Source organism: Pseudooceanicola sp. NS-SX9, from assembly GCF_057380705.1.
In genome coordinates, this window is record NZ_CM170818.1 from 740172 (window position 1) to 795870 (window position 55699).

Annotated in this window: 51 protein-coding genes (2 of these 51 only partly in view); 28 read left to right on the forward strand and 23 right to left on the reverse strand. The window is 69.0% G+C overall.

Features of this window, described 5'->3' with window-relative positions:
• Positions 1-75, reverse strand: partial view of a carboxymuconolactone decarboxylase family protein gene (locus AC2ITM_RS03510; RefSeq protein ID WP_486468444.1) — the 5' end (the start) only. It extends 471 nt beyond the left edge of the window; only the first 75 of its 546 coding nucleotides appear in the window; its start codon is at positions 73-75; the stop codon falls past the left edge of the window.
• A gap of 163 nt (positions 76-238) precedes the next feature.
• Between AC2ITM_RS03510 and AC2ITM_RS03515 the strand changes: the two genes are divergently transcribed.
• From AC2ITM_RS03515 to AC2ITM_RS03545, 7 genes are all read left to right on the forward strand, one after another.
• Entirely contained in the window at positions 239-913 is a 675-nt protein-coding gene (locus AC2ITM_RS03515; protein WP_486468445.1) for a Crp/Fnr family transcriptional regulator, read from the forward strand.
• 148 nt (positions 914-1061) lie between these two features.
• Entirely contained in the window at positions 1062-1496 is a 435-nt protein-coding gene (locus AC2ITM_RS03520; protein ID WP_486468446.1) for a YeeE/YedE family protein, read from the forward strand.
• Positions 1496-1936 (forward strand): DUF6691 family protein, encoded by a 441-nt coding sequence (locus AC2ITM_RS03525; protein WP_486468447.1) that lies wholly within the window; start codon positions 1496-1498, stop codon positions 1934-1936. Before AC2ITM_RS03520 ends, AC2ITM_RS03525 begins: the two co-directional genes overlap by 1 nt.
• 31 nt (positions 1937-1967) lie before the next feature.
• Positions 1968-2852: an MBL fold metallo-hydrolase gene (locus tag AC2ITM_RS03530; RefSeq protein ID WP_486468448.1), complete on the forward strand. Its 885-nt coding sequence runs from the start codon at positions 1968-1970 to the stop codon at positions 2850-2852.
• Between the two features lie 104 nt (positions 2853-2956).
• Positions 2957-4705, forward strand: coding sequence for a SulP family inorganic anion transporter (locus tag AC2ITM_RS03535; protein WP_486468449.1), 1749 nt, complete (start codon positions 2957-2959; stop codon positions 4703-4705).
• Positions 4706-4815: 110 nt separating this feature from the next.
• Entirely contained in the window at positions 4816-5232 is a 417-nt protein-coding gene (locus AC2ITM_RS03540; protein WP_486468450.1) for a response regulator, read from the forward strand.
• 491 nt (positions 5233-5723) lie between these two features.
• Positions 5724-5918 carry a hypothetical protein gene (locus AC2ITM_RS03545; RefSeq protein WP_486468451.1) on the forward strand — a complete coding sequence of 65 codons (195 nt, stop codon included), beginning with the start codon at positions 5724-5726 and terminating at the stop codon, positions 5916-5918.
• A 1301-nt stretch (positions 5919-7219) separates the two neighbouring features.
• Here AC2ITM_RS03545 and AC2ITM_RS03550 read toward each other — a convergent pair.
• On the reverse strand, positions 7220-7651 hold the full coding sequence (locus AC2ITM_RS03550; RefSeq protein WP_486468452.1) for an Lrp/AsnC family transcriptional regulator: 432 nt from the start codon (positions 7649-7651) through the stop codon (positions 7220-7222).
• 144 nt (positions 7652-7795) lie between these two features.
• Here AC2ITM_RS03550 and AC2ITM_RS03555 point away from each other — a divergent pair, with 144 nt between their 5' ends.
• Positions 7796-8107: a cupin gene (locus AC2ITM_RS03555; RefSeq protein WP_486468453.1), complete on the forward strand. Its 312-nt coding sequence runs from the start codon at positions 7796-7798 to the stop codon at positions 8105-8107.
• A 12-nt stretch (positions 8108-8119) separates the two neighbouring features.
• Here the strand turns inward: AC2ITM_RS03555 and AC2ITM_RS03560 are convergent, their stop codons facing one another.
• A complete protein-coding gene (locus AC2ITM_RS03560) occupies positions 8120-9022 on the reverse strand; it encodes a LysR family transcriptional regulator (protein WP_486468454.1) in 903 nt (300 codons plus the stop codon).
• Positions 9023-9115: 93 nt separating this feature from the next.
• Between AC2ITM_RS03560 and AC2ITM_RS03565 the strand changes: the two genes are divergently transcribed.
• The gene (locus AC2ITM_RS03565) at positions 9116-10222 is read left to right on the forward strand and encodes an alanine racemase (protein ID WP_486468455.1); all 1107 of its coding nucleotides are present in this window, start codon (positions 9116-9118) and stop codon (positions 10220-10222) included.
• A 6-nt stretch (positions 10223-10228) separates the two neighbouring features.
• On the opposite strand, the gene AC2ITM_RS03570 is transcribed toward AC2ITM_RS03565, so the two are convergent.
• The 8 genes from AC2ITM_RS03570 to AC2ITM_RS03605 all read right to left on the reverse strand — a co-directional run bounded on the left by AC2ITM_RS03570 (position 10229) and on the right by AC2ITM_RS03605 (position 19284).
• Positions 10229-11428 (reverse strand): M20 aminoacylase family protein, encoded by a 1200-nt coding sequence (locus AC2ITM_RS03570; protein ID WP_486468456.1) that lies wholly within the window; start codon positions 11426-11428, stop codon positions 10229-10231.
• A gap of 3 nt (positions 11429-11431) precedes the next feature.
• On the reverse strand, positions 11432-12421 hold the full coding sequence (locus AC2ITM_RS03575) for a peptidase C39 family protein (RefSeq protein ID WP_486468457.1): 990 nt from the start codon (positions 12419-12421) through the stop codon (positions 11432-11434).
• On the reverse strand, positions 12418-13458 hold the full coding sequence (locus AC2ITM_RS03580; RefSeq protein ID WP_486468458.1) for an ABC transporter ATP-binding protein: 1041 nt from the start codon (positions 13456-13458) through the stop codon (positions 12418-12420). The genes AC2ITM_RS03575 and AC2ITM_RS03580 overlap by 4 nt, the downstream gene beginning before the upstream one ends.
• On the reverse strand, positions 13455-14489 hold the full coding sequence (locus AC2ITM_RS03585; RefSeq protein ID WP_486468459.1) for an ABC transporter ATP-binding protein: 1035 nt from the start codon (positions 14487-14489) through the stop codon (positions 13455-13457). The genes AC2ITM_RS03580 and AC2ITM_RS03585 overlap by 4 nt, the downstream gene beginning before the upstream one ends.
• A complete protein-coding gene (locus AC2ITM_RS03590; protein ID WP_486468460.1) occupies positions 14486-15331 on the reverse strand; it encodes an ABC transporter permease in 846 nt (281 codons plus the stop codon). The genes AC2ITM_RS03585 and AC2ITM_RS03590 overlap by 4 nt, the downstream gene beginning before the upstream one ends.
• Positions 15328-16269 (reverse strand): ABC transporter permease, encoded by a 942-nt coding sequence (locus AC2ITM_RS03595; protein WP_486468461.1) that lies wholly within the window; start codon positions 16267-16269, stop codon positions 15328-15330. The genes AC2ITM_RS03590 and AC2ITM_RS03595 overlap by 4 nt, the downstream gene beginning before the upstream one ends.
• 296 nt (positions 16270-16565) lie before the next feature.
• Positions 16566-18191: an ABC transporter substrate-binding protein gene (locus AC2ITM_RS03600; protein ID WP_486468462.1), complete on the reverse strand. Its 1626-nt coding sequence runs from the start codon at positions 18189-18191 to the stop codon at positions 16566-16568.
• A 169-nt stretch (positions 18192-18360) separates the two neighbouring features.
• A complete protein-coding gene (locus AC2ITM_RS03605) occupies positions 18361-19284 on the reverse strand; it encodes a LysR substrate-binding domain-containing protein (protein ID WP_486468463.1) in 924 nt (307 codons plus the stop codon).
• Positions 19285-19577: 293 nt separating this feature from the next.
• Between AC2ITM_RS03605 and AC2ITM_RS03610 the strand changes: the two genes are divergently transcribed.
• The 3 genes from AC2ITM_RS03610 (at position 19578) to AC2ITM_RS03620 (ending at position 21623) form a co-directional block, all read left to right on the forward strand.
• Positions 19578-19988, forward strand: a complete 411-nt coding sequence (locus AC2ITM_RS03610; RefSeq protein WP_486468464.1) for a DUF2000 family protein — start codon at positions 19578-19580, stop codon at positions 19986-19988.
• A complete protein-coding gene (locus AC2ITM_RS03615) occupies positions 19988-20629 on the forward strand; it encodes a LysE family translocator (protein WP_486468465.1) in 642 nt (213 codons plus the stop codon). Before AC2ITM_RS03610 ends, AC2ITM_RS03615 begins: the two co-directional genes overlap by 1 nt.
• A gap of 76 nt (positions 20630-20705) precedes the next feature.
• On the forward strand, positions 20706-21623 hold the full coding sequence (locus tag AC2ITM_RS03620; protein ID WP_486468466.1) for a DMT family transporter: 918 nt from the start codon (positions 20706-20708) through the stop codon (positions 21621-21623).
• Positions 21624-21663: 40 nt separating this feature from the next.
• On the opposite strand, the gene AC2ITM_RS03625 is transcribed toward AC2ITM_RS03620, so the two are convergent.
• The 3 genes from AC2ITM_RS03625 to aroQ form a co-directional block, all read right to left on the reverse strand.
• Positions 21664-22995: an MFS transporter gene (locus AC2ITM_RS03625; protein ID WP_486468467.1), complete on the reverse strand. Its 1332-nt coding sequence runs from the start codon at positions 22993-22995 to the stop codon at positions 21664-21666.
• A 75-nt stretch (positions 22996-23070) separates the two neighbouring features.
• Positions 23071-23922 carry an amidohydrolase family protein gene (locus tag AC2ITM_RS03630; RefSeq protein ID WP_486468468.1) on the reverse strand — a complete coding sequence of 284 codons (852 nt, stop codon included), beginning with the start codon at positions 23920-23922 and terminating at the stop codon, positions 23071-23073.
• 4 nt (positions 23923-23926) lie between these two features.
• Positions 23927-24367, reverse strand: a complete 441-nt coding sequence (aroQ, locus tag AC2ITM_RS03635; protein WP_486468469.1) for a type II 3-dehydroquinate dehydratase — start codon at positions 24365-24367, stop codon at positions 23927-23929.
• 239 nt (positions 24368-24606) lie between these two features.
• Between aroQ and AC2ITM_RS03640 the strand changes: the two genes are divergently transcribed.
• Positions 24607-25485: a LysR family transcriptional regulator gene (locus AC2ITM_RS03640; RefSeq protein WP_486468470.1), complete on the forward strand. Its 879-nt coding sequence runs from the start codon at positions 24607-24609 to the stop codon at positions 25483-25485.
• Between the two features lie 411 nt (positions 25486-25896).
• Here the strand turns inward: AC2ITM_RS03640 and AC2ITM_RS03645 are convergent, their stop codons facing one another.
• A complete protein-coding gene (locus AC2ITM_RS03645; protein ID WP_486468471.1) occupies positions 25897-26967 on the reverse strand; it encodes an LLM class flavin-dependent oxidoreductase in 1071 nt (356 codons plus the stop codon).
• A 202-nt stretch (positions 26968-27169) separates the two neighbouring features.
• On the reverse strand, positions 27170-27946 hold the full coding sequence (locus AC2ITM_RS03650) for an IclR family transcriptional regulator (RefSeq protein WP_486468472.1): 777 nt from the start codon (positions 27944-27946) through the stop codon (positions 27170-27172).
• A gap of 252 nt (positions 27947-28198) precedes the next feature.
• Between AC2ITM_RS03650 and AC2ITM_RS03655 the strand changes: the two genes are divergently transcribed.
• From AC2ITM_RS03655 to AC2ITM_RS03675, 5 genes are read left to right on the forward strand one after another with little or no spacing between them, the layout of a single operon-like run.
• A complete protein-coding gene (locus tag AC2ITM_RS03655) occupies positions 28199-28960 on the forward strand; it encodes an SDR family NAD(P)-dependent oxidoreductase (RefSeq protein ID WP_486468473.1) in 762 nt (253 codons plus the stop codon).
• Between the two features lie 52 nt (positions 28961-29012).
• A complete protein-coding gene (locus AC2ITM_RS03660; protein ID WP_486468474.1) occupies positions 29013-30242 on the forward strand; it encodes an ABC transporter substrate-binding protein in 1230 nt (409 codons plus the stop codon).
• Between the two features lie 53 nt (positions 30243-30295).
• A complete protein-coding gene (locus AC2ITM_RS03665; protein WP_486468475.1) occupies positions 30296-31270 on the forward strand; it encodes an SMP-30/gluconolactonase/LRE family protein in 975 nt (324 codons plus the stop codon).
• A 19-nt stretch (positions 31271-31289) separates the two neighbouring features.
• Positions 31290-31814: a flavin reductase family protein gene (locus AC2ITM_RS03670; RefSeq protein WP_486468476.1), complete on the forward strand. Its 525-nt coding sequence runs from the start codon at positions 31290-31292 to the stop codon at positions 31812-31814.
• A 12-nt stretch (positions 31815-31826) separates the two neighbouring features.
• The gene (locus AC2ITM_RS03675) at positions 31827-32114 is read left to right on the forward strand and encodes a hypothetical protein (protein WP_486468477.1); all 288 of its coding nucleotides are present in this window, start codon (positions 31827-31829) and stop codon (positions 32112-32114) included.
• 157 nt (positions 32115-32271) lie between these two features.
• Here the strand turns inward: AC2ITM_RS03675 and AC2ITM_RS03680 are convergent, their stop codons facing one another.
• Positions 32272-33456 carry a CaiB/BaiF CoA transferase family protein gene (locus AC2ITM_RS03680; protein ID WP_486468478.1) on the reverse strand — a complete coding sequence of 395 codons (1185 nt, stop codon included), beginning with the start codon at positions 33454-33456 and terminating at the stop codon, positions 32272-32274.
• 296 nt (positions 33457-33752) lie between these two features.
• Here AC2ITM_RS03680 and AC2ITM_RS03685 point away from each other — a divergent pair, with 296 nt between their 5' ends.
• The 7 genes from AC2ITM_RS03685 to proA all read left to right on the forward strand — a co-directional run bounded on the left by AC2ITM_RS03685 (position 33753) and on the right by proA (position 45234).
• Complete coding sequence (locus AC2ITM_RS03685; RefSeq protein ID WP_486468479.1) at positions 33753-34529, forward strand: enoyl-CoA hydratase/isomerase family protein; 777 nt, start codon at positions 33753-33755, stop codon at positions 34527-34529.
• 115 nt (positions 34530-34644) lie between these two features.
• Positions 34645-35433, forward strand: a complete 789-nt coding sequence (locus AC2ITM_RS03690) for an ABC transporter ATP-binding protein (protein ID WP_486468480.1) — start codon at positions 34645-34647, stop codon at positions 35431-35433.
• On the forward strand, positions 35430-36152 hold the full coding sequence (locus AC2ITM_RS03695) for an ABC transporter ATP-binding protein (RefSeq protein ID WP_486468481.1): 723 nt from the start codon (positions 35430-35432) through the stop codon (positions 36150-36152). Before AC2ITM_RS03690 ends, AC2ITM_RS03695 begins: the two co-directional genes overlap by 4 nt.
• A 3-nt stretch (positions 36153-36155) precedes the next feature.
• The gene (locus tag AC2ITM_RS03700) at positions 36156-37031 is read left to right on the forward strand and encodes a branched-chain amino acid ABC transporter permease (RefSeq protein WP_486468482.1); all 876 of its coding nucleotides are present in this window, start codon (positions 36156-36158) and stop codon (positions 37029-37031) included.
• Positions 37031-37951: a branched-chain amino acid ABC transporter permease gene (locus AC2ITM_RS03705; RefSeq protein WP_486468483.1), complete on the forward strand. Its 921-nt coding sequence runs from the start codon at positions 37031-37033 to the stop codon at positions 37949-37951. The genes AC2ITM_RS03700 and AC2ITM_RS03705 overlap by 1 nt, the downstream gene beginning before the upstream one ends.
• Positions 37952-38040: 89 nt before the next feature.
• Positions 38041-39195 (forward strand): iron-containing alcohol dehydrogenase, encoded by a 1155-nt coding sequence (locus AC2ITM_RS03710; RefSeq protein WP_486468484.1) that lies wholly within the window; start codon positions 38041-38043, stop codon positions 39193-39195.
• Between the two features lie 246 nt (positions 39196-39441).
• Complete coding sequence (gene proA, locus AC2ITM_RS03715) at positions 39442-45234, forward strand: anti-phage protein ProA (RefSeq protein WP_486468485.1); 5793 nt, start codon at positions 39442-39444, stop codon at positions 45232-45234.
• On the opposite strand, the gene queE is transcribed toward proA, so the two are convergent.
• The 6 genes from queE to AC2ITM_RS03745 form a co-directional block, all read right to left on the reverse strand.
• Complete coding sequence (queE, locus tag AC2ITM_RS03720; protein ID WP_486468486.1) at positions 45235-45942, reverse strand: 7-carboxy-7-deazaguanine synthase QueE; 708 nt, start codon at positions 45940-45942, stop codon at positions 45235-45237.
• Positions 45939-46292, reverse strand: coding sequence for a 6-carboxytetrahydropterin synthase QueD (gene queD / locus AC2ITM_RS03725; RefSeq protein ID WP_486468487.1), 354 nt, complete (start codon positions 46290-46292; stop codon positions 45939-45941). The genes queE and queD overlap by 4 nt, the downstream gene beginning before the upstream one ends.
• On the reverse strand, positions 46292-46993 hold the full coding sequence (queC, locus tag AC2ITM_RS03730) for a 7-cyano-7-deazaguanine synthase QueC (RefSeq protein ID WP_486468488.1): 702 nt from the start codon (positions 46991-46993) through the stop codon (positions 46292-46294). The genes queD and queC overlap by 1 nt, the downstream gene beginning before the upstream one ends.
• A gap of 280 nt (positions 46994-47273) precedes the next feature.
• Entirely contained in the window at positions 47274-48917 is a 1644-nt protein-coding gene (locus tag AC2ITM_RS03735) for a hydantoinase B/oxoprolinase family protein (protein WP_486468489.1), read from the reverse strand.
• On the reverse strand, positions 48914-50968 hold the full coding sequence (locus AC2ITM_RS03740; protein WP_486468490.1) for a hydantoinase/oxoprolinase family protein: 2055 nt from the start codon (positions 50966-50968) through the stop codon (positions 48914-48916). Before AC2ITM_RS03740 ends, AC2ITM_RS03735 begins: the two co-directional genes overlap by 4 nt.
• Before the next feature lie 21 nt (positions 50969-50989).
• Positions 50990-52321: an NAD(P)/FAD-dependent oxidoreductase gene (locus tag AC2ITM_RS03745; protein ID WP_486468491.1), complete on the reverse strand. Its 1332-nt coding sequence runs from the start codon at positions 52319-52321 to the stop codon at positions 50990-50992.
• 582 nt (positions 52322-52903) lie between these two features.
• Here AC2ITM_RS03745 and AC2ITM_RS03750 point away from each other — a divergent pair.
• The 3 genes from AC2ITM_RS03750 to AC2ITM_RS03760 form a co-directional block, all read left to right on the forward strand.
• Positions 52904-53923, forward strand: coding sequence for a TRAP transporter substrate-binding protein (locus tag AC2ITM_RS03750; protein WP_486468492.1), 1020 nt, complete (start codon positions 52904-52906; stop codon positions 53921-53923).
• Positions 53924-54014: 91 nt separating this feature from the next.
• The gene (locus tag AC2ITM_RS03755) at positions 54015-54599 is read left to right on the forward strand and encodes a TRAP transporter small permease subunit (RefSeq protein ID WP_486468493.1); all 585 of its coding nucleotides are present in this window, start codon (positions 54015-54017) and stop codon (positions 54597-54599) included.
• Between the two features lie 145 nt (positions 54600-54744).
• Positions 54745-55699, forward strand: the 5' portion of a protein-coding gene (locus tag AC2ITM_RS03760) for a TRAP transporter large permease (RefSeq protein WP_486468494.1). It continues 350 nt past the right edge of the window; 955 of the gene's 1305 nt are visible here — the first part of the coding sequence; it begins with the start codon at positions 54745-54747; its stop codon lies beyond the right edge, outside the window.

The following is a 55699-nucleotide window of genomic DNA, read 5'->3' on the forward strand; positions in this document are numbered from 1 at the left end:
GCTGCGGCGGGTGGCCAGGTAGGCCCGGGCCTCCTCGGGCAGGGCGTCCAGGTCCGCGTAGTCGATCCGTGCCATCATGTCCTCCTGTTGCGGCATGGCGGCAGGGTGGGGCCGGGCCCGTGCCCGGACAAGCGCCGCTTCGTGACGTCAGGATTGTGGTATCGTGACGAATGCGGGGCGCACGGCTTTTCCCGGGGAAACGGGCTGCTATAGTTCCGCAAACAAAGCCGAGGCGCAGATGAGTTTCGTTTCCCAGGACTGGATGTCCCGCTTCGATGGCCTGGCCGACATGCCCGAGGACCTGAGGCAGGCGCTGGTCAGCGGCAGCAGGCTGGTGCGCTATACCGCCGGAGAGCAGATCTTTGCCCCCGGCGACAGTGGCGACAACCTGCTGATGCTGCTGCAGGGCACCGTGCGGGTGCAGCAGAAATCCGACACCGGCCGCGAGGTGTCGCTGTACCGGGTCCATGCGGGCGACAGCTGCGTGATGACCACCGCCTGCATGCTGGCCTACGAGGATTATTCCGCCGATGGCGTCGCCGAGACCGATGTCGAGGCCGTGGCGATCCCGCGCAAGACCTTCGATGCGCTGGTGGCGCAGTCGCCGATGTTCCGGCAGATGGTGTTCCAGGCGTTCTCGCGCCGGATCACCGACCTTTTGACGCTGATCGACGATATCGTGTTCCAGCGCCTCGACGTGCGGCTGGCCGCCCGTTTGCTGGAGCTTGCGGGCAAAGACGACACCGTGCACGCCACCCACCAGGTCCTGGCCAATGAACTGGGCACCGCGCGCGAGGTGATCTCGCGCACGCTGGCGGATTTCCAGCGCCGCGGCTGGGTCGAGCAATCCCGCGGTGCGGTCAGGATCACCGGGGCGGCGGGGCTGGAACGGCTGGCGCGCTCTGCCGGATGAGGGGGGATCGGGGCAGTCATGCAAAAATGTGCATATTTGCCGCGGCTCGGTGATGTTGTCACCGTCGGCAGGACGCCCGCCGTGGCATAGGATGGTCCATGACAGACCGATGCCGCCGGACAGAAGACCCGGCCCGGAAGGACAGAGCATGGAAACCACATTCACTCCTCTTGCATCGCTGGGCGGCGGGCTGCTGATCGGCGCCGCGGCCGTCCTGCTGATGGCGCTGCATGGCCGCATCTTTGGCGCGACCGGGATCCTGTCGGGGATCCTGAATACCCGCATCACCGCCGACTGGGGCATCCGCGCCGCCCTGCTGGTGGGCATGATCGCCGCGCCGGTGGTGATGCTGCTGGTCACCGGCCACGGGCCCACGGTGCAGATCCCCAATTCGGCCGCGATGATCGCGGTGGGCGGGCTGCTGGTGGGCATCGGCGTGTCGTTCGGCGGCGGCTGCACCTCGGGGCACGGGGTCTGCGGCAACGCGCGTTTCTCGCGCCGCTCGATCACCGCGACGCTGACCTTCATGGCCGGCGCCTTCGTCACCGTCTTCCTGATCCGCCACGTCTTCGGAGGCTTCTGATGCGTTATCTTGCTGCGCTTCTCGTCGGGCTGGTCTTTGGCACCGGCATTTCGATCTCGGGCATGGCGAACCCCGCCAAAGTCTTGAACTTCTTCGACATCTTCGGCCACTGGGATCCCAGCCTGGCCTTCGTGATGGGGGGCGCGCTGCTGGTGGCCATCCCCGGCTACCGGCTGGTCTTCCGGGCCCCCAAGCCGGTTTTCGAACCTGCCTTCCAGCTGCCGGGCACGCGCCTGATCGACCGCAAGCTGGTGCTGGGCTCGCTGACCTTCGGGGTGGGCTGGGGGATCGCGGGTTTCTGCCCGGGCGGCGCGCTGCCGGCCCTTGGCACCGGCATCCCGCAGGTCTTCCTGTTCGTCGCCGCCCTGATCGCCGGGCTGCTGATCGCCCGGCTGATGAAATCCGCCCTGGCCCATCGCCAGTCCGCCCCAGCTACCTGATACCCGCAACCTGATCCCTCCGGAGCCTGCCATGACCGAGCGCCCCAACACCCCCGTCCACCCGGATGTCACCGGCTTCTTCGACGAGGCGACCAACACGATCTCCTATGTCGTGAAGGACCCGGCCTCGGACGCCTGCGCGATCATCGATTCCGTCATGGACATCGACTATGCCGCCGGCCGCATCACCTATGACCATGCCGACCGGATGATCGCCTTCGTGCAGGACCACGGCCTGACCCTGGAATGGCTGATCGAGACCCATGTCCATGCCGACCACCTGTCGGCCGCGCCCTATATCCAGAAGAAGCTGGGCGGCAAGCTGGGCATCGGATCCCGGATCACCGTGGTGCAGGACACCTTTGGCAAGGTCTTCAACGAGGGGACCGAGTTCCAGCGCGACGGCAGCCAGTTCGACCGCCTGTTCGAGGACGGCGACACCTATACCATCGGCACGATGACCGCCCATGCGATCCACACCCCCGGCCATACGCCCGCCTGCATGGTGCATGTGATCGGCGATGCGGCCTTCGTGGGGGATACGCTGTTCATGCCGGATGGTGGCTCGGCCCGGGCGGATTTCCCCGGCGGCGATGCGGCGACGCTGTATGATTCCATCCAGCGCGTGCTGGCCCTGCCGGATGAAACCCGCCTGTTCATGTGCCACGACTACGGCCCCAACGGCCGCGACATCCGCTGGGAAACCACCGTGGCCGAGGAAAAGGCCCACAACATCCATGTGGGTCAAGGCACGTCGCGCGAGGATTTCGTCAGGTTCCGCACCGAGCGCGACGCCACCCTGGCCATGCCCAAGCTGATCATCCCCTCGCTGCAGGTCAACATGCGCGGCGGAGAGCTGCCGCCTGCGGACGAGGACGGCAAGCGCTTCCTCAAGGTGCCGCTGAACGGGTTGTAAACCCCTGAGGGCTTTCCCTCGAACCTAGCATCGCGCGCCGGCCCTGACCGGCCCGCGCCCCGCCCGCGGGAGGGGTCCCCTTCCGCTCTGAACAGGAGCCTGCCATGGCTGCCCGAATCCTCTCGCGTTACCTGCCGATCCTGAGATGGGGACGCAGCTACGATCGCCCGACCCTGTCGAACGACCTGATGGCGGCGCTGATCGTGACGATCATGCTGATCCCGCAATCGCTGGCCTATGCGCTGCTGGCGGGTCTGCCGCCCGAAGCGGGGATCTATGCCTCGATCGTGCCCATCGTGCTTTATACGCTGTTCGGCACCTCGGGCGCGCTGGCCGTGGGGCCGGTGGCGGTGGTGTCGCTGATGACGGCCTCGGCGGTGGGGCAGGTGGCGCAGCAGGGGTCGATGGGCTATGCGGCGGCGGCGCTGTCGCTGGCGCTGATGTCGGGGGCGATCCTGGTCTTTACCGGGGTGTTCCGGCTGGGCTTCATCGCCAATTTCCTGTCGCATCCGGTGATCGCGGGCTTCATCACCGCGTCCTGCATCCTGATCGCGCTCAGCCAGGTGAAGTCGATCCTGGGGGTTCAGGCCTCGGGGGAAACCCTGATCGAGGTGCTGCACAGCCTGCTGGCCCATGTCACCCAGACCAATCTGGTGACGCTGGTCATCGGCGTGCTGGCCACCGCCTTCCTGTTCTGGGTCCGCAAGGGGCTGAAGCCGCTGCTGAAACGGCTGGGCCTGAAGGACGGCCCCGCCGGCATGATCGCCAAGACCGGCCCGGTGCTGGCGATCATCGCCTCGACCGTGGCGGTCTGGGGGCTGGACCTGCAGGACCATGGCGTCGCGGTCGTGGGCCGCGTGCCGCAGTCGCTGCCGCCGCTGACCCTGCCGGACCTGTCGCCGTCGCTGCTGGGGGCGCTGTTCATGCCGGCGCTGCTGATTTCGATCATCGGTTTCGTGGAATCGATCTCGGTCGCGCAGACCTTCGCGGCGAAGGAGAACCAGCGCATCGACCCGGATCAGGAGCTGATCGCCCTGGGCGCGGCGAACCTGGGGGCGGCCTTCACCGGCGGCTATCCGGTCACCGGGGGCTTTGCGCGCTCGGCGGTGAACTATGACGCGGGGGCGCGGACGCCTGCCGCCGGGGCCTATGCGGCCCTGGGCCTGGCCATCGCCGCCGCGCTGCTGACGCCGCTGGTCTACTTCCTGCCCAAGGCCACGCTGGCCGCGACGATCATCGTTTCTGTCACCGGGCTGATCGATTTCAGCATCCTGAAAAAGACCTGGGCCTATTCCAAGGCCGATTTCTGGGCCGTCACCGCCACCATCGTCGTGACGCTGCTGCTGGGGGTCGAGGCGGGCGTGTCGACGGGGGTGCTGATCTCGATCGGGCTGCATCTGTACAAGACCACCCGCCCGCATGTCGCCGAGGTTGGCCTGGTGCCCGGCAGCCAGCATTTCCGCAACATCAACCGCCATGACGTGCTGACCGACCCGGCGCTGCTGTCGCTGCGCGTGGACGAGAGCCTTTATTTCGTCAATGCCCACTTCCTTGAGGACCAGATCGGCGACCGGCTGGCCGAGGGGGTGCAGGTGAAGAATGTGGTGCTGATGTGCTCGGCGGTGAACAGCATCGACTATTCGGCGCTGGAAAGCCTGGAGGCGATCAACCGCCGCCTGACCGCCGCCGGGATCGGCCTGCACCTGTCCGAGGTCAAGGGCCCGGTGATGGATCGGTTGAAATCGACGCATTTCCTGGAAGAGATGAACGGCCGGGTCTTCCTGTCGCAATATGATGCCTGGAAGGCGCTTGCGGCCCCGCACCGGCAGGACCGGCCGGAAGCTGCTGAATAGGACACGCCGGTGGGTTCGGTGGGGCGGGGGATCTTTACCGGCTGGTACGAATGTTGAATTATGGTCGTCCCGGAATATCTGACCGGTGCGGCTGCACCTTCGGAGGCCTCATGGCGCGTATCCTGCTGATGGAAGATGACGTTGATCAGGCGGTGATGCTGTCGATGATCCTGGAGCGCCGTGGTCACGAGGTGACAATCACCGCCTCGGCCGAGGAAGCCATCCAAAAGGTCGACAGCGCGGTGTTTGACCTGATCCTGACGGATCTGTTCGTGCAGCAGCACGGGGTTCTGGTCGGCAGCGGCGGCCTGCGGCTGATCGGCTTCCTGCGCAACGGCAAGCGCACCGGCCCCGTCGGGACCGAGCGCAACGTGCCCGTCATCGCCATGTCGGGCGTGCTGGGTGGCCCGACCGAGGGGCATTTCCTGAAGATCGCGGAGACCACCGGCGCCGACATGCGGCTGGAAAAGCCGGTGCCGCCGGACAAGCTGCACCAGGCGATCGAGACCTTGCTGTCCCGCGGGTGATCTTGTCGAATGGCGGGGCGTGGTGCGCGCCGTCCCTTTGCATGCCGTCCCTTTGCGTGCCTGTCAGGATCTGTATCAACGCGCGCAGGTGCCGTGACGGAGGGGTTGGCTATTCAACCAGGATGCGGCCCCGTTTTCTGGGGTGTCCGGGGTGTCCGGGGTGTCCGGGGTGTCCGGGGTGTCCGGGGTGTCCGGGGTGTCCGGGGTGTCCGGGGTGACCGGGGTGAGTTGCGCGGCCATGTCTTCATTTTGCGAAGCCGGGTGCTGGATTGCCTCTGCTGCCGCCTAAGAAATGATCCCGGTCGGCTTGGGCCGGTGATGGATGTCGCGCCCTTCAACTTACTCAAGGGGGCATGTTCCGCGGCCACCAAGGCGTGCCCAGGACCATGGCGATGCATGATCCGGGCCTTGAAATGGCTGTTGTCGGGCGCGCCGCTGTGTCGGCCGAGTGAAATCCTGCTCATCCCACAAGGCAGAACGCAGGAATGAGTATGACGATGGGCGAGGGCATCAAACCCAGGACGGCGAAGCGGAAGACGGCTCTGGTGATCGAGATCATCCAGGGCAAGACGACCGTGTCGGAGGCAAGTCGCGCCTTTGACCTCACACCGTCCGTGATCGAAGACGCGAAGCGGGGGATGGAGACCTGGCTGCGGGCCAACCCGCTCGACATCCGGGCGCAATAGGAGAAGCAGCTGCGGGACCTGCAGAAAGCCCATGGCGAGGCCATGCTGGAGCTGCGGGCCCGAAACAAGCTTCAGGCCCGGCTCGGATGCGCGGGACGGGAATGGATCCGTCGCATCCAGGCCGGGGCCTCTTGGCGGAGGGTGTCGCGGCGGCGCGTCACGCCGGACAGGGCCCGCGCAGCCATGCCGGATGCGGTTATCCGCCGGTTGAAGACGATCCCGGGCGGCGGCAACGGATGGCGGGCAGGGCCATGATCGCCTCTGGTCATATGGATTGTTTCGTTTCGGCGGATCGGGGGCCGGCCGGGGATGGCATCCGGGCGCGACAATCCGGCGATGGCCCGGCCCCTTATGGGCGCATCGACCCGGGCGCGGCCCGCGTCACCTGCCGGTCCAGGCGGCCCGGCAGGCCGGGTGCAGCCCCGGGCCTTGCGCGAAGGGACAAAGGGGCTGCGGGGACTGCCGCCACGAACCGGCACAGGCCCCCGGGGAGAGGGAATTGCGCCTGCGGCCGCCCCATGGTGCAGGCCCGCCAGAAGCGCAGGCCCGGGCGCGCGGCCGGCGGGGTCAGCACAGCACCGTCCCTGGCGACAACCGGCCCAGGCTGTGGCAGGCCCATATGCCGCCCGCAGCCGAAAGCGCCAGCCCTTGGGCCAGAGCGCGGCATCGAACGCCCTTGATGATGGGGATGGCCCCAGCAAACGGCATCGCACTGTGCCGGCCGGGTCTGGATACAGCCACCCGAAAGGCGCCCCGCATGGAACATGCCGATCACGATCGGCCTCGAACTGGCCACACATGTCTTTTCGCTTCATGGCGTCGGCGCGCATGCCGGCATGGTGTGCCATCGCCCGTTAAGGCGCGCCGCTGCCGTTCTTCTCTCGGCAGGAGCCCTGTCTGGTTGGTGTGGACGCCTGGCGCCGGGCGCATCACCGGGCCGTCCCCGCCCGCCCTGTGCGCCCGCCGCCGGGCAAAGCCCGGCCCCCCCCGCCGGCGACCCACCTCTTGCCCGCAGGCCGGATGCGTTTCGCCCGGGGTGCCTGTCGACGTCTGCGTTGCCGTCGAAGGGGGCTTCGGGCCCCGCATCCGGCCGCGGGCAGAGCACATGTCACCATTGGATCGCCTGAGGTGACTTGCTTCGGGACGTCGGAAAGGACTGCATGCCTTCAGCCTGTTGCGACAGGATCCGAACCCCAGATCCCGGATGGCAGACCGCAAGCGCGCAGGCCAGCGCGTCCAGGCGCCCCGGAAAACGCGGGAATACCGGTCTTACTGCATCACAGGGCCCGCGCCGGGCGGGGTCAGCCGCCCAGGTCCGACAGGACCGCGCGCAGCTCGACATGGCCGACGCCTTCGATCAGGGCCAGCCGGTCACCCAGGGCGCTGAGTGCCGCAGCATCGGGACCACGCAGCAGCACCACCGCATCGACGTCTCCGGCCAGCGAAAAGATCCGCTCGACCCCCGGAACGGCCTCCAGGCGGCGCAGCACCGGCGCGCAGGGACGCTGGGCGATGCCTACGAAAGCCAGCGCCGCATGGCCTGCGGGCTGTGGCGCCTCGCGGGTGGTGTAGCCGCGCAGGATCCCGGCCTGCTCCATGCGGGCGATGCGGTCCTGCACGGCGGTCCGTGACAGGTTCAGCTCTCGGGCGAGGGCGGCGGTGGGGCGGCGGGCATCCGCGCGCAGCAGATCCAGCAGGCGTTGTCCGGTGGCATCAAGCGCAGGGCGCGGCATGAACGGTCGTCTCCTGGCGCGGCGCCCCGGGGGCAGGGCAGGAACCGCGATCTGCAGGGTATATACGTCGTTTCGCAGGCTTCCTCCAGCGGCGCGGGCATGGTCGGATCGGCGCAGGTTGTGAGCAACGGAAAAGGCAGAGCCATGCACGTGTACCGTCCCGCAGAATTTACCGGCCAGCGCGCCTGGGATGCCCTGGATATCGAGCGTATCGCGGATGCGACCGTGCGGCTGCACTGGACCGATCAGCCCTATGTCTGGCACGTCAATGACGGCCCCGAGGTCTTTGCGGTCCTGGATGGCAGCGTCGACATGCATGTGCGCGGCCCGGCGGGCGAAGAGGTATTCCGCCTGGCCACCGGTGACGTGTTCCACGCCGAGGCAGGCGATGCCCATGTGGCCCATCCGGTGGGCGCCGCCCGGGTGCTGGTGATCGAACGCGCCGGCAGCATCTGACGGCATGCCGCTTCAGCCCTGCGGCGCGCCGACCTCGGTCACCAGGCAGGCCAGAAAGGCGTCGATCCGGGTGGCGCGGACGGCCCGCGGGTTCAGCAGCGCCACGATGTCGGCATCAGGCAGCGACCAGTCCGGCAGCAGGCGCACCAGCCGGCCGGCCTGCAGATCGGCGGCGACGCTCCAGTCGGAACGTTCGATCAGGCCATGCCCCTGCAGGGCCCAGTCCCGCAGCACCTCGCCGTCGTTGCAGCTGAAGGCGGGGGGCAGGCGCAGGCTGATGTCCTGGCCAGCCGGGCCGCTGAACCGCCAGAGCGTGGCATCGGCCCGGTCCTCGCGCAGGATGCCGATGCGCAGGGCCGACAGCTGGTGCGGATGCGTGGGGCAGCCGGTGCGCGCCAGGTAGTCCGGCGCGGCCACCAGCAGCCGCCGGTTCGGGGCCAGCAGCCGCTGCGTGATCCCCAGGTCGGGCAACCGACCGACATGCACCAGCAGATCCCAGGGAGCGCGGCGCAGCATGCCCAGGGGATCGTCGCTCAGGGTCAGTTCGGGGCGCAGGTCGGGGTGGCGGGCGGCGAAGCGCATCAGGATCGGGGCCAGCCGCAGCCGCCCGAAACCGAAGGGCGCCACGACATGCAGCGGGCCCTCGATCCGTCCGGCGCGGGATGTCATCTCTTCGGTCAGCGCCTCCAGATCGGCCAGCAGGCCTGTGGCGCGCCCGACCAGATGCGCGCCTTCGGCGGTCAGGCGCAGCGGGCCGCGGCCGCGCTCCAGCAGCCGCAGGTGCAGGCGGGCCTCGATCAGCGCCAGGCGCTGCGACACCGCAGGCGGGGTCACGTTCAGGCTGCGGGCTGCGGCGGCCAGGCTGGGCGCCGCCGACAAGACCACGAGAAAGCGAAGATCGGCCACGTCCAGCATAAGGCGCAGCTTAATGTTTTCTTTTGCTCTCGTGAATGGGGGCTGAAGCTGTGGCGTGCTATCCCGGGGGATGACCCCGGAAAGGACCGCCAGATGAGCCCCCTAGATGATCTTGCCACCCCCGCGCTACTTCTGGACGAGGCCCGGATGACCCGCAACATCGACCGTCTGGCCCGCCGGGCCGGGCAGCTGGGCGTGGCGCTGCGCCCGCATCTGAAGACCGCCAAGTCCCCCGAGGTGGCGCGGCGTCAAAGCGGCGGCACCGGCAATCCGGTGACCGTCTCGACCCTGGCCGAGGCCGAGGCCTTTCAGGCGGCGGGCTATCGCGACATCCTCTATGCGGTGGGCATCGCCCCGGACAAGCTGCCGCGGGTTCAGGCGTTGCGGGCCCTGGGCTGCGATGTGACGGTGATCCTCGATAGTGCCGCGCAGGCCCGGGCGGTGGCCGCCGCCGGTGTGCCGGCGCTGATCGAGATCGACTGCGACGGCCATCGCGGCGGGCTGGGGCCGCAGGATCCGGGCCTGGTCGCGGTGGGGCGGCTGCTGGGGCCCTGGCTGCGCGGGGTGATGACCCATGCCGGCGAAAGCTATGGCGTGGCGGGCGCCGAGGCCCATGCCGCCTTCGCCGAACGCGAGCGTGCCGCCGTGGTGACCGCCGCCGGAGTGCTGCGCGGAGCGGGGCTGGACTGCGCGGTGGTCAGTGTCGGTTCGACCCCCACGGCCCATGCGGCGCGTGACCTGACAGGCGTGACCGAGCTGCGCGCCGGGGTCTATGTCTTCTTTGATCTGGTGATGGCCGGGATCGGGGTCTGCCGGATCCAGGACATCGCGCTCAGCGTGCTGACCACGGTGATCGGCCACCAGCCGTCGCGTGGCTGGGTGATGGTCGATGCGGGGTGGATGGCGCTGTCGCGTGATCGCGGCACGGCGGCGCAGGCCGAGGACCAGGGCTATGGGCTGGTCTGCGACACGGCGGGGCGGCTGCTGCCGGGGCTGATCGTGCAGGCCGCCAATCAGGAGCACGGCATCGTGGCGCTGCGTCCGGGGTCCCGGGCGGCGCTGCCGGTGCTGCCGATCGGCACCCGGCTGCGCATCCTGCCCAACCATGCCTGCGCGACGGCGGCGCAGCATGCCTGCTACCACGTGTTGCCCGCGCAGGGCGGCCCGTTGCAAAGCTGGCCGCGCTTTGGCGGCTGGTAGGGCGGGTCAGGCGGAACGGGCCAGCTGATCCGGGAGGGTGCCCACCGGCATCCGTGCCTCGGCCAGGGCGACATGCAGGGCGGCGCCCCAGGGCAGGGCTTCGTCGTTGAAATCGAAGGCGGGGTGATGCAGGGGGGCGCTGCTGCCATTGCCGATGAACAGGAAGGCGCCGGGACGGGCCTGCAGCATATAGGCGAAATCCTCGGCCGCGAGGGTCGGGGCCAGAGCATCGTTCACCCGGTCGTCCCCGGCCAGGGCGCGGGCGACATCGGCGGCGTGGCGGGTATGTTCGGGGCTGTTGACGGTGACGGGATAGCCGGGCTGCCAGATCACCTGCGCCCCGGCCCCGAGCGCGCTGGCGGTGTCGCGGGCGATGCGGTGCAGCCGGTCCCGGGCCAGATCGCGCGCGGCGGGCGCAAGCGAGCGTACCGTGCCGGTCATCCGGGCGCTCTGGGCGATGATGTTGCGGGCGCGGCTGTCGGTTTCGAAGGTGCCCACCGTCAGCACCAGACTGTCGAGCGGATCGGTATTGCGCGCCACGATGGTCTGCAACGACAGCAGGATCTGCGCCGCGACCAGCGTGGCGTCGATGGCCTGATGCGGCCGCGCGGCATGGCCGCCCCGGCCGGTGACGGTGATCTCGAACGTGTCGGATGCCCCCATGATCGCCCCGGGGCAAAGCGCGAACTGCCCGATGGGCAGGCCCGGCTGGCAATGCATCCCGTAGACCTCCTGGATGGCGAAACGCTCCATCAGCCCGTCCTCGATCATGGCGCGGGCGCCGGCGCCGCCTTCCTCGGCGGGCTGGAAGATCAGCGCCACGGTGCCGTCAAAGCGCCGCGTCTCGCAGAGGTATTTCGCCGCCCCCAGCAGCATCGCCACATGGCCGTCATGGCCGCAGGCGTGCATCTGCCCGGGATGGCACGAGGCCCATTCGGCCCCGGTGGCCTCGGTGATCGGCAGGGCGTCCATGTCGGCGCGCAGCCCGATTACCCGCCCCGAGGCGCCCCGGCCACGGATCAGCCCGACGACGCCCGAGCGCCCGACGCCCGTCACCACCTGATCGCAGCCGAAACTGCGCAGTTTGTCGGCGACCAGCGCGGCGGTGCGCGGCAGGTCGTACATCAGTTCCGGATGGGCGTGCAGGTCACGGCGCCATGCGGTCATTTCGGGCGCCATCTGCGCCAGTCGGTTCGGGATCGGCATGGCTCAGGTCCGGGGGGGCCGGATCACCAGCGCGGCATGGGCGGGCGGGGTGCCGTAGACGCCCATCTGCATCAGGGTCTCGGCCCGGATCGGCAGGCAGTCGACATCGGCCAGGGTCTCGCCGTCGCGGGGTTCCAGCCAGGGGTCGTTGACCAGTACGATGCCGTCGGCCTCGGCATGCAGCAGGATCCAGTGCGGCGCGTGGTGGTCATGGGTCAGGATCTGGTCGATCAGCAGGATCACCATGGCGCCCGAACGCAGCGCCGCCAGCAGGCCCGCCTGATCCAGCGCCTCGGGGCGCAGATCCAGACCGGCGGCGGCCACCTCGTCGCGGAAGGCGGCCTGGACAAAGGTCATCAGTTCGCGCTTTTCCTCGGTCTGGGCGCGGTCGATCAGGATCGGGCCGGTGGCGTCGAAATGCAGCGTCACCCCGAAGCCGCGCCGCGCCAGGGCCAGCATCATGCCATAGGGATCACAGCCGCCGGGACCGTTCAGGCCGATCATCGTGGTGGCCTCGCGCCAGATCTCGATCTCTCGCGGGCGGGTGACGGGGCCCATGGCCATGGCGATGCTGACCGGCCCGCAGGTAAAGCCGGTGGACTGGTTGTAGACGCCGACCTGATGGGCCAGCGGGATGGGCGCGCGCAGCCAGCGCTGGGCATAGCCGCGCCCGCTGTCCTGAAGGCCAAGGGCAGCGATGGCCTGCACCTGATCGGGCAGGGCCCGCAGCAGCACGGCGCCTTCGGCCCGCGCGGCGGCGATGACGCCCTGGGCCAGCGTTTCGGTCAGCTCCCCGGGGCAGCACCAGCCGATCACCTGCCGGACCAGCGCGGTGCGGCGCTGGCGGGTGACGGCATGGGCCCGGGGGGTGCCATCGGCGGCCAGCACGCCCACGGCGCGGATGCGCGCCTGATCGGGCAGCTCAGCGGGGGCCGCGCCCTCGGGCAGGGCCGAGAGCGGCAGCGGGCGCACAGGATCGAGCGTTTCGGTCACGAGAGGTCTCCTTCGGCAAGGGCGGCGCGGCGGTAGAGCGCAATGGCGCGGGCAAGGCGTGGGCTGGGGGCGGGCAGGGGGCGCGCCCAGTCGGGCAGCCCGGGCCAGAGCGGGCAGGCGGTGCGGTGATCGGTGCCCTCCAGCGCCGGATCCTCGCTGCGGCAGGGGGCGGTGGCATGGGGGCAGCGGCTGGCAAAACGGCAGCCGGGGGGCAGGTTCAGCGGGCTTGGCACCTCGCCCTGCAGGGGGGCGGGGCGTGCGGGGCCGCCGGGCACGGGTTCGGGGGCGGCGGCCAGCAGGGCGCGGGTATAGGGATGGCGGGGGGCGCGGAACAGGGGCTCGGCCGGGGCGTCCTCGACAATGCGGCCAAGGTACATGACGGCCACGCGGTCGGCGATGTGATGCACCAGCGACAACCCGTGCGAGATGAACAGCAGGCTGACCCCGGTCTGCGCCTGAATGTCTTTCAGCAGGTTGGCGATCTGCGCCTGCACGGACACATCGAGCGCGCTGACCGCCTCGTCCGCGACGATCAGGCGCGGATCGGTCGCGAGCGCCCGGGCGATCGCCACGCGCTGGCGCTGCCCACCCGAAAGCGCATGGGGCAGCCGCCCCGCCACCCCCTGCGGCAGCCCGACAAGCGAGAGCAGCCGGGCCACCCGGGCGCCGCTGTCACGGGCGCTGACCAGTCCATGCAGGCGGGCGGGTTCGGCGATCAGCTCGGCCACGGTCATGCGCGGGTTCAGCGCGCCGAACGGGTCCTGCATGATGATCTGGATCTGCCGGGCGCGGGCCCGGCCGCGGGCGGGGGGCGCGCCGTCGAACAGGATCTGGCCGCCGGTGGCGGGGGTCAGGCCGGCGACGATGCGGCCCAGGGTGGACTTGCCGCAGCCGCTTTCTCCGACCAGCGCCAGGGTTTCCCCCGGGGCGATGGTCAGGTCGATCCCGTCGAGGGCACGCAGGCGGCGCGGGCCGCCCAGACCCCGGCGCAGGGGAAAGTCCTTGGCGATCCCGCGCAGCTCCAGCAGGGGTGTCATGGCTGGTCCTCCAGGGTTGGCAACAGGGGGGCAAGGTGGCAGGCGGCGCCCTGATCGGGGCGGATCGGGCGCAGGGCGGGGCGTTCGCTGCGGCAGAGGGCGCGGGCGAAGGGGCAGCGCGGGTGGAAATGGCAGCCCGGCGGCATGTCGCGCGGATCGGGGACGGTGCCGCGGATCGGCAGCATCGGGGCGCCGCGCGGGGTCATCTGCGGCATGGCCCCCAGCAGGCCCACGGAATAGGGATGCTCGGGCCCGTCGAACAATGCGTGGGCCGAGGCGCGCTCCACCTGCCGCCCGGCGTACAGCACCGCGATGTCGTCGGCCGTCTCGGCCACCACGCCCATGTCATGGGTGATGAACAGCGTCGCCGTGCCATGTTCGCGCGCCAGCCCCCGGATCAGGTCCAGGATCTGCGCCTGCACCGTCACGTCGAGCGCCGTTGTCGGTTCATCCGCGATCAGCAGGCGGGGGCGGTGGATCAGCGCCATGGCGATCAGCGCCCGCTGGCGCATCCCCCCCGACAGCTGGTGCGGATAGGCGCGGGCGCGTTCGTCGGGCGCGGGGATGCCGGTGGCGGCCAGCGCCTCGACCGCGCGGGCGTGGGCGGTGCGGCGGGGGATGTCCTCGTGCAGCAGGATGGCTTCGGTGATCTGGTCCCCGATGCGCTGGACGGGGTTCAGCGCGGTTGCGGGCTCTTGGAAGATCATCGCCATCTCGGGGCCGTTCAGGGCGCGGCGGTCGCGCGGCGCAAGGCGCAGCAGGTCGCGCCCGGCAAAGCTCAGGCGATCCGCCGTCAGCCGGGCCCCGGGCGGCAGCAGCCCCATCAGCGCCAGCGACAGCACCGACTTGCCCGAGCCGCTCTCGCCCACCACCGCCAGCGTGCGTCCGGGCGAAAGCGTCAGGTCAAGGCCATCAAGCGCCGCCAGCGGCCCGCGTTCGGTCGGGAAGCGGACGCAGAGGTTGCGGACCTCCAGCAGGGGCGGGGCAAGGGCGGTGTCGGGGATCAGTTCCTGGGTCGGGACGGGTTTCACCGGGACCTCCTGTCGGTGGCGTCGCGCAGCGCGTCGCCCAGCATGTTCACCGAAAGCACGATGAGGAAGATCAGCGCCGAGGCCCCGAACGAGACATGCGGCGCAAGGAAGATGAAGGCGCGCCCCTCGGCCGCGATCGAGCCCAGCTCGGCCATGGGCGGTTGCAGGCCCAGCCCCAGGAACCCCAGCGAGGCCGCCAGCAGCACCGCATCCCCGAAGGCCAGCGTGACGTAGGTCAGGATCGGGGCCAGGGCATTGGCCAGCAGGTAGCGCGTCAGCAGGATGCGGTCGGGCAGGCCGATGGCGCGGCCGCCGTCGATGAAATCCCGGGCCATCACCGACAGGGCGGCGCCGCGGGCGATCCGGGCGATGCCGGGCATCACCGACAGGGCGATGGCCAGGATCAGGCTGTGCAGCCCCGGCCCCATCATCGCCGCCAGCGACAGCCCGAAGAGGATCGAGGGGAACGACAGCAGCACGTCCACCACGCGCATCAGCACCGGATCCAGCCTGCGGTAGAAGGCCGAGGCCAGCCCGATGGCGGTGCCCGTGATCCCGGCGATGGCAACGCCCGTCAGCCCCAGCAGCAGCGTCGTGCGGGCGCCGAACATCAGCCGGGTCGCCAGATCGCGCCCCTGGGTGTCGGTGCCCAGCCAATGCGCGGGCGACGGCGGCTTCAGCCGCATCCGCAGGGCGGTGTCATAGGGATCATAGGGCGACACCAGCGGCCCTAGCAGCGCGAAGAGCACCACGAGGATCAGCACGGCGACCGAGATCACCAGCGCCGGGCGCGGCAGCGCGGGCAGGCGGCGGCGGGGCAGGGACAGCGGCAGGTCGGTCATGCGCGGCCTCTCAGGCGGGGGTCGGCCAGTTCCGACAGCAGATCCACCGCGACGTTCACCCCGATGAAGGCCGAGGCCAGCAGCAGGATCGCGCCCTGCGCCAGCGGATAATCCCCGGTGGTGATCGCATTGACCGCGAGCCGGCCCAGCCCGGGCCAGGAAAAGATCGTCTCGGTCACCACGGCGCCGCCCATCAGCGTGCCGATCTGCAACCCGACCAGCGTGATGATCGGCAGCAGCGCGGTGCGCAGCGCATGGTGCAGGATCACCCGCGCGGGGCCGGCGCCCTTGGCGCGGGCGGTGCGGACGTGATCGGCCAGCAGCGCCTCGGAAAGCGTGGTGCGGGTCATCCGCGCGATCGGGCCCAGCAGGATCAGCCCAAGGGCGGTGGCGGGCAGCACGACATGGGAAAAGCCATCAAGGCTGAGGACCGGACCATTGCGGCCCTGGATCGGAAAGGCATGGGTGCGCGCGGCGAATTGCACCAGCAGCAGCCCGACCCAGAACACCGGGACGGACACTCCGGCCACCGCCACCGCCATCACCGCGCGGTCCAGGATCCCGCCCCGGCGCAGCGCCGCGAAGATGCCCAGCAGCAGACCCGCCGGCAGCGCCCAGGTCAGGGCGGCGCACATCAGCTCCAGCGTGGGGCCGGCGGCGGCCAGAAGTTGCCCGGCGACGGGGGCGTTGTTGATGATCGAGCGGCCCAGATCACCCTGCGCCACATGCGCCAGATACAGCGCGAACTGCACCATCACCGGCTGGTCGAGGCCCAGGTGACGGCGGATCGCGGCGATTTCCTCGGCGCTGCCATCGGCCCCGGCGAGGGCCGTGGCGGGATCTGCGGGCATCACCTGCAGCATCAGGAAGCCCACCAGCAGCACGCCGATCAGCACGACGAGCGAGGTCAGCAGACGTTGGGCAAGATGGCCTGACATGGCACCTCCCTGTGGCAAGGGGCCGGGGGAACCCGGGCCCGGGGTGAGGGATGGACCGGGCGAACCCGGTCCGTGGGTAAAGGGGCCGGAAGGAACCTGGCTCCGGGGTGAGGGAAGGGCCGGAAAGGCCCCGTCCGTGGGCGAAGGAACCGGGGGAACCCGGCCGGGGGACGAAAGGGACGGGAAAGCCCGCCCCGGGGACGAAAGGGCCGGGCGAACCCAGCAGGGGGCATGGGGCCGGGAGGAACCCGGCACCGGCGGGAGGGAAGGGCCGGGGCGAACCCGGCCCCGGGGGATCACTTCAGCGCCAGGTTCAGGCCGCTGTCGAAGACCGCGCCGGAAAGACCTGCGGGGGTGAAGGGCTTCAGCCGGGGGCCCGCGACGACGATCGGGGTTTCCAGCACCAGCGGTTTCCACAGCACGGCATCGGTGACGCGCTTCGTCAGCGCCTCGTAGGCTTCGGCGCGGGCCTCGGGGGTGGTGGCGGAACTGCCGGCATCCAGCAGGCGATCGGTCTCGGGGTCGTTCCAGCCCATCCGGTTCGGCGAGGGGATCGAGGCCGAGTTGAAGTAGAGGTTCAGCGCATCCCCCGCCGAGACATAGGGATAGGACATCTGGAACAGGTCATAGCTGTCCTCGCGCAGCTTGGCCCAGATGGTCGTCGCATCGAAGGTCTGCACGTCGAGCGTGATGCCCACCTTGCGCAGATCCCCCTGGATCGCCTCGGCCATCTCTTTCGACAGGCTGTCGTTGAAACCGTAATAGGTCAGCGTCAGGGGTTTGCCGTCCTTCGCCCACAGGCCATCGGCGCCCTTGGTGAAGCCTGCGTCGGTCAGCAGGGCCTCGGTCTTTGCCGGGTCATAGGTGAAAAGGTCGGTGCGGTTGTCCTTCGGATAGTCCAGCACCTTGGGGGAAAAGTAGCTGTCCGCCGGTTCCGCGTAGCCGAAGAACAGCGCATCCGCCATGGCGCCCTGGTCGATGGCATGGGCCACGGCCTCGCGGACGCGGATGTCGCCCATCAGGGGACGGGTGATCTTCATGCCCATGTAATGGGTGCGATAGCTGGCCTCGGGTTTCAGCATCTGCACGCCGGGATCGGCCTTGAGCTGGTCCAGCGCCCAGGCCGGCACCGCGTAGGAGGCGTCGATTTCACCGGCGGGAATGGTGGCGGCCAGGGTCGCGGCCTCGGGGACGATCTTCCAGATCACCTTCTCGACCTGCGCGGGGCCGGGGTTGCCCAGCGAGGGATCGCCCCAGCTGTAGCCCTCGTGCCGTTTCAGCACGACCTGATCGCGGGGGCTCCAGCTGTCGAAGCAGAAGGGGCCGGTGCCGTTGAAGGCGGTGACGCCGAAATTGTCTCCAAGCGCCTTGGCCTGATCCGGGTCGATCATGATGAAGTTGAAATTCGCCATCTGGAACAGCAGGTCCGAGGACGGCTGCTTCAGCTTGTAGACCACCGTATAGTCATCGGGGGCGGTGATGCTGTCGACCTTGCCCGCCCGCCAGGTGCTGACCATCGGCGCATCGGGTTCCAGCCAGCGCTGCATGGTGCCCAGCACGTCGGCGGCGGTAAAGGGCTTGCCGTCGCAATAGCTGACGCCGTGCTTCAGGTGGAAGGTATAGGTCAGCCCGTCGTCCGAGATCTCCCAGCTTTGCGCCAGGTCCGGCACCACGGTCTTCTGGTCGGGGCTGAGCGTGACCAGCGTGTCGCCCACCATGTAAAGGACCTCGGCTGCCGCCAGCGCGCTCGATCGTTGCGGATCGTAGCGGTCGGCATCGGTGACGCGGCCCAGGGTGACGGTACCCCCTGCGGCCAGTACCGGGGTGCTGGCCAGCGCCAGGGCGGCAACGCTGCCCATCAGGCGCAGGGTCTTGGGGGCGGGCACGCCACGGGCGGCCCGCAGGATGCGGAAGTCGGTCATGGTCATCTCCTGTTGGCCGGGAGGCAGGCGGTGATCCCGCCCATGTCCCGCGACCGGCTGGCCCTTTCAGGGGGATGCCGGTCTGGTGGCTGGCAGGGATCGGGCCGCTGCCTTGGCTTCAGGCGTAGCGACGCCGCCCGGCCTTGCAAAACGATAAATCAGCGAGAGTTCATTCCGTCCCGGAATGGGGCGCATTCGGAGTGAGCGCGCCGGGGGTGTTCTGCACCTCCTGAAAGAGCCATGTCTTGAAGGCCACAAGGGCCGGATGGGTGGCCTTGGCCGGGGGGTGGGCCAGGAAGTAGCTGCTGGGGCTGGTCATGCCGCGCCGGAAGGGCTGAACGATTTTTCCCGCCGCCAGATCCTCGGCTGCCATGAAACTGGGCACCAGGGCTGTGCCATGCCCGGCCCCGACGCAGCGGATGATCATGTCGAACTGTTCGAACCGGCTGCCGCGGAAGGCGTTGACGCCGGTGATGCCGCCCGCGGCCAGCCAGTGCTGCCAGTCGTGATGACGGGCGCGGTGGTGCAGCAGCGGCAGGCGGGCCAGTTGCGCGGTATCCTCGGGCGCGATCAGGCCCGGGGCGCAGACCACGATCATCTCTTCGCCGAACAGCCGGACCGAGGTCCCCCCCGCCCAGGGCACCGGGCTGTAGAGGATCCCTGCATCGGTGTTCTCCTGCCGGAAGTCGAAGGGCCATTTGCGCATGGTGACGTTCAGCGTGATATGCGGATGCGCCTGGGCGAACCGCCCGATCCGGGGCGAGATCCAGTAATGCCCGAAGGATGACAGCGTCGCCAGGTTCAGCGTCGTGGCATGGGGGCGCATCGACAGGGTTTCCACCGTCGCCTCGTCCATCAGCTCCAGCGCGGCGCGCACGCGCGACAGGAAATGCTCGCCCGCCTCGGTCAGAACGATGCGCTGGCGGAGGCGTTCGAACAGGCGCACGTCCAGCCAGTCCTCAAGGCTGGCGATGCGTTTGGAGACGGCCGACTGGCTCATGTTCAGCTCTTCTCCGGCGCGGGTAAAGCTGCCGTGGCGGGCGGCGGCCTCGAAGGCGGTGAGCGAGGGCAGGGGGGGCAGGACGTGGCGCATGGCGATCTTTCCGCTGGGTCGTCAAAGCGTCGCCCCGGCGGGGGCGAAGTCAAGGGGCGGGCTGTGAGGCGACAGGCCGACAGGGAGGGGGACGGGGCAAACTGGAAGGTGAGGGGCAGATCGGGGTGAGGGGCCAATCGAGAGGGAACAGGGCAACCGGAAGGGTGACGGGGCAATCGGCAAGAGACTGATCATTCGGAAAGAGACTGATCAATCGGAAAGGGGACAGGGCAATTTTGTCCAATCCCGGGGCGCGGGGCCATGGCATGTCAGCGGCAGAAAGGACCCCTGCCATGACGACGACTTCCTTCAGGCCCGTGCTGATCCTCGACCGGGATCTGCCCGCGGGGCTTGCCGCCAATGTCTCGGCCGTGCTCGCGATGAGCCTCGGCCAGCGTTACCCCGGGCTGATCGGCCCCGACACCCAGACCGCCGATGGCCAGGCGCTGGGGGGGATCACCACCGTGGCGCTGCCGGTGCTGGCGGCCCCGGCCGCAGATCTGCCGGGGCTCTATCAGGCCGCAGCCAGCCTGCCGCTGCGCCTGGCCTATGTGCGGGCCGCCCATGAGGCGCGGGATTATGGCACCTACGGTGCCGCCGTGGCGGCGCGGCCGATGGCGGGGCAGGACCCGCGGGGGCTGCTGCTGGCCGGGCCGCGCCGGGCGCTGGACCGGATCTGCGGCCGCCTGCCGCTGGTGCGCTGATGCTGGCGGCGGGCAGCCTGGCCGCGATGGCGGGCTTTGCGCTGGCGGCCTCGGCGACGCCGGGGCCGGTGAACCTGGTGGGCGCCATGACCGGAGCGCGGCACGGCACGCGCCGGGCCCTGCCCTTCGTCACCGGGGCCACGGCCTGTTTCCTGCTGCTGTTCGCACTGCTGGGCAGCGGGGTGCTGGCGGGGGCGGCGCGGGTCATGGCGCTGGCCCGGCCGATGACGCTGGCAGGATCGGCCTATCTGCTGTGGATGGCCTGGGGCCTGATGCGCGCCCCCGACGATCGCGCCCCCGATGACCGCGCGCCCGATGATCGCGCCCCCGCCCCCGGCGATGTCGCCGCCCCGCTGCGGGTGCCGGGGTTCTGGGCCGGGATGGCGGTGCAGGGGCTGAACCCAAAGGCCTGGGCGGCGGTGGTGGCGGCGCTGACCACCTTTGTTCTGCCGCTTGGGGATCCGGTGACCGGGCTTTGGGTCTTCGGCGCCATCTTCGGCGGCATCTGCTGGGCGTCGCTGGCGGGCTGGGCCTGGGCGGGGGCGCGGATCGGCGGCGACAGGATGCGGGCCTTCAACCGGGTGATGGCGGGGCTGTTGGTGGTGTCGGTCGCGCTGATGCTGGCCGAGGCGCTGGTCTAGGCCGGGCGGCTTGACCTTCCGGGCAGATCGGCTCAAGCCCCCGGGGCCCGCCTGCCCATCCCGCACCGGAGACCCCATGCGTCCGACCCTACCTTCCGCCCCGCGCACACCCGTCCAGTGGACCGGGCTGCTATTCCTGCTGCCGCCGCCGCTGTTCTGGGCGGGCAACTTTCTGGTGGGGCGGATGCTGCGGGACATGGTGCCGCCCTTTACGCTGCTGTTCTGGCGCTGGGTGATCGCGTTGCTGATCCTGCTGCCCTTCGCGCTGGGGCCGATGCGGCGGGACTGGCCGCTGTATCTGGCGCATCGCGGCCGCATCCTGCGGGTGGCCCTGGCCGGGATCGTGGCCTTCAACAGCTTCATCTACCTGGGCCTGCAGACCACATCCGCGTCGAACGGGCTGCTGCTGAATTCCCTCATCCCGATCCTGATCCTGCTGTTCGGGGCGCTGTTCTTTGGCCAGGCGCTGGCGGCGCGGCAGGTGGCCGGGGTGCTGGTGTCCTTCGCGGGCGTTCTGGTGCTGATCACCCAAGGCCATCCCGAAGGGCTGATCCGGCTGCAGCTGTCGACGGGCGATCTGATCGTCTTCTGCGGCATGGTGGCCTGGGCCTTCTACACCCTGTGGCTGAAGGATTTCCCCCCACAGATGAGCCGCATCGGCCTGCTGGCGGTGCAGATGGCGGTGGGTCTGGTGATCCTGGGGCCGCTCAGCTGGCTAGAGGCCACCCATGGCCATGTCGCCCACTGGTCGCCCTTCAGCCTGAAATGCCTGGCCTTCCTGGGGGTGTTCCCCTCGGTCGCGGCCTATCTGCTGTACAATCTGGGCGTGGCGCGGGTGGGGGCGGCGCGGGCCGGGCTGTCGATCCACCTGATCCCGGTCTTCGGCGTGGCGCTGGCCGTGGCCTTCCTGGGCGAGCAGCTGCATCTCTATCATCTGGGCGGCGTGCTGTGCATCGCGGGCGGTATCGTGCTGGCCTCGCGCGGGCGCCGCTGAACGGGGCCCCCGAAGGGACCCCGAAGCCTTTCGGGCGGCCTCAGCCGGTGCGGCCCAGGCGGGCCAGCGGCGTGCGGAAGGTCTCGCGCATGAACATGGCCGAGACCGCCGCCACGCCCGAGGTCAGGCAGCCGAAGGCCGCGACCGGCATCCAGTGCACCAGGCCGGGGCCGGCCAGAGCTGCGGCGATGGTGGGGGCAAAGCCGCCCATGGCAAAGCCGAACTGGGTGCCGATGGCGGTGCCCGACAGGCGGATGCGGGTCTCGAACTGTTCCGAGAACATCGCGTAGGCAGTGCCGGAATAGGCGCTGTAGACCACGCCCGACATCAGGATGCCGAAGACGAAGATCAGCGTGACGTTGCTTTGGGTGATGGCCCAGATGAACGGCCAGACCAGCAGCGCGCTGCCCAGCGTGCCGAAGATGAAGACCGGGCGGCGGCCGATCCGGTCGGCCAGGATCGCCCAGACCGGAATGGCCCCGAGCGCCACGATATTGGCCACGATCAGCACGCCCAGCATGGTGGTCCGGCTGACGCCCATCGTCTCGACGCCATAGTTCAGCGCATAGATCGTCGCCAGGGTCGAGTTGACCGAGGCAAAGGCCGCCAGCAGCACCCGCAGCACATCCGGCAGGTAGCCACGGGCAAACAGGGTGCGCAGCGGGTTCTCGGCCTCGTGGCCCTCGCGCTCGTCCTCGAAGGCTTCGGGTTCGGGCAGCGAACGGCGGATCCACCAGGCCACGGCCATCACCACGATCGACAGCAGGAAGGGCACGCGCCAGCCCCAGCTGAGCAGCTGGTCGTCGGGCAGCGCGAACAGCGGCAGGAAGATGGCGGTGGCCAGCACCTGCCCGCCCTGGGTCCCGGCCAGCGTGAAGCTGGAGAAGAACGCCCGGCGGCCCTCGGGGGCATGTTCCAGCGTCATCGAGGCCGCGCCTGATCCTTCGCCCGCGACCGCCAGGCCCTGGCAGAAGCGCAGGCTGACCAGCGCGATCGGGGCCCAGATGCCGATCTGGTCATAGGTTGGCATCAGGCCGATCACGAAGGTGCAAAGGCCCATGCCCAGCAATGTCAGCAGCAGCACCACCTTGCGGCCGAAATGGTCGCCGATATAGCCCATGCCGAAGGCGCCCAGCGGGCGTGCGACATAGGCCACCCCGAAGGTGCCGAGCGACAGCAGGGTCGCCATTGCCGGATCGTCGGCGGGAAAGATGATGCGGGCGAACACCAGCGCCGCGGCGCTGCCGTAGATGAAGAAATCGTAATATTCCAGCGCACTGCCGATCCAGGCGGCCAGGGCTGCCTTGTGCGACGGATGCGCGGCGGCCTGCGGGCGCGCGTCATAGGCGCCGGTCTGTTCGATATCTACCATTGTCTCCTCCTTCCGGCAGGGAGAGAGGCCCTGCCGCCTGGGTGTGATGGCGGCCCCTCCCGGGGGCCACAGGTCTTAGTCGGGGGCGCAGGCTTCGGGCCAGAACATCCGCAGGGCGGTGTCGTGGAAGACCTGCGCACGGTCTTTGGGATCGGGCAGCAGGCGCGCCAGTAGCGGCAGCAGGGGCCCGTAGTCAACGCGTTCGCTCACCCTCAGGAAGGGCCAGTCGGATCCCCAGACCATCCGCGCCGGCCCGTAGGTCGCGATCAGCGCCTGCAGGCAGTCGTCGGCGGCAGGGAACGGATAGGGGAAGGGCGCAAACTTGTGCTGGCCCGACAGTTTCAGCACCGTCGGGGCGTTGCGTCCGGCCAGCGCCAGCAGGGCGCGGAAGGCGGGCGTGTCGGGGCCCCGGGTCACCTCGGGGCGGCCGCAATGGTCGATGGCCAGCCGCACCGGGCTGTCGCCGATCAGTTCCAGCGCCTCAAAGATGCCGTCGCCCTCGAACTGGATGTCCAGGACCATGTCCAGCGCCACCAGCTTGTCGATCAGCGCGCGGTGGTCGCGGAAACGGCCGGCCGGGGCACCGGCCATCAGCACCGCCACCCCGGCGATGCCGCGTGCCTTCAGCGCTGCCAGCGCGTCCAGCGGGATGTCGGCGGGCACCAGCGCGATGCCTTTCCACAACCCTTCGGACTGCGCGATGGCATCCAGCATGGCGCTGTTGTCGTAACCGTAGCCCGAGGTCGGCTGCACCAGCAGCGCCCGCCCGACGCCCATCGTGTCGAAGATGCTGCGCATCTGCGCCAGCGTCGCGATCTCGGGGCCCTGGGGGCGATAGGCGGTATCGGGCGCATAGGCAAAGCGCGCCGGGTCGAACAGGTGCAGGTGGCAGTCGATCTTGGCTTCGCGGATCAGCGCATCCAGCATCGCGTCACCAGCCCAGCTGGCTGAAGATCCGGCGCAGGCACATCTCGTAGCCCTCGATGCCGAAGCCCGCGATCACCCCGTCGGCGCGGGCCGACACATAGGAATGGTGCCGGAAGGCCTCGCGCCGGTGGACGTTGGTGATGTGGCATTCGTAGACCGGCCCCTCGAAGGTGTGCAGCGCATCCAGGATCGCGACCGAGGTATGGGTATAGGCGGCCGGGTTGATCACGATGGCCTGGGCGGTGCCGCGGGCGGCGTGGATCAGATCGACCAGCGCGCCTTCGTGGTTCGACTGGAAGAACCCGATCTGCGCCATGTGTTCGGCGGCCAGGGCACGGCAGCGCCGTTCGACATCTTCCAGCGTGTCATGGCCGTAGATCTCGGGCTGGCGCTTGCCCAGCAGGTTCAGGTTGGGTCCGTTCAGGACATGGATGAGGCGAGACATCCGGGCGGCACCTTTCGTTCCGGCGCCGGATGCGGGCCGGGGCCGGTCCCTGCGGAATGCGGGGCGGTCGGAACGCGGGGCGCCTGTGTTGTTCAGGGGAAGACGGCCTGCTCCTTCAGGTCGTCCGGTGGGCCCTCAGGCCCGCTCCTCCAGCTTGGACGGTACGGGGCCGTGAAAAGCGAGACAATGGGTGGATCCGCCTGTAATGTTAAGCAAAGCTTATTTCAGAGGGGCAAAGCATGGATCTGCGCCGACTTCGCGTCTTTGTGACCACGGCGGATACGCTGAATTTCCGTCATGCGGCGGATCGGCTGGGCGTTTCGCCCCCCGCCGTCAGCCAGCAGATCCAGTCGCTGGAAGAAGAGATCGGGCTGCAGCTGTTCCGCCGTCGCGCCCGCGGGGTCGAGCTGACCGAGGCGGCGGCGCTGCTGCTGCCGGCCTTTGCTGCGGTGGTCGAACGGGTCGATCTGGCCGCCCAGGAGGTCGAGACCGTGCGCCGCGGCGAGCGGGGCGTGATCGTGATGGGCTATTCGACCTCGCTGATGAGCGAGGACCTGCTGCCCGAACGCCTGCGCGCCTTCTGCGAGGCCAATCCCCGGATCGAGATCGACTTTCGTTCCTTGCGGGTGGCCGAGGCGGTCGATCAGATGACGGCGGGCATCCTGGATGTTGCGGTGATGCGGATGCCGCTGGGGCCGACGCCGGGGGTGCTGCGGGTCCAGAGCTTTACCCGCTCGCCGCTGGCGCTGGCGGTGCCCGAAGGCCACCGGCTAAGCCAGCAGGCCCGCCTGCCGGTGCGGGCGCTTGACGGGGCGGACGTGGTGCTGATGGGCGATCCGCCGGGGGTGGGGCTGGGCCATGTGGTCCAGTCCCTGCTGGACCGGCACGGGGTGCAGACGGCCTCGCGCCGACCCATCGAGGACATGAGCAGCATGCTGGGCATGGTGGCGGCAGGCATGGGGGTGGCGATCGTGCCGGAAAGCATCGCGCGGGCCCGGGGCCGGGTGCGCACGATCCCGTTCAGCGACATCACCCCCTGGTGCGAGGCCGCCGTGCTGTCGCGCGCCCGCAGCAGCGCCACCCCGGTGCGCCGCCTGGTCGAGGCGCTGACGCTTTAACCTTGGGCCATCCCGGCGGTGGCCATTTGGACGGTGGATTTGGACGGTGGCCATTCGGGCGGCGGTCACTCCGACAGCGGCTCCCCCGACGAGGACCATTCCGGCGACAACCACCCCGGTGGGGCCGGGGCCGGTCAGGCGGGCGGGTTGGGGCTTTGGGGGGCGGCACCGCCCTGGCGCTGTCTGAACCGCGTGCCGTGGCCCCGCCCTGTCGCGGTCCCGGGAGGGGGGGGGCGATCGCGCGCCGCACCGGCCCCGGTCTGCCCGGCAGCGTGCAGGGCACCGATCCGGCCGGGGCCCTGCAGGGCCGCAGACCGTGCGGCCGGTTTCGCCCCGCGTGACCGCAGGCATGTCGCCCCGAGCGCCGATCCGATGTGGCGGCCGGACGCGCGGCCAGAGCCCCGCAGGCCGTCAGACGGCCATATCGGCGGTGACGGGCCGGCCGGTGGCGGCCTCGATCGCGGGAATGATCCGTTCCCCCCACAGGTCGATCTGGCGCAGCATCGTGTCCTGCTCGAAATCGCCCAGCTGGGTCTGGATCGCCACCTGGTCGGGCTTGAGGATCTCGATCTCTTCCAGCATCCGGTCGATCACCCGGTTCGGGCTGCCCACCGGCAGGTTGCGGTACAGCTCTTCCAGCGGCACGTCCTTTTCGGTCGGGGTTTCCTTCAGCAGGTAGCCGTCGTCGCTTTGCTGGCGGCGCTTCTGCAGGGCCTCGGACAGGCGGCGCTGGAAGCGGGCGTTTTCCAGGTAAGACGTGACCTCGGCCGCGTTGTCCGAGGCATAGGCGCAGCGCAGGAAGGCGATCTTGGCATCGCCCACCGACTTGCCGGCCGCCTCGGCGGACTGGGCGATGGTGTCGCGCAGGCGGTGGATCGTCTCAAGCCCGTCCTGGAAGGCGGTGACGAACAGGTTCATGCCGTCCCGGTAGGCCCGCGTCATCGACCGGGTCGATCCGGCCGCGATGAACATCGGCACGCCGCCCTCCTGCACGGGGCGGGTGGCGATGGCGGTGGGCGGGATCTTCTGGAAGGCGCTGTCGTGTTCAAAGATCTGCTGGCCCAGACCCTTCCTGAGGATCTCCAGGTAGTCCGAGAACACCTCGGGCGCATGCGCCACATCGGTGCCGAAACGTTCGAATTCGAACTGCTGATAGCCCGAGCCCACCCCCAGATCCAGCCGCCCGTCCGACACGATATCGGCAAAGCCCACCTCCGAGATCAGCCGCTGCGGCTGGTAGAGCGGCAGCACGCAGACCGCCGTACCCAGCCGGATCCTGCGGGTCACGGCGGCGCAGTGGCTGACCATCATCAGCGGCGAGGGCACCAGGCTGTAGTTGTTGAAATGGTGTTCCGCGTACCAGGCGCTGGCAAAGCCCGCCTGTTCCAGTGCCACCGTCTGCGCGATGGAATTCTTGACCACCTGGCGGGCGCTTTGATGATAGCCGCGCTGCTGCGCCAGGATGAATGCGCCGATTTCCATGGATGTCCTCCTCCGGGGTGTGGCGGGGCCGGGCGCACGTAACCGGGCCGCAAAGCGACCGGGCCGGGCGTGATGATCCGGGAAATCCCCTCGGCGCAGCTCCTCCTGCGCCGTCCTCCGGGGGGCAGGCTGCGGCTTCGGGGCGGCACAGGCAAGGCCTTCCGCCGGGGGCACGCGGAAATTCACAACCGTGAAATTGGGGTTACAGATCGATATGCACCGGCTCGTCGAAGGGTTCGACCCGGGCGACGGTTTCGGCGGCGTCCTGCAGCGCCTTCAGGTAGCTGTCGAAATTCGCCCGCACCCGGTCCGCCAGCCCGCCAAGCGCGAAGGCCACCGGCTGGGTCTGGATCCGCGCGGGCAGCATCACGCAGATCGTCGCGCCACCGGGGAAGGGGGTGTTTTCGGTATAGGCATAGCCCCGGTCGCGGATCTCGGCGATGCGGGCCTGCATCTGTTTCGTGGTGACGCGCTCCTCGAGCGGGGTGGCGATGTTGGCCCGCCGCACGATGTTGTCGAGCTTCTTTTCCGGGTAGGCCGACAGCAGCATCCAGCCCGCGGCAGAGCGGGTGATCGGGCGGATCGTGCCCTCATCCAGATAGAACCGCAGGGCGTGGATGGAATCGATGGTCTTGATGTACTGCAGATAGATGTCGTTGGCGGCCCCCAGAAAGACGCCCTCGCCGGTGGCGTTGTGCACGTCGCTCATGGCGTCCAGGATGCGGCCGGTGCCGAACATGGCGCGCGGCACCCAGTCGCCCAGGGCGGTGACCTTGGGGGTTGGGTAATAGACGCGCTCGCGCCGGGCAAAGTTCAGGTAGCCCATGCTGACCAACGTCTTCAGCAGGACCGTGGTGCTGGATTGCGGATAGCCGAGGTCGGCGGCGATCTCGGTCATTGAGCGGCGCTGCTGGTGGCGTTGGAAATATTCCAGCACCTGAAGCGCCCGCATGGCGGATTTCACCTGGGCTGACGGCATCGCGCATTCCCTCCCCGAACTGCGGCCAAACCACATATGTGAAATTCCTCTTCGCATAGGAATAACCGTGGTCCCGCCCAGACCCTCATGACATGCTGGCCGTGTCAAGGCGCCGCAGGGACCCTTCCGGGAGGGGAAGGCCCCCGCATCCGCGCCAAGGAGGAGATTTTCGGACCCGCTGCCCGTGCCCTTTGGCACCGCGCGCGCCCCCGGGGCGCCGGCAGGGTCCGTGCGACATCGGAAGGGGACATCATGGCAGGCAGGTTCGAGGGGCGCGTGGCGCTGGTGACCGGTGGCGGCCAGGGCATCGGCCGCGCCATCAGCGAGGGGCTGGCGGCCGAGGGTGCGGCGGTGGCCGTGGTGGACCTGAAGCCCGAGATCGCCCAGGAGGCCGTCGAGGCCATCCACCAGGCGGGCGGCCGGGCCATCGCGCTGACCGCCAATGCGGCGAAGCGCGATCAGGTGCTGGCTGCGGCCGAGGCCGCGAAGGACGCCTTCGGGCCGGTCACGGTGCTGGTCAACAATGCCATGTTCAACCGCTACGGCCCGCTGCTGGAGCAGGACGAGAAGACCATCGGGCTGATCACCGACGTGGGCTTCAAGTCGGTGATCTGGGGCTATCAGGCGGTGGTGCCGCAGATGCGCGCGGCGGGCGGCGGGGCGATCGTGAACATCAGCTCTCCGGCGTCGGTGATCGCGATGCGCAACGGCATCATGTACAGCGCCGTGAAGGCGGCGGTGACCGCCTCGACCCGGTCGGCGGCGGCGGAATTCGGCCCCGACAACATCCGCGTCAACGCCATCGCGCCGGGGCCCACCCAGACCGCGGGCGCCATGCGCGTCGTCACCGCCGAGGGCTGGGAGCGCCGCCGCGCCCAGGTGCCCCTTGGTCGCCTGGGGCAACCGATGGACGTGGCCAATGCCACGCTTTTCCTGGCCAGCGACGCGGCCGGATGGATCAGCGGCGACATGCTGTTCGTGGACGGGGCACTGACCTACGCCTTCAGCAGCTGACGCAGCGACCGCGCGGGTTGGGAGGCCCGCGCCTTTCAGGGAGGAAGACCACATGACCACCAAACGGGTGCGCAGCCTGGCTTGCGCCGCGCTGCCCTGCGTGACGCTTGTGCTGCTGGCAGGGCCGGCGCTGGCGGATTTCTCGGGCAATGTCATCAAGATCGGCGTGATGAACGACCAGTCCGGCATCTATGCCGACAACTGCGGACCGGGGTCCGTGGTGGCGGCCAAGCTTGCGGTCGAGGACGCCGGCGGCGCCATCGACGGCGTGCCGATCCAGGTCGTCGTGGCGGATGACCAGAACAAGCCGGACATCGGCCTTGGCACCGCGAAACGCTGGGTGCAGCAGGACGGTGTGGACGTGATCGCGGGCTGCTCGGCCTCGTCCATCGCGCTTGGCGTCGAGAAGATGATGACCGAAGAGAAAAAGCCCTACCTGCTGGTGGGCTCGGCCTCGTCTCAGCTGACCGATGCGGCCTGTTCGCCGATGGCGACGCAATGGGTCTGGGACACCTATTCCATGCCCAAGGCGACGGTGAATTCGCTGCTGAAAGAGGGCAAGGACACCTGGTTCTTCATCACCGTCGACTACACCTTCGGCAAGCAGTGGCAGGAGGATGCGACGAAGTTCATCCAGGCCGGCGGCGGCAAGGTGCTGGGCTCGGTGCTGCATCCGCTGGGCACGACCGATTTCTCGTCGCAGATCCTGCAGGCGCAGGCCAGCGGCGCCAAGGTGATCGCCTTTGCGGATTCGGGGGCTGATCTGGCGAATGCGCTGAAACAGGCGAAGGAATTCGGCCTGGACGGCACCAACCCGGTGCTGGCCCCGATGGGCGCCAACATCACCGAGGTCAACGCCAACGGGCTGGACACCATGCGCAACGTCGTGCTGTCCACCCCGGTCTACTGGGACATGAACCAGGGCACCCGCGACCTGGCCAAGCGCTTTCAGGCGGCGTTCAACGGCCGCATCCCCAATGAATCGCAGCTGTCGACCTATTCGGCCGTGCGCCATTACCTTGAGGCGGTGAAGGCCACCGGCAGTGATGACGGCCCCACCGTGGTCAAGGCGATGCACGACACGCCGGTCAACGATCAGATGATGACGGATGTGAAGATCCTGCCCAACGGCCAGGTCATGCGGCCGATGTACACCGCCCGCATCAAGGCGCCGGATCAGGTGAAATATCCCTACGACTATTACGACATCATCTCGACCGTGCCGGCCGAGGACGCCTGGCGCCCGCTGTCGGAAAGCCAGTGCCCGCTGGTCCACGAATGATGCCTGCGGGCCGGACGGTCTCCGGCCCGCCCCCTTTCCTTCGGAGCTCCGCCATGCTGCTTTCCGCCCGCCGTCTGTCCGCCACCCCGTCCCTGCTGGGGGAAAGCCCGGTCTGGGATGCAGGCCTTGGCCGCCTGTACTGGGTCGACAGCGTGTCCTGCCGCATCCATGCGCTGGATCCCGCGACCGGCGCCGCCCGCCAGTGGGAGATGCCCTCGATGGTGGGCTCGATCGGGCTGGCCGAGGGCAACCGCCTGGTCGCGGGCCTGGCCGACGGCCTGTACCTGCTGGATCTTGAGGACGGCCAGCTGACGCCGCTGTTCCGCCCCGATCCCGCCGATCCGTTGGTGCGCTTCAACGATGGCAAGACCGACCGGCAGGGGCGCTTTCTGTGCGGCACCATGGGCGTCAGGGCCGATCCGCGCGGGGTCCTCTACCGGATCGGCGATCCGGGCGGGCAGGCGCAGGTGCTGGCCAATGGGGTGCGCATTTCCAACGCGCTGTGCTTCAGCCCGGACGGTGGGGTGATGTATTTCGCCGACAGCCTGGATTACCGCATCCGCGCCTACAGCTATGCCCCCGGCACCGGCGCGCTGGAACATCCCCGCTGCCTGGTCGACACCCGGCCGTGGAATTCCGCCCCCGATGGCGCCACCGTCGATGCCGAGGGCTGCCTGTGGGTGGCGCTGGTCAAGGTCGGCAAGATCGCCCGCTTCAGCCCCGACGGGATGCTGGACCGGCTGATCGAGGCGCCGACCGACATGCCCTCCTGCGTGGCCTTCGGCGGCGAGGGGATGGCAACGCTGTTCGTCACCTCGATCAAGGACAGCGGCACCGGGCGGGCGGTGTCGCGCCATCCCGCGGGCGGTCATGTCTTCGCGATCGAGGGGCTGGGCACCACCGGCATTCCCGAAACCCCGTTCCGCGTGCCCGCGTGCCCGCGGATCTGCTGGCCGAGGGCGCGCTGCATGTCTGAAGGCCGATCCTGTGGCGCGTCGGGGGCCGACCGGCACCGCCGCCACCGCTGAGCCAGGGGGGAGGGGACCGATGACCGACAGCCTGACCGACGCCGCTGATCTGCCCCGTGACCTGACGGCGGATTTCCTGCGCGCGATGCGCCATGTTGCGGCCCCCGTGGCGGTGGTCACCACCCTGCACGAGGGGCGCCGGGCGGGGCTGACCGCGACCGCGATCTGTGCCGCCACCACCGATCCGCCGACGCTGCTGGTCTGCATCAACCGCGGGGCCGGGGCGGCGCCCGCCATGGCGTCCAGCGGCCTTCTGGGCGTCAGCTACCTGGCGGCGGCGCAGCATGGCGTGGCGCGGGTGTTCTCGACCCCCGGCCTGTCGCCCGAGGCGCGCTTTGCCGAAGGTCACTGGGGCCCCGGCGCCAGCGGCGTACCGCTGCTGGGCGGCAGCGTCGCGGCCTTTGACTGCCGCATCGAAAGCAGCATGATCTGCAACAGCCACCACATCTTCTTCAGCCGGGTGCTGTCGGCGCGCCATGACCCGATGATCCCGCCGTTGCTGTATCGCGACGGCTTCTTCCGGCGCCTCGATGACGGTTTCTAGAAAGGACCCCAGATGATCATCCACTACACCGAGGCCACGGGCCTGACCCTGGCCGAGCCGCAGGATTTCCGCAATTTCAAGGTGCTGCTGCCCGAAGGCGCCGCGCCCGAGGTCCCCGGCCTGACGCTGGTGGACGAAGGAAACGCGCTGGTGGGCATTGATGCCGTGCCCGCGCTGCCCGGCGCGCCCTCTGATGCCGACTGGCGTGCGGGCTACGACAAGATGGTCGAGGCCGCCGCGAAATACGGCTGGATCGACGCCGAGGCGCGCGCCATCCGCGCCCATGTCGAACGCGGCTGAGCAGCGGCAGGCAACAGGCCGGGCCCGGACCATTCCGGCCCGGCCTTTCCATGCCCGGCCTCGTCATGTCCGGCCTTCGCCGCGCGGGTCCGTCCCCCCGGCCTGTCGTCCGGGGCGCCCGTCCGCCCAGGGACGGGGGCGCCCCCGCGCGCGGCCCCTATTCGGCCGCCTTCGGCACTGCCGGCACCAGCGCCGTGCCCTCCAGCCCGAATTCCCGCGCCACTGCGTCCGTATCCGCCGAGAAGCCGGGCGGAGGGCGGTGGTAGACGGCGGGGGTGCGCTCTAGCTTGATCGGGGTGCCGGTGCCGCGGTAGTCGCCGATATCGACGATCATGCCGCGGGCATGGGTCTGCGGATCGGCCACCACCTGGTCCAGCGTCCGCACCGGCGCGCAGGGCACGCCGGCCTGCATCAGCGTTTCCGACAGCTCGGTCGCGCGATGGGCGGCCATGGCGCCTTCCAGCATCTCGCGCAGGGCAGGGCGGTTTTCCTTGCGCAGCGCGTTGGATCCAAAGCGCGGATCGCTGGCGCCTTCCGGGATGCCCAGCACGGTGCACAGCCGGGCGAACTGGCCATTGTTGCCCACCGCCAGGAACAGGTCCTGGTCGGCACAGCGATAGGTGTCATAGGGGGTGATGTTGGGATGGGCATTGCCCGAGGGCCCCGGCACCGGCGCGCCCAGGTAGAGGTTCGGCAGATGCGGATGCATCAGCGACACCCCGCAATCATAGAGCGCGGCCTCGACGAACTGGCCCTTGCCGGAGCGCGTGCGTTCATGCAGCGCCATCAGGATGCCGATGGCGGCGTTCAGCCCCGTCACCATGTCCACCACCGGCAGGCCCACGCGCAGCGGCTGGCCCCCGGCCGCGCCGTTGACCGACATGATCCCGCACAGGGCCTGGATCGCCGCGTCATAGCCCGGACGTCCGCCATAGGGGCCGTCCTCGCCGAAACCGGACACGCGGGCATGGACCAGACGCGGGAAACGCGCCTGCAACACGTCCCGCCCGATGCCCCATTTCTCCAGCGTGCCGGTCTTGAAATTCTCCAGCAGCACGTCGGCGCGCTCCAGCAGGGCCAGCAGGACGGCGCGGCCCTCGGGGACCGACAGGTCGACGGCGATGCCTTCCTTGTTGCGGTTCAGCCCCTGGAAATAGCTGGCCGCATCGCCCTGGAAGGGCGGGCCCCACTGGCGGGTTTCATCGCCCTGGGGCGGTTCGATCTTGATCACGCGGGCGCCGTGGTCGGCCAGGATCTGGCCGCAGTAGGGCCCCCCCAGCACGCGGCTTGCATCAATCACCAGCACGCCCTGCAGCGCGCCGCCGGTGGCGGTCTGGTCCATGGACCCCTCCCTTCGGTTCTCCTCGGGGGGCAGGATCGTCGCTGTGGCGGGGCGGCGCAACCTGTGGCCTGACCGCGTGGTCGGACTTCACATATGTGAAAGATCTGCGCCGCAGTGAACGTGCTTTGACACTGCCGGGGCCGCGGGGCGACAGTCGGGGCGTCCCACCGGAGGAGCGGCCGGGACAGGAGGATCCCTGCGGACATGTCGGCGACAGCCGTGGCGCCCCGGCGCTGCGGGCAAGCCGTCTTGCGCGCCGGGACGGGGCCTTCATGCCCCCTGGAAAGGACAGCAGCATGCGAAACGAACTGATCAAGGTCACGGTCGAGGACCACGTGGCGGTGGTAAAGATGGACGCGCCGCCGGTGAACGCCTGGTCGCTGCCCTTCACCGAGGAATTCATCGAGGTCTTCGACGAACTCTACGACCGCAGCGACGTGCGCTGCTTGGTGGTGACGGGCCGCGACAGGATCTTTTCCGCCGGCGCCGACATCAAGTCGCGCGGATCGGTGGGCGCGGGCCCGGGCGACACCGCCCGCCACATGCGCCGCATGCGCGAGGTGGGCAACTGCATCATGGAATGCAACAAGCCGGTGGTGGCGGCGGTGAACGGCCCCGCGCTTGGGGTGGGCATGGCGCCCATCGTCAATGCCGACATCATCCTGGCGTCGGACAACGCCTTCTTCTGCATGCCGGAAATCGACATCGGCCTGATGGGGGGTGCGCGCCACACGATGCGGATCTTTCCGCACAGCCTGGCGCGGCGGATGCTGCTGACCGGCTACCGCCTGCCCGCGACCGAGGCCTATGCCCGCGGCATCATCGAATGCGCCGTGCCGCTGGACCAGCTGATGGAGCAGGCGATGGCCATCGCGCTGAACATCGCGTCGAAATCGCCCAAGGCCGTCAGCCTGGCGAAGCGCGCCATCAACACGGTGGAAACGATGCCCCTGCGCGATGCCTACCGTTTTGAACAGAACCTGACGAACGAGATGGTCCAGCATGCGGATTCCAGGGAGGCGATGCGCGCCTTCCTGGAAAAGCGCAAGCCCGTCTTCGGAGAGAACGCCTGAGGCAACCCGGATCGCGACGGCAGAGGAGGCCGCCCCGATCCGCTGTCCAGGCAGGGTGCCCTTGGCACCACGCGCGCCCGGTCTGCCCCGGGCCGCAGCAGAGGGGGAGGAGACCATGCTGCAGACCAAGACGCCGCCCGTGGGCGCGGCAATCACGACCGATGCCGTGCTGCGCGCCGAAGGCATCGGCAAGCGCTTTGGCGGCTTCGACGCGGTGAAGGATGTGAACCTGTCGATCGGGCGGGGCACGATCCACGCGCTGATCGGGCCGAACGGCGCCGGCAAGACCACCTGCTTCAACCTGCTGACGCGGACGCTTTCGGTCACCTCGGGGCGGATCTGGCTGGATGGAGAGGACATCACCGCGCTGCGCACCGCCGAGGTCGCGCAGCGCGGGCTGGTGCGGTCCTTCCAGATTTCCGCCACCTTCCCCAACCTGACGCTGCTGGAAAACGTCCGGGTGGCGCTGCAATCGGGCTATGGCAAGGCGTTCACCTTCTGGCGCTCGCTCCAGGCGGTGCGCCCGCTCGATGAACGCGCGATGGATCTGCTGGACCAGGTCGGGCTGGCCGATCAGGCGCAGGCCCGTGCCGCCGATCTGTCCTATGGCAAGAAGCGCGCGCTGGAAATCGCCACCACCCTGGCGCTCGATCCCAAGGTGATGCTGCTGGACGAACCCACCGCCGGCATGGGCCATGAGGACATCGAACCGATCACCGAACTGATCCGCCGCTCGGCGAGGGGGCGCACGGTGCTGATCGTGGAACACAACCTTTCCGTCGTCTCCACCCTGTCGGACCGCATCAGCGTGCTGCAACGCGGCCAGATCCTGACCGAGGGCACCTATGACGAGGTCTCGACCGACCCCCGCGTGATCGAAGCCTATATGGGAGCCGAGGCATGAACATGCATTCCCCCGCCCCGAAGACCCTGCTGCGGGTCGAGAACCTGCAGGCCTGGTACGCGGAATCCAAGGCTCTGGAAGGCGTCACCTTCGATCTGCACGAGGGCGAGCTGCTGACGCTGATCGGGCGCAACGGCGCGGGCAAGACCACGACGCTGCGCGCCATCATGGGGCTGTTGCGCAAGGTGAAGGGCTCGGTCCGGTTCAACGACCGCGAAATCCTGGGCAAGCCGACCTATCGTATCGCCCGCGAGGGGCTGGCCTACTGCCCCGAGGAACGCGCCATCTTCGCCTCGCTTTCCGTCAAGGAAAACATGAGCCTGCCGCCCGTGCTGCGCGAGGGCGGCATGAGCGACGAGGCGCTGCTGGCCTCTTTCCCCAACCTGCGCGAACGCGCCCACAGCCCGGGCACCCGGCTGTCGGGGGGCGAACAGCAGATGCTGGCCATCGCGCGCATCCTGCGCACCGGCGCCCGCGTCATCTTGCTGGATGAACCCAGCGAGGGCCTGGCGCCCGTCATCGTCAAGGAAATCGGCCAGCTGATCCTGAAGCTGAAGGCGCAGGGCTACACCATCATCCTGGTCGAGCAGAACCTGCATTTCGCCAGGGGCCTGGCCGACCGCCATGTGGTGATCGAACACGGCCGCGTCGCCGACATCGTGACGGCGGCGGAACTGGCGGCCGATCCGGGCCGCGTGCAGCGCTATCTGGGGGTCTGAGGAATGCATGTCTCGATACAACTGCTGATGGGCCAGATGCTGATCGGACTGATCAACGGGTCGTTCTATGCGCTGCTGTCGATGGGGCTGGCGATCATCTTCGGGCTGATGAACGTGGTGAACTTTGCCCATGGGGTGCAGTACATGCTGGGCGCCTTCGTGGCCTGGCTGATGCTGGGAACGCTGGGCGTGCCCTACTGGTGGGCGCTGGTGATCGCGCCGGTGGTGGTGGGGGCCTTCGGGATCCTGACCGAACGCTTCGTGCTGAAGCCGTTGCAGAACCTGGATCACCTCTACAGCCTGCTGGCGACCTATGCGCTGGCGCTGATTGTCGAGGGGCTGGTGCGGGTGAAATTCGGGTCCACCGGGTTGCCCTATGCCTCGCCCATTCCGGGGGGGGTGAACCTGGGGTTCATGTATCTGCCCTGGTACCGGCTGTGGATCGTCGTGTTCTCGCTGGTGGTGTGCACCGGCACCTGGCTGCTGATCGAGCATACCAAGCTGGGCGCCTATCTGCGGGCCGCCAATGAACGCCCCGACATCGTGGAAACCTTCGGCATCAACGTGCCGCGGCTGGTGACGCTGACCTATGGCTTTGGCGTGGGCCTTGCGGCGCTGAGCGGCGTGCTGGCGGCGCCGATCTACCAGGTTTCGCCCTCGATGGGGTCGACGCTGATGATAACGATCTTCTCGGTGGTGGTGATCGGGGGGATGGGGTCGATTTCCGGGGCGATCCTGGCCGGCTACGTGCTGGGCCTGGCAGAGGCGCTGACCAAGGTCTTCTACCCCGAGGCCGCCAGCATGGTGATCTTTGTCGTGATGATCCTGACCCTGCTGCTGCGTCCCAACGGCCTGTTCGCAGGCGCGGAGAAAGCGTGATGAAACCTGTCTATCTGATCCTGATCCTGGCGGTGGCGCTGGCGGCGCCCTTCGCGATCTATCCCGCGACGCTGATGATGATCCTGTGCTTCGCGGTCTTTGCCTGCTCGTTCAACCTGATGCTGGGCTATACGGGGTTGCTGTGCTTTGGCCATGCGATGTTCCTGGGCACGGCGGCCTATGGGGCAGGGTGGCTGCTGAAGGTCACCAACCTGCCGCCTGAACTGGGCATCCTGGCGGCGACGCTGGCGATGGCGCTGCTGGGGCTGGGGGTGGGGCTGATCTGCATCCGCAAGTCGGGCATCCAGTTCGCCATGATCACCTTTGCCATCGCGCAGTTCATCTACTTCATCCACCTGCAGGCCCCCTTCACCCATGGCGAGGACGGCCTGCAGGGCATTCCGCGCCGCCCCGTCCTGGGGCTGATCGATGTCAGTTCCGACCGGGTCTACTACTATGTCGTGCTGGTCATCGCGGCGCTGGCGATCCTGGCCTTCTGGCGGATCGTGCATTCGCCCTTCGGCGAGGTGCTGAAGGCGACGCGGGACAATTCCGCACGGGTGGAATCGCTGGGGCTGCGGCCCGAGCGGGTGAAGCTGCTGGCCTTCGTGCTGTCGGCGGCGCTGGCGGGGCTGGCGGGGGCGATGAAGGCCACGGTGTTTCAGATCGCGACGCTGAACGACCTGTCCTTCGTGGTCTCGAGCGAGGTCATCCTGATGACGCTGCTGGGGGGGCTGGGGACGCTGGCCGGGCCGATCATCGGGGCGGGCATCGTGGTGGTGCTGCTGGATCAGCTGGCGTCCTTCGGGGAATGGGCGCTGATCGCGCAGGGGGCGATCCTGCTGGTGGTGATCCTGTTCTTCCGCCGCGGGTTGCTGGGCGAGCTGCTGGCGCTGAAGGCGCGCCGCTCGGCCGGTTGAGACGGCTGAAAGGGGGGCGGGGGCTCTGCCCCCATCGGCCTGCGGCCGATCCCCCCGGCATATTTGTGGAAAGATGAAAGGACGAAGAGATGGGTTTCACCTTCATGACCACGCCGCGGGTGATCTGCCAGGCGGGCGGGTTGCGCGAGCTGGGCAGCATCCTGCGGGGGCTGGGCGTGACGCGGGCGCTGATCGTCACCGATCCCGGAATCGTGGCCTGCGGCTTTGCCGAAGAGGCGCTGAGGTCCGTGCGGGACGCCGGGCTGGGGGGCGAGCTGTTCGACAAGGTGGCCGCCGATCCGCCGATCGCCATCGTCAACGAGGCCATTGCCCAGGCGCGGGCCATGGGCGCTGACGGGGTGGTTGGCCTGGGCGGCGGCAGCAGCCTGGACACCGCCAAGGTGGTGGCGCTGGCCACCGGCACCGGGCAGGAGATCGCGGACATGATCGGGTCGGACCGGGCACGCGGCGCGCGGATGCCGCTGGTGCAGATCCCGACCACCGCGGGCACCGGGTCGGAAGTGACCTGGGTGTCGGTGCTGACCTCGGATGATCACGAGAAGAAGGCGGTCTATGCGCCGCAGCTGCTGCCCGACGTGGCGTTGCTGGATGCGACGCTGACCACCGGGATGCCGCGGCGCGTGACGGCGGCGACGGCGCTGGATGCCATGGTCCATGCGATAGAGGCCTGCACCAGCCGCACCCGCAAGAACACCCTGTCGGACATGCTGGCCGACAAGGCGCTGAGCCTGCTGGGCCCGAACTATCGCCGGGTGCTGGATGTGCCAGACGATCTGGCGGCGCGCGAATCCATGCTGCTGGGGGCGACGCTGGCGGGCATGGCCTTCATCAACGCCAGCGTCGGCGCCGTCCATGCGCTGTCCTATCCGCTGGGCACCGGGTTCCACGTGCCGCACGGCCATGCCAATGCGCTGGTGATGGGGGCCGTCTTCCGCTTCAACCTGCCTGTGGCCGAGGCCGAATATGCCCGCCTGTCGCAGGTGCTGATGCCGGGGCAGTCCTTTGCCACCCGCAGCGCCGCCGCCGAGGCGATGATCGCCGAGGTCGAGGCGATGCTGGCCGATTCGGGTCTTGAGACCCGCCTGGCCCAGGTCGGCGTCACCGAGGCCGCGATCCCCGGCATGGCCCGCGAGGTGATCGAGGGGATCTCTCGGCTGGTCGATGCCAACCCCCGGCCGATGACCCAGGACGAGGTCCGCACGGTCTACCAGCACGCGCTCTGAGTCGCGCGATCTTGCTTCAGGGGCCCTCCTCCCGGTGACGGGCGGGGGGCCTTCGTCGTTTCCAGGGTCCCGGGGGTTGCGTTTTGCGCACAGGTAAGCGGCAGGGTTGCGCCAAATGCGTAAAGGAACGAAACATGCACGTCCGGCAAGACTTCGCCTTGCGCAAACGCGGCGGATGCAATTGACAGGGCAAAAGGCATATGCAGCCGTTTCAATGACATGACGCTAAAGGAAGGCCCGGGACCCATGACGTTCGATACCGCAGAGCATTCTTCGACCTCACCTCTGGAGGTCACGCTCGGGTCCGCGGGCAAGGTCAATTTCGCCTCGTCGCAGAACGGGGTTTCGGTGCTGCGCGAGGTCACGCTGACCAATACCTCGGGGGATCTGCAGGAAGCGGTCGAGGTGACGGTCAGTTGCCGCCCCGGGCTGATCCGGCCGAAGACCTGGGTGCTGGACCGGATGGCGCCGGGCGACAGCCGCAGCCTGACCGATCTGGACACGCCGCTGGACACCGCGCTGCTGGGCGGGCTGGACGAGGCCGAGCTGGGCGAGCTGCGCCTCGAGGTCCGCCAGGGTGAACGGCTGCTGGCCGAAGCCTCCCGTCCGATCGAGCTGCTGGCGCGCGACGAATGGGGCGGGCTGGCCGAGATGACGCAGCTGCTGGCGGCCTTCGTGTCGCCCAACGATGCCGTGGTGGCCCAGATCCTGAAGGAGGCGGGCCGCCTGCTGGAGGCCGGCGGCCACAGCGGCGCCATCGACGGCTACCAGTCCAAGGACCCGGGTCGGGCCTGGATGCTGGCCGGGGCGATCTGGTCGGCGGCGACCGCCCTGGGGCTGACCTATGCCCTGCCGCCCGCCAGCTTCGAGGAGCGTGGCCAGAAGATCCGCAGCCCGGCCCGCATCCGTGCCGAGGGGCTGGCCACCTGCCTTGACAGCACGCTGCTGATGGCCGCCGCCTTCGAGGCCGCCGGGCTGAACCCGGTGGTGCTGATCTCGGACGGTCATGCCTGGGTCGGCGTCTGGCTGACGCCGCGCGATTTCGGCACGGTGGCGGAACCCGACGTGATGTGCGTGCGCAAGGCGGTCGATGCGCGCGAATTCGTCATGGCGGAAACCACGCTGTTGACGAAGCGCCCGACCATCGGCTTTGCCCAGGCCGTCGATACCGCCCGCGACCATGTGGCGGAACGCAACGAACATGCCTTCCGCATGGCGCTGGACATCCGCCGCGCCCGTGCCGCCCGCATCCGCCCCCTGGCCAGCCACCGCAATGACGAGGCCGGGGTGCAGGACATTCCCGCCAGCCCCGCCGCCCTGCCGCAGCCGCTGGATCTGGGCCTGCTGCCCGGCGATCTGGTCGAGGTCGAGCCCACCACCGCCCAGGACCGGGTGGCGCGCTGGCAGCGCAAGCTGCTGGACCTGTCGCTGCGCAACCGGCTGCTGAACTTCAGCGACACCCGCCAGACGCTGCCGCTGCTGTGCCCCGACATTTCCGCGCTAGAGGACCAGCTGACCGGCGGAGCGAAATTCCGCACCCTGGCGCTGAAGGACGAGGACCCCCTTGGCACCCGCGACCTGCTGGCCGCGGATGAACCGCGCCTTCTGGCCGAGGTCGCGGCCGAGGCCTTCCAGCGTCATCAGCTGGCCGTGCCGCTGACCGGCCGCGAGACCGACAAGCGCCTGCTGGAACTGCACCGCCGGGCGCAAAGCGACCTGCAGGAGGGCGGCACCAACACGCTGTTCCTTGCCGCGGGTTTCCTGCGCTGGAAGAAGTCCGACACCGACGGGCGCACCTATCGCGCGCCGCTGCTGCTGATCCCGGTCAAGCTGTCGCGGCGCTCGGCCCAGTCGGAGTTCGTGATCGAGCATCACGAGGACGACGTGCGCTTCAACGCCACGCTGCTGGAATTCCTCAAGCGCGATTTCGACCTGCATGTGCCGGAACTGGAAGGCGATCTGCCCCGCGACGAGGCGGGCTATGACCTGCGCCGCATCTTCGAGACCCTGCGCCTGCGGGTCCGCGACGTGGCGGGTTTCGAAGTGGTCGAGGAACTGGCGCTGTCGACCTTCTCTTTCGCCAAGTTTCTGATGTGGAAGGATCTGGTCGAGCGCACCGACAGCCTGCGCAAGGCGCCGCTGGTGCGGCATCTGGTCGACAACCCAACCGAGGCCTTCCTGCCCGAGGGTGCTGCCGGCCTGCCGCAGCCCGCCGATGTCGACCGCCGGATCGCGCCGCGCGACCTGTTCACGCCGCTGCCCGCCGACAGTTCCCAGCTGGCCGCGGTGCTGGCCGCGCAGGAGGGGCATGATTTCGTGCTGATCGGCCCGCCCGGCACCGGCAAAAGCCAGACCATCGCCAATATCATCGCCCAGTGCCTCGGGCTCGGCAAAACCGTCCTCTTCGTGGCCGAGAAATCCGCCGCGCTGGAGGTCGTCCATCGCCGTCTGGCGGCCACCGGCCTGTCGGATGCCGTGCTGGAGCTGCATTCCAACAAGGCCGACCGCAAGTCGGTGCTGGACCAGCTGGGCCGCAGCTGGAACCGGGCGGTGTCGGGCGGGGCGGACAGCTGGCAGAAGGTCACGGACGATCTGGGCGTGACCCGCGACCAGCTGAACGCCTATGTCGAGGCGCTGCACCGCAAGGGCACGCAGGGGTTCAGCGTCTTCACCGCCATCGGCCGCGCCGTGGACGAGGCGCCGCCCTTCACCCTGTCGTTCGCGGGCAAGGATGCCCATGACGCGGAAAGCTATGCCCATCTCTCGCGTCTGGCCGAGGCCCTGGGCCGCTGCCATCAGATTGTCGCGGATCTGCCGCCGCTGCCGCTGATCGGGGTGCAGGACTGGTCCTATGCCTGGCAGGACGACCTGCTGGCGCGGGCCGAGGCGCTGCGGGGCTCGGCCCGGGCGCTGCTGGACACGGCCCGCGACCTGCTGCGCCGGACCGGGCTGGGCGGCGACGCCACGATCACGCCGGACACGCTGGACCAGCTGAAGCGGCTGGCGGATCTGCCCAGGGGCGCGGGCGATCTGAGCCCCGCGCTGGAACGCGACCTGGAAACGCTCGCCCGCGATGTGGCGACCCTGACCGGGCTGCTGGCCGATCACGCCCGCGCCGCTGCCGACTGTGCCGCGCGCTATCCGATGGACCGGCTGGACCGCATCCCCCTGCAGCAGCTGGATACCGACTGGCGGCAGGCGCAGGCGAAGATGTGGCCGTTCTCCTCGATGGCGCTGTCGTCGGTGCGCAAGCTTCTGCAGACCTATGCGACCGGGGGCGAGGCCGACCCCGCCCGCGACATCGCCGCCCTGATCCGCGCACAAGAGGCCGAGGCACAGATCGCCGCCCTGCCGCTGCACGGCTGCCCCGCCTTTGACGGTCTGCAGACCGATCCCGCCCGCCTGACCGCCTGGGCCGAGGCGGCAGCCGCCCTGCGCCGCACCCTGGCCCGTCTGGCCCCCGCCGTCACCGACCCCGCCGCCTGGCAGGGCGCCACGCAGGATCTGGCCTCGGGGCAGGAGGGGCCGTTGCAGGCGGCGCTGGCGCGGTTCCGCGATCAGCACCTGGCCTGGCGCGCCGATGCGGTGCGGCTGGGCGACACCGCCGACAGTTCCCCCGAGGCAATGGCGCTGGAACCCCTGCTGCAGGCGCTGGACCAGACGCTGGCGCATCGCGACGTGCTGCCCGACTGGGCGCGCTGGATGGCCGCCTGCACCCAGGCGCGCGGCGCGGGCCTGTCGACGCTGGTCGATGCGGTGGAACTGGGCACCGTCCCCGATGCCGCCGCCGCCTTCGAGGCCGCCTATGCCACCTGGTGGCTGCCCCGGGCGCTGGATGCCGAACCGGTGCTGCGCGGCTTCACCCACTGGTCGCACGAAGACGCCATCCGCCGTTTCCGCGATCTGGACAGCCGCGCGACCCAGATGGCCGCCGGCCAGATCCTGGCGCGGGTCCAGCACGGCCTGCCGCCCCGCGATGCGGTGCCGCGCAAATCCGAACTGGGCACGTTGCGCCACCAGCTGGGGCTGCAACGCCCCTCGATGCCGATCCGCAGCCTGATCCACGAGATGCCCGACACCTTCACCAAGCTGGCGCCCTGCGTGCTGATGTCGCCGCTGTCGGTGGCGCAGTACCTGCCGGCCGGGCAGGCGGCCTTCGACGTGGTGATCTTTGACGAGGCCTCGCAGATCACCACCTGGGACGCCATCGGCGCCATCGCGCGCGGCCGTCAGGCGATCATCGTGGGCGATCCGAAACAGCTGCCGCCCACCAACTTCTTCGGCCGCACCGACGAGACCGAGGACGACCTGCCCGAGACCGAGCGCGACATGCCCTCGATCCTGGATGAGGTCTCGGCCGCGGGCATTCCCACCCAGCAGCTGAACTGGCACTACCGCAGCCGCGACGAGGCGCTGATCGCGTTTTCCAACTGGCATTACTATGGCGGGCGGCTGATCACCTTCCCCTCGCCCTCGACCCGCTCCGAGGCGGTGCAGCTGCATCAGGTCGACGGCACCTATGGCCGGGGGCAGGGCCGCACCAACGAGGCCGAGGCCCGCGCCATCGTGGCCCTTGCGGTGCGCCGCCTGACCGCCCAGCTGAAACGCCCCGAGGACCAGCGCCAGACCATCGGCGTGATCACCTTCAACAGCGAACAGCAGGGCCTGATCCTGGACCTTCTGGACGAGGAACGCCGCCGCAACCCCGATCTGGAATGGTATTTCGAGGACGCCCGGGAAGAGCCCGTCATCGTCAAGAACCTTGAGAACATTCAAGGGGATGAGCGTGACGTGATGCTGTTCTCGGTCACCTTCGGGCCGGATGCGGCGGGGCGGCTGTCGATGGCCTTCGGGGCGCTCAATGGCGAGGGCGGCGAGAAACGCCTGAACGTCGCCGTCACCCGCGCCCGCGAGGAGCTGCATGTCTTCACCTCGATCCGGGCCGAGCAGATCGACCTGACGCGGACCCGGGCGACCGGGGTGCGGCACCTGAAGGCGTTCCTGGATTTCGCGGCCCGCGGCCCTGTGGCGCTGCCCGCGCAGGACGACGGATCGCTCGGGCCGGTGGAAAACCCCTTCGAGGGCGCCATCAAGGCCGCGATCGAGGCCCGGGGCTGGGAATTGCGGCCGCAGATCGGCGTTTCGGGGTTCCGCATCGACCTGGGCGTGGTGCATCCCGACCATGCGGGCGTCTATCTGGCGGGGATCGAATGCGACGGGGCAACCTATCACGGCTCGGCCTCGGCGCGGGACCGGGACAAGGTGCGCCAGGCGGTGCTGGAGAACCTCGGCTGGACGATCTTCCGCATCTGGTCGACGGACTGGTTCCGCAGCCCGGTGACGGTGGCCGACCGCATCCACGAGGCGCTGCTGGCGCATCTGGACACCGACCGCGCCGCCCGTGCCCGGGCCGCAGCCGAACGCGCCGCGGACATTCCCGAAATGCTGGCACTGCCCGCACCCGAAGCCCCTCCCGAAGACCTTGCCGAACCGGACCAGCCCGCGCCCGAGGCCCCCTTGGATCAGCCCGACGCCGATCTTCGGGCCCCGCAGGACGACGACCGCCCGCTGTCGGACCTGCCCGACCCCGATGCGGATCGCTTCTTTGATGACGATTACCTGCCGCAGCTGGCCCGCCAGATCGACCGGATCGTCGGTGACGAGGGGCCCTTGCCGGTGGCGCAGCTGGCGCGCCGGATCGCCACGCTGCACGGCTGGCAGCGCACCGGCCGCCGCATCGCCGAACAGGTGCGCCTGGCGATGGACGGGATCGAGCTGCATGACGAGGATGACGTGGATTTCGCCTGGCTGCCCGGCACCTACCGCGACCGTCTGCCGTTCCGCCAGGGCACCGACCGGATGCTGCGCGACATCTCCCGGACCGAGATCGCCGACCTCTACGATCAGCACGCGGCCTTCCTGGATGGCGCGCAGGACCCGGTGCAGGAGCTTGCGCATCTGATCGGCCTGGTGCGGCCATCCGGCGATGCCCGCGCCTATCTGGAGGCCTGCCTGGCCTGGCGCCGCGGCGAGGTGTGATCACACGCCGCGGCGGTTGCCCCAGACCAGCACATGCAGCTGGGGCAGCACCCGCGGCGTGAACCAGCGATCCCCCGTCACCTTGTCGATCAGCCATTCCAGCCGGGCTGTGGTGGCCTCAAGGCTGACGGGCAGATCGGGGTCGACCTCGGGGTTGCCGGGCTGCAGGTAAAGCGGCAGTTCCGGGTGACGCTCGGCCGCGTCCCGGGCATAGGCGTAATCGGCATCGTCGAAGATGACGATCTTCATCACCACCTGGCGGGCGCCCTTCGCGGCGCTCAGGCAGCGGGCGAAGGCCGCCCAGTCGGTGGTTTCCCCCGAAGAGGGCGGCTTGGGGCTGAGCACCAGCGTGTCGAGATCGGCGAACCAGTCCCGCGCGATGGACCCTTGGGTTTCACAGGCAAAGCGATAGCCCTCGGCGCGGCCCAGGGCGATGACGCCGGTGAAATCCTGGATCGCGGGGTTGCCGCCGGACACCGAAACCGTCAGCGGCCGCCCGCCCGACAGGCTGCGGACCTGATCCATCACCTGCGCATCCGTCATCGCCGCCCAGTCGTGGCGATAGGCGCTGTCGACGGCGTGCAGGCTGTCGCACCAGCTGCAGCGATAATCGCAGCCGCCCGCGCGCACGAAGACGGTGGGTTCCCCGATCAGCGCGCCTTCGCCCTGGATCGTGGGGCCGAAGATTTCCGCGATGCGCAGGGTCATGGCCGGTATTCCGCCCAGGTCTTGGGCGTCTCGCTGACCAGCACCGCTGCGGTTTCCGGCCAGCGCGCCCGGCACCAGTCGAAGAAATGCCGGGCCATGTTCTCGGCGGTCGAGGGGGTGTCCAGCACCTCGTTCAGGTGCCGGTGGTCGAACTGGTCGTCGATATAGGTCTTCAGCGGCTTCAGCTCGTGATAATCGCGCACGAACCCGTCAGAGTTCAGCGTGGCCGAGGCCAGTTCCACCACCACGACATAGTTGTGCCCATGCATCCGCGCGCATTGGTGATCGGCGGGCAGGTGGGTCAGCTGGTGCGAGGCGGAAAAGTGGAATTCCTTGCGGATGCGGTACATCAGCGGCCCTCCCGGTTGGCGATGGCCTCGCGCCAGTAATCGGGATCGGCATAGGCGGTGGGGTCGGGAAGACCCGCCAGATCGAAGGCCTCGCGGCGTTCGACGCAGGTGCCGCAGCGCCCGCAATGCTGTTCGCCGCCCTTGTAGCAGGACCAGGTGCGATCAAACGGCGTGTGGTGGCGGGCGCCTTCCAGCACGATGTCGGATTTCGGCCGGTGCACGAAGGGGGTCCACAGCCGCACATCGGCATAGCCGTCGAGGGCCGCGCGCTGCATGGCCTCGAACGCTTCGGTGAAGGCGGGGCGGCAGTCGGGATAGATGAAGTGGTCGCCGCCATGCACGGCGGTGGCCACGGCCTGATCGCCCTTGGCGGCCGCGATCCCGAAGGCCATGGTCAGCATGATGGCATTGCGGTTCGGCACGACGGTGATCTTCATCGTGTCCTCGGCATAGTGGCCGTCGGGCACGTCGATGTCGTCGGTCAGGGCCGATCCGCTCAGCGCGGCGCCGATGGCGCGCATGTCGATCAGGTGGTGCGGCACGCCGAGGCGTTCGGCGGTTTCGGCGGCAAAGGCCAGTTCCTTGCGGTGGCGCTGGCCATAGTCGAAGGAAACAAGGCGGGTCAGGGTCTGCGTTTCGGCGGCCATGTGGGCCAGGGAAACGGAATCCAGTCCGCCAGAGCAGATGACGAGTGTTTTCATAGTGGGTCCCTTGTTTTGATGACCGGGTGGGCTGCGACCGGTGCGGCGCGGCTTATAGGCAGCGCGGGGCCATCGCGCAACAGGGCGCGGGGATCAGGGTTGGCGCCGCCTTGCCGGTGGCCGGGGCAGGTCCCCGGGGTGGGCCTTCAAAACGCAGGCAAAGCAGGGGGTTGTGGTGTCGTGCCGGCGGCGCTGTCACGTCGCGGCAGGGCCCCTGAAAAAGGGTCGCCCCGCCCGGGACCGGTCCGGGCGGGGCGACAGACGTCCTGGACGAGGGAGATCAGGCGTCCAGGCCGTAGACCGTGCGGGCGGTGTCGCGGCTGATGCGGCCCTCGGCCAGATCGCGGGCGACGGCTTCGGGCGGGCGGGCGGCGGGATCGCCATAGCCGCCGCCGCCGGGCGTCACGATCGAGACGATCTGCCCGGGCACCAGATCCACCATGCCGGCGAAGGTCGTGCGCCCGTCGCCGAAATCCAGATGCGTGCAATCGGCGGGCAGCCCGCCGTCCAGCCCCCAGGGATGCGAGGCCACGCGCGATCCCTCGACGGTAAAGCGGCAGGGGCGCTCGGCGCGGTAGACCCGGCGGATGCCCATGCCGCCGCGCCAGGTGCCGCAGCCGGCCGATCCATCGACCAGCTCGTAGCGCAGCAGGGTCAGGGGATATTCCAGCTCCAACGCCTCGACCGGCAGGTTCGAGGTATTGGTCAGCCCGACATGGATCCCCGACAGCCCGTCGGCCCCGGGGCGCGCGCCGCCGCCGCCGCCGATGGTTTCCAGATAGACCCAGATGTTGCCATCCTCGTCGAACCCGTTGAACAGCGCCCCCGAGCAGCAGCCGTTCCCGGCCGCCATCACCTTGCCCGGCAGCGCCTTGGCCAGCGCGCCATAGACCAGGTCGGTGACGCGCTGCGCCGCCGCGATCCGGCCATCCACCGCCGCCGGGTGGCGGCAATTCAGGATCGAGCCCGCGGGCGCTGTCACCGTCAGCGGCCGCGCCAGCCCGGCATTCGGCAGAACCGTCGGATCCAGCACGGATTTCACCGCGAAATAGGCGGCCGCCAGCAGCGAGGTATAGATCAGGTTCAGACCGCCGCGGACCTGCGGCGGGCCGTCGAACGCCAGCGTCATCTCGTCGCCCGAAACGGTGATCGCGACCGAGAAGGTCATCTGCTCGGGGCGCTGGTTGCTGTCGAACTGGTCCTCGAACGTATAGGTGCCGTCGGGGATCGCGGCGATGGCGGTGCGCATCTTGCGCTCGGCATAATCCTGCAGGGCGTCGCCCGCCGCCAGCACCTTTTCGGTGCCGTATTTCACGCACAGATCCGCCATCCGCTGCACACACAGCCGGTTCGCCGACATTTGCGCCCGCAGGTCCGAGATCCGCTCGCGCGGGACCTGGCAGTTCAGCAGGAACATCTCCTGCAGGTCGGCGTTCAGCACCCCCTCGCGATAGAGGCGCACGGGCGGGATGCGCAGCCCCTCCTGATAGATGTGTTCATGGCCGCGGTCGGCGAAATCGGAATGGTGCGCGGTGTTGACCGCCCAGGCGATCAGCGTGCCGTCGACGAAGATCGGTTCCGCCAGCACGATGTCGGGCAGGTGGGTCGCGCCGCCCGCATAGGCGTCATTGGCCATGAAGACATCGCCGGGTCGGATGTCGTCGGCCTGAAACCGCTGGGCGATGGCGGGCAGCACCCCCAGGAAGGACCCAAGGTGCATGGGGATGTGTTCCGCCTGGCACAGGGTATTGCCGCGGTGATCGAAGAGGGCGGTCGAACAGTCCCGCCGCTCCTTGATGTTGGTCGAGTAGGAGGCGCGCACCAGCGCCTCGCCCATTTCCTCGACGATGGATTGCAGGGCCGATCCGATGACCTCGACGGTGATCGGGTCGATGGCCACGGCGGGGGCGCTGTGCGCGTTCATGCCGTCACCTCCAGGATAAGGTTGAGGTAGGGATCCACGGTGCCGGTCATGTCGGGCAGGATCACGGTGGTGGTGTCCATCTGCTCGACGATGGCGGGGCCGGTGATGACATTGCCGGGCTTCAGACCGGCGCGGGCATAGACCGGGCAGGGGAGGAAGGCGCCCGCCTCGGGCATCCAGACCTCTCGGGTGTCGATCTGCGCCGCGCCGGCATCGGGGCCGGCATCGGGGGCGGGGGTGAAGGCGGCCTTGGTGACGATCCCCGCGGCCTCAAGGCGCAGGGTGACCAGCTGGATGGGCTCGCCCGCGGCGACAAAGCCGAAGCGCTGGCGGTGCGCGGCCTCGAACCCCTCTTCCAGCGCGCGGAAGGTGTCGGCGGTGACGGGACCGGCGGGCACCGGCACCGAGAGTTCATAGTTCTGGCCCATGTAGCGCATGTCGGCGGTGCGGGTCATGACGCGGCGGTCCTCGGTGATCTTTTCCGCATCGAACCAGGCACCGGCCTGGCGGGTCAGATCGGCAAAGCCGTCCTCGACCGGGGCAAGGGCCGCATCGCCAAGCGCCATCAGCCGCGAGATCGCGAAATCGGCGCGCAGGTCGGTCAGCAGCAGGCCAAGGGCGCACAGCGTCCCGGGCGTCAGCGGCACGATGACCTTGGCCATGTCCAGCTCGCGCGCAAGGCGGGCGGCGTGCAGGGGACCGGCGCCGCCAAAGGCCATCAGCGCATAGTCGCGCGGATCATGGCCGCGCTGCACGGAAATCACCCGGATCGCCTTGGCCATGTTGGCCGTCACGACCGAGATGATGCCCTGCGCGGTTTCCATCACCCCAAGGCCCAGCCGGTCGGCCAGCCGCTGCACAGCCTCGACCGCCAGATCGCGGCGCACCTTCATGCGGCCGCCCAGGATTTCGACCGGGTTCAGGGTCTGCAGGACGATGTTGGCGTCCGTCACTGTGGGTTCGGTATTGCCAAGGCCATAGCAGACCGGTCCCGGATGCGCCCCGGCCGAGCGCGGCCCGACCTTCAGCAGCCCGCCCGTGTCGACATGCGCGATCGAGCCGCCCCCCGCCCCAACGGTGTGGATGTCGAGCATCGGCGCCTTGATCGGATAGCCATGCACATCGGCCTCGCCGGTCAGCTGGCAGACGCCGTTCTGCAGCAGCGCCACATCCGAGGAGGTGCCGCCCACGTCGAAGGTGATGATGTGATCGAACCCCGCCATCCGGCCGATGGCCTGTGCCGCCACCACCCCGGTCGAGGGGCCCGACAGAACCGTGCGCACCGGCAGGTTGGCGGCGGTGTCGAACCCGATGACGCCGCCGTTCGATTGCGTCAGCTGCGGCGCGACCTGCAGGCCGATGCCGTCCAGCCGGTCCTTCAGGCGGCGGATGTAGCTTTGCATCACCGGGCCCAGATAGGCGTTGACGACGGTGGTCGACAGGCGCTCGAACTCGCGGAACTCGGGGGCAACGTCGTGGCTGGCCGAAACGAAGACATCGGGCAGTTCCTCGGCGATGACCTGACGCGCCAGGGCCTCGTGCTCGGTATTGAGGAAGCCGTAGAGGAAGCAGACCGCCAGCGCCTTGACATCGGCCGCCTTCAGGGCGCGCAGTTCGGCGCGCAGGGCGTCTGCATCCAGCGGCACCTCGACGCTGCCGTCATGACGCAGCCGTTCGGGAACCTCGCGGCGCAGGTCGCGGGTGACCAGCTGTTCGGGCTTTTCGGCGAACATGTCGTAAAGGTTGGGGCGCTTCTGGCGGCCGATCTCCAGCAGGTCGCGGAAGCCGTCCGACACGATCAGCCCGGTCTTCACGCCCTTCAGTTCGATCAGGGCATTGGTGGCAACCGTAGTGCCGTGGCCCAGGAAGGACAGATCGGCGGCGGTGGCGCCGACCTGTTCCAGCCCCTCGACCACGCCGGTGGTGATCCCGCGCGAGGGATCGTCCGGGGTCGAGGAAACCTTCCAGATCTCGACCTTGCCGCTGGCTTCGTCAAACAGGCAGACATCCGTGAAGGTGCCGCCCGAATCCACGCCAATTCTCCATGCCATGGTGTGCTGTCCTGTTCTGCGTCACGCCGCCAGTGCGGCGGCTTCGGAGTGGGTGTTCCTGAACCGCGTCAGGCGGAACGGGGCGGGGTCGGTCCGCGGGACCTTGCCCAGAAGAAGCTCGGCCGCCAGTTCGCCGCCGCCGGGCCCCGAGCCAAAGCCGTGCCCCGAGAAGCCCGAGGAAATGAACAGCCCCGGCAGCGCCGGCACGTCCGAGATCACCGGGATCGCATCGGGGGTGGCGTCGATCATGCCGCCCCAGGCATGGGTCTGGCGGGCATCGGCAAAGGCCGGAACGGCGCGCGCCAGGTTCTTCAGCGCCTGGCGCAGGAAGGGGCCGTCGGGTTCGGGATCCAGGGTGCGGATCTGCTCGAACGGGGTGATCTGGTCCGGCGCCCAGCGGCGCGGCATCCGCAGTTCGGTCAGGAAGTCACTGCCCACGCGCAGCTTCAGCTCGTGCCAGCTGGTGCGCAGGGTGGGCAGGAAATCGGGCAGCAGGCGGAAGCTGTCGGGCACGATCGAGGCGACGTTGGCATTGCGCAGCGCCACGGTATAGCCGCCGTCCAGCCGCTTGCGGAAGGCAAAGTCGCCGCCGCCCACGGGCATGTCGGTGATGGCGGCGGCGCTTTCGATGCGCGCGGCCGTCGCCAGCAGCTTCAGCTGTGGAAAGTTGATCCCCAGATTGCCCAGGAACAGCCGCGACCAGGCGCCGCCGGCCACCAGCGCGCGCTCGGTGCGGATCGGGCCCTGTTCGGTGATCACCGCAGAAAGCCCCCCGGCCTGGGTCTCGATCCCGCGGACGGCGCAGTTTTCCAGGATCACGGCGCCCAGGCGCTGCGCGGCCTTCGCCATCTCGGGGACGGCGCGCCAGGGTTCGGCGCGGCCATCGGTGCGGGTGTGCAGGCCCATCACGTAGCGGCTGTCGATGCCCGGCAGCAGCTCACGCAGCCCGGCGCCGTCCAGCTTGACGCAATCCATGCCGGTGTCCCGGCCCACATCGGCCCAGGCGCTGAAGTCGCGGACCTCGCGCGGGGTGCGGCAGACATAGGTGATGCCGGTCTCACGGTAGCCGGTGTCGATGCCAAAGCGCGCGTCCAGGCCCCGCCACAGCTCCAGCGAGCGGATGGTCAGCGGCAGTTCCTTGGGATCGCGGCCCATCTGGCGCACCCAGCCCCAGTTGCGGCTGGATTGCTCGGCGGCGACGCGGCCCTTTTCGCAGACCACGACGCGCTGGCCGGCCTCGGCCAGAAACAGCGCCGCGGTGATGCCGGCGATGCCGCCGCCGATGATGACGACATCGGCCCGGGGCGGCGCGGCGGTGTCGGGGGTGATGCGCGAGATGGTATCGAGGATCATGTCAGGGCTCGTGTCAGGGCTGCAGGGACGCTGGCAGGGCGGGGCAGGCGGCTGCGCGCTTTGCACCGGCCTTCCGGCGGAAACGATCATGAAGCTTCATGTTTGCCCGTCGTCCATGCGCATTTTGCCGCGATTCGGTGGGTGATGTGGCCGATTCCCGCATCCGTGCCCATTGGTTTCGGCCCGAAAGGATGCGGAAATTGCCCCGACACAATGGTCGGGTTTCAGAAATATAAGGGATATTCAGGGCACATCCGGTCATGAGAAGCTGTCCAATGCGGGCCGGGGTTTAGGGCATCCGGCGCGTCGTCTGCCCTTTCACGCTTGTTCAGCTTTGCGTTTTTGTGAACGAAAAACGTCATGCCCTAGTGAAAATTCATCTGGGATGCACCTAATTTTGGCAATCGCTGCGAATTCATGCGCGAGATTCGCCATAGTGATGGGAGAGTGTGGAGGAATGTTGACACAAACATGCACAGATGCCTGCATGGGGCCGTGCGGGGGCCCGAAGGCTGCATCCTGCGCCAAGCCAGAGCCGGAAACCGGCCGTCTTTCCTTCAGATCGCAACAGGGAAATCCGACATGACCATGAACCGCCGCCTCTTCCTGCAGTCTGCCACCGCCATCGGCGCGCTTGCCGCCGCCGGTGGCCCCGCCTTCGCCGCCGGTCCCGCCTGGGACATGGCCGACGAATACAGCGCCGATGCACTGTCGGGCAAAGCCGCGAACCATTTCATCGAGGCGCTCAAGGCCAAGGTCGGCGACAAGCTGATCATCAACTACCAGGGGGGCGGGGCGCTCGGCTACAAGTCGGCCGACCAGTTCGACGCGGTGCAGGATGGCGCGGTGCAGTCCGCCGTCACACTGATGACGCAGCTGGGCGGCATCGATCCGATCTTCAACCTGTCGTCGCTGCCCTTCATCGCCAAAACCCCGGACGAGGCCTACCTGCTGTGGCAGGCCGCCCGCGAGGAATATGCCAAGGTCTTCGAGGCCAACGGCATGGTGCTGCTGTGGGCGATGCCGAACCCGCCCTCGGGGATCTCGGCCAAGGCGCCGATGACCTCGGAGGCGGCGCTGAAGGGGCTGCGGATCCGCACCTATGACGTCAACGGCACCGAGACGATGAAAAACGCCGGCGCCGCCCCCCTGCAGGTGGCCTGGGCCGACCTGATCCCGCAGCTTTCGACTGGGGGCATCGACGCGGTGCTGACCTCGGCCGATGGGGCGCGGCAGCTGTCGCTGTGGGATTATGTCTCGGATTTCAGCGAGATGAACTATGCCATGGGGCTGTTCATGTACCACGTCAACAAGGACAGCTACGACGCGCTGCCCAAGGACGTGCAGGAGGCGATGGTCGCCGTCGTCGACGATTGCGACAAGTACAACTGGCAGATCATGGTGGATTCGATCCAGCAGGCCTACGACCTGATGACCAAGAACGGCATGAAGGTCACCAAGGCCGCCGACATCCCCGACGAGGTGTTCACCTTCCTGCAGGCCGCCGGCGGCCCGGTCAAGGACAGCTGGCTGGAGCAGACCGGCGATCGCGGCAAGGCCGTGCTGGCCCGCTTCGAAGAGCTGAAGAAGCAGGCCGCCTGAGCCCGCGCGATCCCGTTCCGGGCGCGTTGGGCGCCCGGGCCCGGACTGGCCTCTGACTGGCCCCTGACTGCCTTGGGATGGAGTTGCCCCCATGACCGCCGAATGCGCTTCCGACCTGCCCGGTGCCCGCACCGACACAACGGACACCCCGCCCGCCGATCCGCGCTGGCTGACCTGGGCCGAGCGCGCCTCGGCCGGGATCAATGCGGCGGCGGCGGTGGTCTCGGCGGGGCTTCTGGTGCTGATGACCGCGCTCATCCTGCTGGAGATCGTGCTGCGGATGTTTTCGCTGTCGACCTTCATGTCGGATGTGCTGGTGGCCTATGGGGTGGCGGCCGTCACCTTCCTGGCGGCGCCCTGGGCGTTGCAGCAGGGATCGATGATCCGGGTGACGGTGATCACCGGCCGACTGCCCCTGCGGGCGCGCTGGCTGACCGAGGCCTTCGCTCTGCTGTCCACCGGATGGATCATGTGGTTCCTGATCGGCTACCAGTGGAAGACGGTGGTCAAGCTGTACCTCAGGGGCTCGACCAGCCAGCAGATGATCTCGATCCCGCTGTGGATCCCGGAAACCTTCATGCTGGCGGGCTTCAGCCTGATCCTGCTGCAGATCGTGGTGCGCGCACTGCGCCTGGTCTTCGTCGGCCTGTCCGAAGACCGCGCCCTGTCGCTGTGAGAGCCGCCGCCGTGAGACCTGTCTTGAGAACCGCCGCCTTGCCCTGCGTCCTGAACGCCGCCGCCCTGCGCCTTGCAGCCTTCGGCCCGGCCGCCTGTCGCCCCGTTCCCCTGACCCCCGCTGCCTGACCCGGGAAGGATCTGCCATGTCGATTGCCGCTTCCGCCTTTGTCGTGCTGGGCCTTCTGGCGCTGTTCCTGGGCGCCGGGGTCTGGATCTTTTCCGGGCTGATGCTGGTGGGCGCCTCGGCGATGTATCTGGTGCTGGATTTCAGCCCGGCGCGCATCGGTTCCATCGCCACCAAAGTCATCTCGTCCTCGGCCGTCTCGTGGGAGCTGGCCGCGATCCCGATCTTCATGTGGATGGGCGACATCATCTTCCGCACCGATATCTCTCAGCGGCTGTTCCGGGGGCTGGCGCCGCTGGTGGCGCGGGTGCCGGGGGGGCTGCTGCATACCAACGTCTTCGGCTGCACGATCTTCGCGGCGATCTCGGGGTCGTCGACCGCGACAACGGCGACGGTGGGCAAGATCACCATCCCGGAACTGCGCGCGCGCGGCTATGACGTGCGGCTGGCGGCCGGATCGCTGGCGGGCGCCGGCAGCTTCGGCCTGCTGATCCCGCCCTCGATCGCGATGATCGTCTACGGGGTGCTGGCCAATGTCTCGATTGCGAAACTGTTCGCCGCCGGGCTGATCCCGGGGCTGATGATGGCGGGGCTTTACGCGGGCTACATCGCGCTGATGGCAAGGATCGACCCGTCGCGCGCCCCGAAGTTCGAGGGCACCATCACCCCGAAGACCGTGCTGCGGGGCCTGTGGGATCTGGTGCCCATCGCGGTGCTGATGGTGGTGGTGCTGGGCTCGATCTATTCCGGCATCGCCACCCCGTCCGAGGCCGCGGCCGTGGGCGTCTTCGGCGCCGTGGTGATCACCATCGTGACGGGGCAGTTTTCCCTGCAGCTGATGCGCGACAGCCTGATGTCGACGATCCGGGTGTCGGCGATGATCCTGATGCTGATCGCGGCCTCGGCCTTCCTGTCGGCCTCGATTGCCTATATGCACCTGCCCACCATGATCACCGAGGGCATCGCCTCGCTGG

Coding starts and splice junctions, on each gene's coding strand:
- AC2ITM_RS03615 (WP_486468465.1), top strand. CDS start 19,988: ATGCTGGCGGCGGGCAGCCTGGCCGCGATGGCGGGCTTTGCGCTGGCG.
- AC2ITM_RS03700 (WP_486468482.1), top strand. CDS start 36,156: ATGCATGTCTCGATACAACTGCTGATGGGCCAGATGCTGATCGGACTG.
- AC2ITM_RS03535 (WP_486468449.1), top strand. CDS start 2,957: ATGGCTGCCCGAATCCTCTCGCGTTACCTGCCGATCCTGAGATGGGGA.
- AC2ITM_RS03690 (WP_486468480.1), top strand. CDS start 34,645: ATGCTGCAGACCAAGACGCCGCCCGTGGGCGCGGCAATCACGACCGAT.
- AC2ITM_RS03610 (WP_486468464.1), top strand. CDS start 19,578: ATGACGACGACTTCCTTCAGGCCCGTGCTGATCCTCGACCGGGATCTG.
- AC2ITM_RS03605 (WP_486468463.1), bottom strand. CDS start 19,284: ATGCGCCACGTCCTGCCCCCCCTGCCCTCGCTCACCGCCTTCGAGGCC.
- AC2ITM_RS03555 (WP_486468453.1), top strand. CDS start 7,796: ATGCACGTGTACCGTCCCGCAGAATTTACCGGCCAGCGCGCCTGGGAT.
- queD (WP_486468487.1), bottom strand. CDS start 46,292: ATGTACCGCATCCGCAAGGAATTCCACTTTTCCGCCTCGCACCAGCTG.
- AC2ITM_RS03745 (WP_486468491.1), bottom strand. CDS start 52,321: ATGATCCTCGATACCATCTCGCGCATCACCCCCGACACCGCCGCGCCG.
- AC2ITM_RS03545 (WP_486468451.1), top strand. CDS start 5,724: ATGACGATGGGCGAGGGCATCAAACCCAGGACGGCGAAGCGGAAGACG.
- queE (WP_486468486.1), bottom strand. CDS start 45,942: ATGACCCTGCGCATCGCGGAAATCTTCGGCCCCACGATCCAGGGCGAA.
- AC2ITM_RS03620 (WP_486468466.1), top strand. CDS start 20,706: ATGCGTCCGACCCTACCTTCCGCCCCGCGCACACCCGTCCAGTGGACC.
- AC2ITM_RS03595 (WP_486468461.1), bottom strand. CDS start 16,269: ATGTCAGGCCATCTTGCCCAACGTCTGCTGACCTCGCTCGTCGTGCTG.
- AC2ITM_RS03550 (WP_486468452.1), bottom strand. CDS start 7,651: ATGCCGCGCCCTGCGCTTGATGCCACCGGACAACGCCTGCTGGATCTG.
- aroQ (WP_486468469.1), bottom strand. CDS start 24,367: ATGTCTCGCCTCATCCATGTCCTGAACGGACCCAACCTGAACCTGCTG.
- AC2ITM_RS03520 (WP_486468446.1), top strand. CDS start 1,062: ATGGAAACCACATTCACTCCTCTTGCATCGCTGGGCGGCGGGCTGCTG.
- AC2ITM_RS03580 (WP_486468458.1), bottom strand. CDS start 13,458: ATGACACCCCTGCTGGAGCTGCGCGGGATCGCCAAGGACTTTCCCCTG.
- AC2ITM_RS03670 (WP_486468476.1), top strand. CDS start 31,290: ATGACCGACAGCCTGACCGACGCCGCTGATCTGCCCCGTGACCTGACG.
- AC2ITM_RS03710 (WP_486468484.1), top strand. CDS start 38,041: ATGGGTTTCACCTTCATGACCACGCCGCGGGTGATCTGCCAGGCGGGC.
- AC2ITM_RS03755 (WP_486468493.1), top strand. CDS start 54,015: ATGACCGCCGAATGCGCTTCCGACCTGCCCGGTGCCCGCACCGACACA.
- AC2ITM_RS03650 (WP_486468472.1), bottom strand. CDS start 27,946: ATGCCGTCAGCCCAGGTGAAATCCGCCATGCGGGCGCTTCAGGTGCTG.
- AC2ITM_RS03630 (WP_486468468.1), bottom strand. CDS start 23,922: ATGCTGGATGCGCTGATCCGCGAAGCCAAGATCGACTGCCACCTGCAC.
- proA (WP_486468485.1), top strand. CDS start 39,442: ATGACGTTCGATACCGCAGAGCATTCTTCGACCTCACCTCTGGAGGTC.
- AC2ITM_RS03530 (WP_486468448.1), top strand. CDS start 1,968: ATGACCGAGCGCCCCAACACCCCCGTCCACCCGGATGTCACCGGCTTC.
- AC2ITM_RS03540 (WP_486468450.1), top strand. CDS start 4,816: ATGGCGCGTATCCTGCTGATGGAAGATGACGTTGATCAGGCGGTGATG.
- AC2ITM_RS03750 (WP_486468492.1), top strand. CDS start 52,904: ATGACCATGAACCGCCGCCTCTTCCTGCAGTCTGCCACCGCCATCGGC.
- AC2ITM_RS03685 (WP_486468479.1), top strand. CDS start 33,753: ATGCGAAACGAACTGATCAAGGTCACGGTCGAGGACCACGTGGCGGTG.
- queC (WP_486468488.1), bottom strand. CDS start 46,993: ATGAAAACACTCGTCATCTGCTCTGGCGGACTGGATTCCGTTTCCCTG.
- AC2ITM_RS03705 (WP_486468483.1), top strand. CDS start 37,031: ATGAAACCTGTCTATCTGATCCTGATCCTGGCGGTGGCGCTGGCGGCG.
- AC2ITM_RS03675 (WP_486468477.1), top strand. CDS start 31,827: ATGATCATCCACTACACCGAGGCCACGGGCCTGACCCTGGCCGAGCCG.
- AC2ITM_RS03740 (WP_486468490.1), bottom strand. CDS start 50,968: ATGGCATGGAGAATTGGCGTGGATTCGGGCGGCACCTTCACGGATGTC.
- AC2ITM_RS03515 (WP_486468445.1), top strand. CDS start 239: ATGAGTTTCGTTTCCCAGGACTGGATGTCCCGCTTCGATGGCCTGGCC.
- AC2ITM_RS03655 (WP_486468473.1), top strand. CDS start 28,199: ATGGCAGGCAGGTTCGAGGGGCGCGTGGCGCTGGTGACCGGTGGCGGC.
- AC2ITM_RS03600 (WP_486468462.1), bottom strand. CDS start 18,191: ATGACCGACTTCCGCATCCTGCGGGCCGCCCGTGGCGTGCCCGCCCCC.
- AC2ITM_RS03735 (WP_486468489.1), bottom strand. CDS start 48,917: ATGAACGCGCACAGCGCCCCCGCCGTGGCCATCGACCCGATCACCGTC.
- AC2ITM_RS03680 (WP_486468478.1), bottom strand. CDS start 33,456: ATGGACCAGACCGCCACCGGCGGCGCGCTGCAGGGCGTGCTGGTGATT.
- AC2ITM_RS03560 (WP_486468454.1), bottom strand. CDS start 9,022: ATGCTGGACGTGGCCGATCTTCGCTTTCTCGTGGTCTTGTCGGCGGCG.
- AC2ITM_RS03645 (WP_486468471.1), bottom strand. CDS start 26,967: ATGGAAATCGGCGCATTCATCCTGGCGCAGCAGCGCGGCTATCATCAA.
- AC2ITM_RS03695 (WP_486468481.1), top strand. CDS start 35,430: ATGAACATGCATTCCCCCGCCCCGAAGACCCTGCTGCGGGTCGAGAAC.
- AC2ITM_RS03665 (WP_486468475.1), top strand. CDS start 30,296: ATGCTGCTTTCCGCCCGCCGTCTGTCCGCCACCCCGTCCCTGCTGGGG.
- AC2ITM_RS03590 (WP_486468460.1), bottom strand. CDS start 15,331: ATGACCGACCTGCCGCTGTCCCTGCCCCGCCGCCGCCTGCCCGCGCTG.
- AC2ITM_RS03625 (WP_486468467.1), bottom strand. CDS start 22,995: ATGGTAGATATCGAACAGACCGGCGCCTATGACGCGCGCCCGCAGGCC.
- AC2ITM_RS03565 (WP_486468455.1), top strand. CDS start 9,116: ATGAGCCCCCTAGATGATCTTGCCACCCCCGCGCTACTTCTGGACGAG.
- AC2ITM_RS03570 (WP_486468456.1), bottom strand. CDS start 11,428: ATGCCGATCCCGAACCGACTGGCGCAGATGGCGCCCGAAATGACCGCA.
- AC2ITM_RS03525 (WP_486468447.1), top strand. CDS start 1,496: ATGCGTTATCTTGCTGCGCTTCTCGTCGGGCTGGTCTTTGGCACCGGC.
- AC2ITM_RS03640 (WP_486468470.1), top strand. CDS start 24,607: ATGGATCTGCGCCGACTTCGCGTCTTTGTGACCACGGCGGATACGCTG.
- AC2ITM_RS03660 (WP_486468474.1), top strand. CDS start 29,013: ATGACCACCAAACGGGTGCGCAGCCTGGCTTGCGCCGCGCTGCCCTGC.